Here is a 54552-nt window from a genome sequence, read left to right on the forward strand (position 1 = left end):
CTCTTATCCACGAGGCCGTTATCAACGGCGCCCGGAAAAGTCAGGCTTGTAGGTGTATCGGTATTTCTATTCGGACACTTCAGCGCTGGACTAATGGCAACGTCATCACCACGGACCGAAGATCCGATACTGTAAACAGATCTCCCCGAAATAAGCTGTCAGAAGCGGAAAGATTGCGGATACTGGAGTTGTGCAACTCTCCAGAGTTTGCATCCTTACCTCCAAATGTGATCGTACCAACTCTGGCAGACAGGGGTATTTATATTGCTTCTGAATCAAGCTTTTATCGTGTACTGAAATCAGCCAACCAGTTGAAGAAACGCTCCCGTGAATGTCAGTATAAACGGCCTGATGTACTCAGGGCCGTTGCACCGAATCAAGTCTGGAGTTGGGACATCAGCTATTTGCCGTCCTGGGTCAGAGGTCAGCATTTTTACCTCTATATGATCGTCGATATTTACAGTCGCAAGATTATTGCTGCAGAGGTATTTGCCAGCGAATCTGGAAAACATGCAGCAGAACTACTCCAGCGGGCAGTATGGAATGAAAAATGTTCATCCAACAATCTGGTACTCCATTCTGATAATGGTGGTCCCATGCGCAGTTACACGTTGTTGGCGAAAATGTATGCGCTTGGTGTGCTAAGTTCTTATTCCCGGCCAAGAGTCAGCAATGATAATCCTTACTCAGAATCTTTGTTCCGGACTCTCAAATATTGTCCCTGGTGGCCTGAGAACGGTTTTCGCACTATTAATGATGCCAGAGTATGGGTAAATCGTTTTGTAAACTGGTACAACTTTGAACATAAGCACAGCGGGATCAAATACGTCACGCCAGCCGAGCGTCATCAAGGTAATGATATGAAAATACTGGCGGCCAGAAAAGCAGTATACCAGCTAGCACGCGAACAGCATCCTGAACGTTGGGGAAAGCATCTACGTAACTGGGACTACATATCAGAAGTCTACCTGAATCCAGAAAAAGAGGCTGCATAACGTAATTTTATTACAAAAGGCGACAACTACCTTGAAAAACGCCGTTACTCACCGATCTCCTTCACGGTAATACGCATCCCCTTTACCGGGCCAAGTCGTGACCCCGGCACAATATCTCCACTGCCAATTTTGATTTCTTTATCGCCTGCCGCCGCCCCCCTGATAGACTACGAGAATGAGGGAACCAACTGACGGATATTTGTAATAAGAGGACGGGCCATTGCCTGCTGTCCCCGACAGAAAGAACGCCAGCGAATCGCCGTCGTAAAACGATGGGGCTTACCGTTGCATTCCAGTTGTTTCCACTCCAGCGGTAAGTCAAGCGATGAATACTGTGTTCGCCTTCGTAATACTGGTTAAAACACAGCAGCGTTTTGAATTTGCGTCTGATTCATCGTTATCAAAGGGTGACCCCATCACATCAATGATGCCGTTAAATTTCGTGGTGCCCAACAACAGCGCGGAAGAATCCGCAATACTGACCGCATAACGCCCGGTGTGACCTCTTTCAGCCATTCAGCAAAATCGGCCTGTCCGTCAAACGCCAGGGCGTCGGTGCTGGTAAATGCCTGACCAAATCCATACATGCCGGACAGTGCCAGCCTGCCCGGTGTGCGGTCACGGATATCGCTCTGGGGTTCCATCGTTGCGGCAGCTTTTAATTCCAGCAACGCTCGCATCTTTTCATATGTTCCCAAGCCAAGCAGCGACTTCGCTCGTCCTGTCAGGTCCGTCAGCGTCAGATTCCCGTTTTCGTTGTAATAGAAAAGGGTATTTTTTCTCGGCGTAATCTGACTTACCGCCGTTAACACATCATTTAGCGGCTGGCAACTCTGGTGATAAGATTCGCGAGCAGTTCATTGGGTGGCGTAGGCTGCGCCCCCGCACTGGTCATAGTAATTGGTATTTCCGACATGGATTATTTACTCAATGAAAGCAACTTGCTCAGCCAGGCACATACCAGGAGCTGGGCTTCGAAGAACGCCTGTCATTGCTGGCAGCAGAAGAACTAACCTGCCGTGAAAACAGGAAGGCAGAGCGTCTGATCAAACATGCACAGTTCAGACTTAATGCTGAGTTATCAAAGCTGGATTATCGTAACAATAGAGGGTTGGACAGGGCCCTCATCCGTTCACTCAGTCAGGGAAACTGGTTAACCCTGAAACAAAATATTTTACTGACCGGGGCCACCGGCAGCGGTAAAACGTTCCTGGCATGTGCACTTGGTCATAATGCCTGCCAACAGGGATACAAGGTCTACTATTATCGCCTTAAAGCGCTGATGGAACAGTGCTATCAGGGGCATGCTGATGGAAGATACAGCAAACTTTTGACCAGGCTGAATATAGCGATCTGCTGCTTCTGGATGACTGGGGGCTGGAACCTCTCTCATCAGAACAGCGTAGCGACCTGCTGGAAATAGTGGATCTGATGTACCAACGAGGCTCAATCATCGTAGTGAGCCAGTTGCCGGTGGAAAACTGGTACAAAATGATCGGAGACTCCACACATGCGGATGCCATCCTAGATCGACTGGTTCATGGCAGTATTTACAGTATGTTACTACGTCCTAAAATCACAGAAATTCTCGACGAGGTAAACAGCTGGGCGACGTTTACCCGACATTTGTTGCCTTCTACTTAGTGTCACCAAGCGGTGTACATCTAACACGATAGTTCCTGCATCCGTGATAACTATAATCGGCCCCGAAAGACTATCACATCGAATAGTAAGTGATGCCTTTACTATGTACTAACTACTAATGTACCCAACAAATGCGTGACGTTGTCACACTTTTAGCATACGTGAACGCTCACTTTGCATACAATGGGATTTAATTACGGTTAAATCCCATTGTATGCCACTAACGCACCAACGCCAACTCAAAATAAATCACTTTAATATCAATAACATAATGTTGCGGGGTGAAATTTGCGCCAGTTTGCGGGGCGAGACTGTTGGTCACACAGGAGCAGCATGCTAATCTGATTAATCATTAGTAACTAGTAAAGCCTTTACTACAGGCGTGTCTGTGTGGATTTTTTTAAAACACAGGTGATAAACCTCATGAAAAGTTATCAGCCCAAAAGGTGAAAAAAGGATAAGAATGATGAGTGACAATGATAATTTGATGAACGGGAATGAACAAATAGCGTCGAATTTAAGTGAAAAGGCCAAAGGAGATACAACCCTAAGCCCCGATTTACTGAAAAATTCTCCATATTCTTCAATAGCTAGGGTTAAATATTTCACTGAGATTGAAAAGATCTGTTTTGATAAGGGGATCAGCACTGAAAACGTCGACCATTTTTTCAAAGCCCACTGGCTGCGCGATAAAATGGGGGGATCTTTTGCCCGTGCTCAGGAGATGCTGGCAACCTACAAGGAATACATCGATGAGGTGCCAGAAGAAGCACGTGCCATTGAAATCCCTGAACAGATCAAAGATGCATTCAATGATTTTACTGCATTTATCACCTGGTACTTCCGCTTGAGCTATACAGCTATCCAGAATGATAACGTGAAAAATGCGAAGGCAGAACTCACCCAACTACAACAGCAGTACGCAGAACTACTGGAAGAACTTTCACAGTCCAAAGATCAGGTTACAGTACTGAGTACTGAAAAGGTTAACCTGATCAAACAGTTGGATCATGAGCACGAACTATCAAGCGAATTGAAAGATTCACTTCAAGAAGCTAAAGAAACACTGTCGGAAAGTCAGAGTGAATTACAGCATGCCAATAACGAGATCCAACTTATACGGCAGACTGTGGAGACACTGAACCATCAATTAAGTGAGCGCAAACAGGAGCTGGCCTCCCAGCAGGAGTATCAGAAGCAACTAATTGATGAAAATAAATCCCAACAGGTAGAGTTGACCACTCTCATCAGCCAGAATGAACATTTAAAACAGAACGTGTCTGATCTTAATACCTACGTCAGCCAGCTTGAACAGGACCTGTCCTCAGCACAATCGCTTTCGTCCGAAATGCGCTCTTCTTTAGCCGAAAACGTCACGACCCTGACGGCCTTACGCTCAGAGCTCACAACAGCTAAAAGGGAAAATGATCAATTGCGTGCTGAAACACAACGCTTAACTGAAGAGCTCCTGCTTTCCCGACAGGTTCAGACAGATCAGACTGAAGAACTACAGCAGCTCAGGAACCAGGTGATATCAATAGAAGCGACACTCAACGCGGAAAAGAGCATTGCAGAGTCTTTACGGGAAACAATCGACCGTCTTACCGAAGCAATGACTGGAGCTGTTATTTCAAAGCCCAAATCCTCAGGAGCATCAAAACCGCGAAGCAGAAAGACAATATAAACTTTATTTTGCAGACCAATGGCACAGAATAAGACCTAATAGGACAGTCCGCTCTGTGCCAAGAGCGGACTGTGTTCACATAACTATGAGTATCTTAAAGAGAGAATCAGCCTGATTTATTATATCGTCTTATGAGATTTATTCATATTACAGGAATGATTATTTAAATTTAATCACTCAAGAAAATACATAACTACAATTGATTTTAATAAAAAAGTTAAGTATATTGTGAATCCTATAAGTTATGGAGGTATTTCTTGTGAAACATTATTTGGAGTTGTTGAGGTTAAAGAATAAATCCTTAATTGATGGCCACCAATCTTCTGTTACTGATTTTGATTTTTGTTCAGAGTGTGTATTATTGCAGGACAATGACTTCCTACAACTTACTGAATATATAAAAAGAAATCCCCGTGAAATTGAAGGTGATTTAATTGATCAAGTTAAATTCGAATGCAACAATAAAATCCAAAATATAAGACTTAAACTAGAAAATAGTGTTCTCACCAATGAGGAATATGTAAGCGCATATTTGTTTCATAAGCCTGAAATAGATCGTGCAAACGCTGACCTCCATATTAATAGCATTGAAAATTTCATTGATAATTATAAGGGGGAAGCATTTGATAGCTTCTACTCTATAGGAATGGCATCTATATTTTATAAATTAATCTATGCGAAGGCTCTTTCCTATGAAAACCTACAAGAAAACGCCATTTATTATAGAATTAGCAAGTTATTATTCAACAAGTATAATCGTGAGTATGAAAAAAATAATTTTGATTACAAATCCTTAATGGTATCTGATGAAGTAAAAGAGAAAATAAAAGACTTGTATGGAAAAAACTATTTATGCAGGTACGAGCTTTTTAAAGTTGACATTGATAATCAATATATTACTAAAGATGTTTTTCCTTATATCTCTGATAAAAATCATAATGGCACCTATCTTATTATCGACAGCAGGAATAAAAACCTTATAGATTTATTCAATGACCTAATTGCAAATAGCTACATTCAAGATATTTCATTTAAAATTGATTCAGTTACGAATCAACTTATCTCGCTTGAAGAAAGAATGTTTGGACAGAAGTTTTCGTTCAATTTAGACAGACTACCTGACTTATCTCGCTTCTATGATATTAATGCCCAAAATGATAATGTATGGGTTACGGTGGTGAAAGAAGAAAATAAGTTTTCTATAACCTTTGAGGAAACTCTAGAAGACACATTTTATGATAAAGAACTAAATGTTGTGACTAACTTAGTTCACGTAGAAGTAACAAAAAAAAATGGAATTGATGTGATTAATCATATTGATCATGAGTATATAGTTTATGACGTGGACACTTATTTTAAACGTTTAGATGATCCAACAGTCAAAGGAGAGCATAAAATAAAAACGTTTAAAATAGATAATGCAAAAATCCCTATAAATTATAAATACCAAAACACAAATGTACTTTTTCTTATGGTTTATGAAAGCATGAATAAAAAAGACTTAGTCAGAGAATACTTCGAGGATATCAGGTGATCTGACAAGCTAACGTTTTTTTAAATAACCTTGGTCGTTCTGATATGCAAATTACGTGATGAAATAACGCTTCATCACAAAAGCTATTAGATTATATATGAGCTAGTAAAAGGTGCATCATCTGTTGTTAAAGTATAGCAAAACGCATAATACATACTTTGGTTCTGATGAAAATGTATGAATTTCCGCTTTTCGCTCACAGCGAACCTTCAGCTCAGTTAGCTTGTCCGCTCCGTGCCAGAAGCGGACTTTAAGAACACTAAGGTAGGATTGTCTACCGGGGGGAGGGAGTCAATCCATAGCGCATTACGATTGACTCTGATAACTCGTATTACTTGATTCAAAAAATGAAGGAGGGCTATACCAAATCGTGGTAATGATTTTATAATTACGGGCATACATAAGAGGCGCTGAGTAGCATACTGGGAGTGCTATATCCTCAGCGCAAGAGCTGATTTAACTTATCACCTCAGATTAATATGAGGGATAGAAAATAACAAGGTAATATATTGTGCTAAAAAGATCCTCTGAGTTAATGCAAGCATTTATTGATTATGAAGTTAGTGTATTGGCTGATATGCCCATGCCTCATATGCCAACGCTGGGAGATGGATATGAGGCGATTACAAGAGATGTCTTACGGGAGGACTTTGCCTTACCTCCAGATTTAAATTTACAAGTCGTGTCTGGCTTTGTATCTATTGGTGGTAACATGCTAAATAATCAAGTGGACTGTATGCTTGTCAGTGGGGAGGGGAGAAGATACGGAAGAACAGACAATTACATTTATGATATAGAACAAGTTTTATGCATATTCGAAGTCAAGAAAACTCTTACGAAAGCAGCGTTATCAGATGCTGTAGATCACCTCTCGGTGATTCGTAAATCTTATTCCGAATACTTTGAATACAAACTAGAAAAAGATAAGTATGTTCCTGATATCGAAAGTGCTAGAACTCATTTCGCTCAGATAACTGGAAGGGATGGGCCAACACATTATTATGAGATAAATGAACTACCAGTCGAGGATGCGCTGTTATTTTATTCTCTCGTTCAAGAGTCCTTAGCTCCGATTAGTATTATTCATGGTTATAATGGATATAAAACGGAAGAAGGGTTACGGGCAGCTTTTATTAGTATTCTTGAAGATAAATTCACTAATGGTGATAAATCTTATGGTGTACCATCGATCCCCACACTTATCACATCAAATGAATATTGCCTGATTAAAACAAGTGGATTTCCTTTTGTTGTCTCGAACGTTGATTCAGAATGGGTGTCATTGGTATCAACAAGATTTAATTCTGCTGAGGTTATTTTAGATACGGTCTGGTCAAAAATATCAAACTATTTTCAGCGTGCTATGCCGTGGGATGATGGCGTTTATATGAATAATATTGCACCAATGCTAATCGCTAAAGTGGGGAAAAATTCCGAAACGGCAGGTTGGATATACGAAACAATTGAGCCTAGTGAAAGAGCGTTGTTGAGGGAAGATAATATCACTTGGGAACCAGAAAAGATTTGCGCAGTTCACATTTCCATGATTAATCTAATGGCTGCAAATGGAGAACTCCCTTTGTCTGAGGATAATATATCTTACTTTAAAAATAATTATTCCGTAGACTTATATGAAGAGATGTTATATTTATCAAAAACACGCTTATTTATGATAAGCGGAGATGCTTTAAAACCTATAAACAACATGACAATAGTTCTATCGCTCGAAGATGGTTCTGGCTATGTAGCATCAGAACGTGACAGACTTGACAAATGGTGTGAGAACAATAACGTGTCGGGAAGCATCATGAATATTATTAGATTTTGAGTTGAGGGAGCAGTTAGCTAAATGTTGTGATTCGAGACAGTTTAATATTGCCCAACAATTCATTCATGGATTCATCCTAATCAGATTGTTGGACTAACCATATTGAAAAAAACAAATAACGTATAGCGGACCTAACTGTCAACTGCACTGTCCGCTGTGTGCCAACAGCGGACATTATGGAAGGTCAGAGTTAAAGATTAAAATGGGATGCTGTGTGCAAAAAACGCATTTTTTGCGGTTTTCTCCAAGTTTTGCTCTATACCTTTCGGGATACTCCACCGACAGAATACGAAAATCAACATTATCAACGGCTCGGAAGTATCTATATTATCCGTGGCGATTCATGGGAAATCCCATCCAACGGCTTATGCTTCATGTTGCTTTTTGAGATCGCTTCTAGCATAGCTCCACTCAATAATGTTGTCGGGTCGTTGCTGATCGAAAAGGATTCGGGATTCAATACCATTACCTAAAAAGCTGGTATGTAGTGGCATAGTGAATTTGGCCACCTGAATAGAGGTGATATCATCACCTCATAGTCAAAACAGGTGACATTATGACCGGACGTAACAGACGCAATTTTAGCCCCGAGTTTCGCCTCGAGGCTGCCCAGCTAGTACTCGATCAGCATTACACCGTTGCCGCCGCTGCCACTGCGATGAATGTCGGCAAATCCACGATGGATAAATGGGTTCGACAACTGAAAGTAAGCGTAAAGCCAATGCCGTCTGTAACACCTGCTCCTTGCAGACTAAATTAGAGCTCCTTCTAAATTAGACGGAGTTCTATTGATGGATAAACCTACAGACTGGCGCTCCGGAACCCGCCGGATATTTTCTAATGAATTTAAACTTCATATGGTTGAACTGGCTTCGAAACCAAATGCCAATGTTGCACAACTGGCCCGGGAACATGGCGTTGATAACAACCTGATTTTTAAATGGCTACGCCTCTGGCAAAGAGAAGGACGTATTTCTCGTAGAATGCCTCCAACTATTGTAGGCCCTACAGTATCACAATCTTTTCCGGCCTCTCCGACTCTGGTTCCAGTGGAACTTATCGATACCCCGCGCTGTGCTACAGATGCTCCTGCTCCGGAGGCATTATCAGTTGCTTGTGCAGCTTCCTGCCATGTGGAATTCCATTACGGTAAAATGATGCTGGAAAATCCTTCACCAGAGCTGCTCACGGTGTTGATCCGTGAGCTGACCGGGAGGGGACGATGATTTCACTCCCATCAGGTACCCGTATCTGGCTCGTTGCCGGCGTTACTGATATGCGTAAATCCTTCAACGGTCTGGGGGAGCAGATACAGCATGTGCTGGATGATAACCCCTTCTCCGGTCACCTGTTTATCTTCCGTGGCCGACGGGGAGACACGATTAAAATCCTGTGGGCTGATGCTGATGGTCTGTGCCTGTTCACCAAACGCCTTGAGGAAGGTCAGTTTATCTGGCCTGCGGTGCGTGACGGTAAGATATCCATTACCCGCTCGCAACTGGCAATGCTCCTCGATAAGCTGGACTGGCGTCAGCCAAAAACATCCCGCCTTAACGCACTGACAATGTTGTAAAAAAATCCTGACCGCATTATAAAAACGGCCATGAGTCAGAAATACCTCATTCGCATTGCTGAGCTGGAAAGGCTGCTCTCTGAGCAGGCTGAAGCCCTCCGTCAGAAAGACCAGCAACTGAGTCTGGTTGAAGAGACGGAGGCCTTCCTGCGCTCTGCACTGGCACGTGCCGAAGAAAAGATCGAAGAAGATGAACGGGAAATAGAACATCTGCGGGCTCAGATAGAAAAACTGCGCCGGATGCTGTTCGGTACCCGTTCTGAAAAACTGCGTCGTGAAGTTGAACAGGCTGAGGCCCTGCTGAAACAACGCGAGCAGGAAAGCGATCGTTACAGTGGGCGTGAGGATGACCCGCTGGTTCCCCGCCAGTTGCGACAGTCGCGCCATCGTCGTCCGTTACCGGCACACCTTCCCCGTGAAATATACCGCCTGGAGCCTGAAGAAAGCTGTTGCCCGGAGTGTGGCGGTGAGCTGGATTATCTGGGGGAAGTCAGCGCAGAACAACTGGAACTGGTGAGCAGCGCCCTGAAAGTGATCCGCACAGAACGGGTAAAAAAAGCCTGTACAAAATGTGACTGCATCGTTGAAGCACCGGCACCATCCCGTCCGATAGAGCGTGGTATCGCGGGCCCGGGGTTACTTGCCCGCGTGTTAACGGGAAAATACTGCGAACACCTGCCACTGTATCGTCAGAGTGAAATCTTTGCCCGCCAGGGTGTCGAACTGAGCCGTGCCTTACTCTCCAACTGGGTTGATGCGTGCTGCCAGTTAATGACGCCGCTGAATGATGCCCTGTACAGTTATGTGATGAACACCCGCAAGGTTCACACTGATGACACACCAGTAAAAGTACTGGCACCGGGCAGGAAGAAGGCGAAAACAGGATATATCTGGACGTATGTCCGGGATGACCGAAATGCCGGTTCGCCAGAACCTCCGGCGGTCTGGTTCGCCTACTCACCGGACCATCAGGGTAAACATCCGGAGCAACACCTTCGTCCCTTCCGGGGTATCCTGCAGGCAGATGCGTTCGCAGGTTACGATCGGCTGTTCAGTGCCGAACGTGAAGGCGGCGCGTTGACGGAAGCAGGATGCTGGGCTCATGCGCGGCGCAAAATCCACGATGTATATATCAGTACCAAAAGCGCGACGGCGGAAGAAGCACTGAAACTAATCGGCGAACTGTACGCCATTGAGCACGAAATACGCGGGTTGCCGGTGTCTGAACGCCTGGCGGTCAGGCAAATGCAGAGTAAACCGCTACTGACTTCCCTGTATAAGCTGATGCAGGAGAAAGAACACACGTTATCGAAAAAATGCCGTCTGAGAGATGCGTTCCGGTATATCAGGAAGCACTGGGTTGCGTTGTGCAACTTCTGTGATGACGGTCTGGCGGAGGCGGACAATAACACAGCGGAAAGAGCGCTTCGTGCAGTCTGTCTCGGAAAGAAAAATTACGTGTTCTTCGGTAGCGATCACGGCGGCGAGCGTGGTGCACTGTTGTACGGGCTGATCGGCACCTGCCGTCTGAACGGTATCGATCCGGAAGCGTATCTGCGCCATATCCTGAGCGTACTGCCGGAATGGCCTTCCAACCGAGTTGACGAACTCCTGCCATGGAACGTAGTACTCACTAATAAATAAGCGTCAATACGGTGCTCCGTTGACGCTTACGATCGCGGGTAAGAAAACGGACTGATTGCAACCGGAAAGAAGCAGGGGAATGGACTGGTTGGCGGCGTTACGTTTAGAGATGCGAATCCGTCATTTTCTTCAGTCATTACGGCAGACGCCTGCTATTACAGCCTGCGACGCGGCAATACCTGAAATACCTACTTATTAATTATTTAGGAGCACGACCTGTTCGTTTGATGGGGGATGGGTGGTATAATAGCGTTGGTGCTGGAGGCTTTTGCCCCAGCCAGCAGATTCACAGTTTGGCTGTGGCAAAAAGCAGAAAGCCCCGAGTAATTTTTTCAAATTAACCCGAGGCCACTGTATGCTAGTCACATTCAATGTAGCCTCTTACCCGCTTAAATGCAAGGAGAAGAAGGCCATGAAACTGCCGAACCAACCCGTTGTTTTGTGCGTATTGATAGTTTGTCTTACGCTGTTGATATTCACCTGGCTTACGCGCAATTCGCTTTGCGAGCTGCGTCTGAAAGACGGTACACGGGAAGTCTCGGCTGTGATGGACTACGAATCCGGTAGGTAGCTGAAAGAGGGGGGGCAACCCCCCTCAATTCAGAATGTGAGCCAGCAAGCCAATAGCACCTTTAGAAAAGGGTTTCTCCGGTCGGGGAAACCCTTTTTCCTTTCCATCGTTGGCGGGTCTTTTCATCGGAATGAGGCTCATGGGCAATTGCCAGTTTCTGGGCATCTTCAGCCTCAAGCAGGGCTTTAATGGCTGTCGGTGGCATCCCTGCGTGTCGTTCCATTATGGTCATGTCTCCCTCTGCATCAGTAATGGGCATCAGCCGGCACTGTATGAGATGGTCCTGGGACGCAGTGCCAGGTGTGAGCTGCCCACCGCCGGAAGAAAAGTGGGGGATGCGCTCCTTCTCCCTGCCGTGGCCGCTGGTGCTATATACGTCCAATATAGGAGCGAAATTACCCGCTTATCGACCCGATGTGGCAGGCTAACAGGGTAGAATATTATTCCGGAATCACGAATATTCAGCTCCAGTCGGTGACCTGCTGACGCACCCGCTGCAAGCCATACCGAAGGTGTCGACATGAATAAAGAAGAACGTATGAACGAACGTACACAATCCCCGTGGGAGTCGTTTGCTCACGCTGAATTTATGGAGAAAGTCTTTAACAACCTGCGGGCGTTCTGTGACGCAGAGTACCGGCGGTTAACCACAGGTGAAAAAGAATCCTAACAGCCGCAACCGGAAAGAATATGCATTTTCTCGATCCCAGTTAATACCCGTGCCTCCGTACCCTTTCCTGATGGCTGGGCTGATTTAGCCTGGCCTGATATTAATCCCCTTATTCCGCCAGCCACACCTGGTTATGCTCGCCCCTTATATTGGGTCTTCCTTTATAGCGATAGGTAGATTGCAATTCCAGGTTTTGGAAAAGTAACTTTAGATTTCGCGTGACGCCGCATTCCTTCTCTATTTCATCCTCCCTTCAATGCATGTAATACCTTTTACGCAGGTGGAGCCGAATTATTGTAGGTTTTTGCAGTCGGAAAAGTATTATTTCCGACAAATTTCGTCTTTTGGGGACCCATTTTCATACTAAAGTGAAATTTGGCCTCCTTAGCGAGAAATTAAAACAGACGGAGCACGTACTATAGCTCCGGGAGAAAAGTTACTTTTTTTTCGTCTCAGGTTATTAGGAAAAGAATCGTACTTGGTATTGTTGTGTTGTAGCGAACAAACACCCTAAACGAAAAATTAAAAGGAAGGCCACAATGTCTACTATCGAAAATGATGTAAAAACCGCTAACAACGATATCAGCCTGCGCACCTACTTAGAGCGTTCCGGTAACGGCGCACGCAAAAGCAATGGTCTGGTTATCCACCCGGCAGTGGTTGAAGAGGAAGATGGCTTTAACACGCGTACCGCTGGCATGGGGGAAAGCTACTACTCATTACCTCACGTGGTAGACCACCTGAACAGCCTGAAAGAGTCCTATAAGGCTGATCCTTTAAGCGTACCCGCTATTGTCGTGCAGGTTCTGAATGGTCGACCGGTCCTTCGTCAGGGGGCGTGCCGTATCCGCGCCGTTGCTTTGGCAAACATCGAGCTGGCAGAAGAAGGGCGTGAATTGATTACGTCAATTCGCTGTGAGGAGTTTCGCGGTAGCCGCGCCAGTGCCGAGCAGTTTACGCTGGACGGTAACTCAAATCTGGCTCTGTCTGTTGTGGCTGAGGCGCTCTCCATCAAACGGATGGTCGAAGACGCTGAAGAACCCAAAACTTTCGCAGAACTGGCGAAACGTCGAGGTAAAACTGAACAGCACCTGCGTCAGATGGTTCGCACCCTGGATCTGCCTGAAGCCCTCCAGACCATGCTGGTGACTGGAGAAGTGAGCATGTATGTCGCGTTGGATGAATATCTCTACAGCGGCGATAACGCGGTGGATAATATCACCAGAGCCATCGACGTTTATGGCAAGGCGACGGCCAAAACCCTGAAATTCGTCAAAGCTGGCAACATTGATGCATCGATGCAGCCGAAAGGACCGGTTGTGCCGGAAACGAACGCGAACATTCCGGAGACCACAGTGACGGAACAAACATCCGGCGAAGGTAATAAGGATGGTATCAACCCGCCGGAGCTGGTGGACGGGGATGTGGGGACCAACCCGGAACCGACTCCGGAAAACACCCCAGAGCCGAAGGCGGAAGACCCGATCAAAACTCCAGAGCCCAAAACTGTATCGGTCTCCAGCGTACTCAACAAAAAGACCGTGACGACGATTGCGGACACTGCAATCCCGCTGTTTTCGCGTATTGCGGAAGAAGCGAAGCAACGTGCCGCTAAGAACATCAGCGACGATACGTACACTTTGGTGTTGACTAACGATGAGATGAATGCCATCTGTGAAGCCCACGGCGATTTGACACAATATCTGCGTAAGCATGCCGAAAAGTTGAATAAGGGACGGGCATGATTTCCTGACTTACCCTGCCACTTGGTAGGGTCGGTTACCACCTCAGATCATGGAGAAACAGGGCAATGAAGAACACCGCTATCAACGTCAGCACAAAGGCACCATTGCAGAGAGTTAAGGACCCCGTGACCCGGGTCAGTATTCAATGTACTGCGAGGGATGAGAAGGGCGCAGACGTGGAAGTGAATATTCTCGAACTGGAGCAGTACCACACCACCAACGAAATCAAAGTGACCTTTGGCGGCCCCCCCTCCCAGGCGCTGACGATCCTCAGCCGGTTGATGGACGTGCTGCAACAGCAGGCGGCCGCAGAAATGCAACGGAATTATTGCTCTCGTTTGCAGTGAACGGTAAAAGGCGGCTGATTCGTGCTTGATAAAATCCGGCGAGCCCCATGAATAAATGATGTATCCGAAGTGGCGTAGGATGGCTATGAACATTCAGTAGTTTATGGTGACAAAAGGCAGGCCCCACCTCATCTGCACTTAAGATAAAAAAGCAACATGGTGGTCTGGTAAGAAACTTCCAAAATAAAGCAACAGCGATGAAAGTTAGTTGAGAAGGTTTGCAATCTGTTCGCTTAAATCCACACGTGTCCAATTTTAAATTGGTTGTTGGGTATTCGAAATAATATTCAGTGGGATGTTATTAGCCAGCATGTCTGGTTTTATATAATACCCAAAACACAGGAGGTATTATGGAAACAGGTCTGGCTTACGCATCTAATTGTTCCGACTCTCTTTACTCCTTTATTTATCAGACACTACAACAACGCTCGGTTAAGGAGAATGAAAGTCTCTATCAACAGGCTATTTCTGCCTGCCGTTCTCCGAAGCAAAAAAAGAAAATGGCCGGTTACTATGCCGGTTCGTGGCAGAAGCTGTTTAACGCCTGGTGTCACAACCGCGTACCCAACATCGCCGTACTGCCGGTGTTGGCGCAGCAGTGCTTATCCTCTTTGCAATGCGAAGAGCTGTTCGCCGACTGGAACTAAACACATTATACCCTGCTGGTGGATGCTGACAGGGCCGGAGTAGCTTTGAATGTACAGATATGACAGGAACCGGCAGACGTTCAACCTGATCAATGCGCTTCAACCGGTCTATCGTAACAACGGTGGCGGATTGTTTGAGTTCGACCGAAAGAAGCAACATGAGACCGCTGATCTCATTTTCGAGGCTCTGACTTTTTCCCCGACGCCCGAACTGGATATGGCGAAATTTGTCCGTCTAAAATCTGTACGCCGGGTCGCACAGTTTGACGACGGGGACGTACGCTATGGCGTTCACGTGGAACTCGCCGAAGATGTTAATAATAATTCCTTCCGAATTTTCAAAGATGATAAAACAGGCGGCTTTGATTTTTATTTGTTTTCTGTTTCCAATAATAAAGCAGAGCTTGTCTGGTTTAATCTGGATGCTTGCGGGATTTATTTGCAGGACATTTTTGAACGGTCTACCGGCTTGTGCCTGTCGTACTGAATAGTTTATTAAATATTTCATTTCTGGTTATTTGCCACGAAACTGAATGTGGAATAATAATAAAAACGAAGAGGTGAAATATGAAAAATTTAAATATTCAGATTAATGATATCGCAGCAATTAACACTCTTGGCGGATCAGCGCTGGCGGATATCATCGCCGCCCAATACGAAGTAATTGGCGATACCAGAGACACTACGGAAATCACCATGCCGTGTATTGCTTTCGGGCAGACCCCAGCAAACATCGGCCCTGGCGTTTTCATCAACCGCGTGTACTGCATGGACAGTCAGTCACTGAGTGGCAGCCAGCGTTACGAGCTGTTTAACGGCCTTGCGGACCAGGCGTTTACCTTCTTCTCCCAGGCAGGCTGGTACGGCACATTCCGGGTGGTGTCTTTCCGTGATAACGGACCTGCCGGACTCATTAACATCGGCATTGCCCATGAAAAGGTGTTAAACGAGTTTTGCGCCGATTTCCCCCGGGCTAATGTCAGTGAGACTGGCTTCAACTGCGGGATGACGTTTGACCAAATCCGGATGTTTATTTCAGACCGGGCCTATCAGATGCCGCTTTACAACAACAAGGATCACTTCGTTAAACTCGCCAAACATCTTGCAGTCTGACACCCAATGCCAGGCTTTGGCCTGGCGATTGTGAAGGAAATACCCATGAGCGAATTATTCAGCAACGAATCACCGGTATCACTGGATCAGGCACGCGCTGTCGCCGCCAGTTACCAGAACGTCTTTATCGAAAACCTCCAGCCAGCAGGTCATTTCCAGATTGCCATCCGCGATCATCGCGACCACGACCGCCAGCTTGTCTGGCGAAACTGGAATTATGAATCCGGCGCCAATGATGAGCTCAATAGCTACCTGCAAAGTCATGGACTGAAGGCCTACTGATTAGCACAAGAACCCGGCTACGCCGGGTTTCATTTTTGTGTGCTCAGGACTAAGGGCTGGCATACGGGGAAAGGTGCATGGGGCTGTCCGGGGCCCTTAGCTGGTGGTGTAAGCCTGACCTTCATGCAGATGGTTTTGCCGGTTGCAGTGATGGTGCTGGGAAACTGAAATGAGATCTGGCATCCGGAAAGAAATCGCCGGTACCTCGCGGCCTGCGTGGTGGATATACCTGGCTGACGACTGCGGTGTCGTCTGAAACGAACCTGCGCCATGATAATTTGCGATCGGGAGAAAAGGGGCGGGTTAACAAAAGTTAAGCACAAGGGGTTTTGATATAAATATTGAGTCCATTAACCATGACGCACAGGAGTCCAGTGATGCTACTCAATATTGCCTTAAACCTCTATGTGGCTGTTTGTTTTTTCCGCTATCTCTTTTTTTGCGTGCACATAATAAAAAGGCACTACGCAGTTCCCAGGGAGAGGGGCACCAGTTTACGCAGGTCACTATGAGTGGGGCGAAAACAGGCGAAAGAGGTTTCTTCTTCATCCTCACCAACTCAGACACTGCCTTTGGGGCGACAGTGGGGATGCTGGATGTGGGGCCGATGGTGATTGATGCAAGCCGCAGGTGCCCTTTAATTGGGGGCTCAGATATAAATTGACGGTTTTATTCGTAACGGTGTTGCGGTCGTGGGCTCTGGCTGGGGGAATGTGGGGCAAGAGTAGCGGAATTTAAACCAGTTGTGCAGAAAAGTACCTTTTTAGAATCCGTCAGACGCATCCGGAAAGAAAATATCACTCAGGGCAGCAAAGGTACGCTGGAGGGAATTTGCAGATCCAGTCGGGAAAGTCTATTTTTCATGCACCGAACCTCTTTGGGCTGGGACGGAACCTGGTATGATGGACACATACAAAGGAGGGCATTATGAATACTTTTCTTTACGCACTGGTAGGCTGGATTGTCGTGCTGTATCTGGTTAATAAAGTGCGCGAAAAACGCAGTAAACCGAAAACGGTTAAAATCCTGGTGAAACGCAATGGCGTTTATCAAGAAGTGGACGCCGTAATGATGCCTAAATACCAGGGCAGCGATGTGAGCACAGATAAGACCGTCAATGAATCAGCCTCACAATGGTTACTTAAAGTGGATGATGTTAATGAACCGGAGTACTACGGTGGCACTTCCCCCATGAAGGCAACGAGAGATTTAGTGGAACAGCAAATGGAGCACAAAATCTAGTTACTTTAGCCAGTTTTCACGACAGAGAACTGTTAGTTGATCCCTATTATTTCAGACTCAATAAAGTCGGGCGTGAGGAGTTTAATAATGACAACGGCCAACGTAACCACCACTACTTACCGCTCCGATGATATTGTGCCTTTTCGTCGGCCACAGGGCGATCTGGATAATCGCTATATGCCACAGGTTTATGCTCTGGTACGGAACTGGGCCAGCAAACCAGCGGAGTATGGTTCTGGGGTTCTGGCAACCTACAGACAGGCGGTAGTTAATCTCGCGTATCAGGTAAAAGGGACTCGTGTGGTTTTAATTCTGGTACCCATTGAATGTGAGCCGGTTGGTGTAATCATGACTGACACAGTCTTATGGCCGTCGCTATCCATTGGGGAGGTCATGCGAATTATGCAGGAAGCATGGCAAAATATTCCGTTATTGAATCCATAAAAAGCCCTGCATATTTTGCAGGGCTATTTTTACTTTATCGATCCGAAAATTTTTCCCGGTAAACTTCGAATTAAACGCAAAAGATTATAGGTAATACGCTGCTCCAGGCGCATGGTCTTTTTGTATCTGGTGGTAACGTTGTGGATATGGTTCAGATCAGTATAAAGGCCCGGAGGCTTTCTCTTTAACGTCAACTCCCTACGGATAAAACTTACTGTCTCAGGCTCGAATACATTTAACTGGCGCCGCTCAGTGACTTTCCGAACAAACTCCCCCATACCCATGCAAAGCCAGTCTGGCTTCTCACCTTCAAAAATGCAGGGCCCGTTGATGATGACAACATTGATACACTCCAGTTCGCTGGCGCGTAATGTTGACTGGATGGCCTTTATGTGGCCGTAGTTTTGCCTGAACGGGTTTTGTAACCTTAGTGTCCCTGACGATTTCCATTTTCGCCAGTGGCTATCCTTCAGATTCCCATACAGCTTTCCAGCATAGTTCTTCTGCTCGATGACGTAGAGCCCATGAGAGGCGATAAGGACGTGATCAATCTGCGTGGTGCCGGTGGTACTACCCGACAGCGTTAAATCGCTCAGAAGGCCTTCTGCATCATCAGGGAGGTATGTTTCGATTTGCCTGGCTGTCCTGCGTTCAGCAATGGCTGACGATATGAATCCCAACAAGCAGTAAAGCACAATGAGTATCAGGATAATTATGCCTGTTGCTATCACCCGCCACGCCATCAGAATTGCTTCCATCTTATCTCACACTCGGATAGCTGGTGGTCTGAACAGAATCAAGTAACCGGGAGGTTGTGCCCGCCAGCGTTTCGATGTTGGTCGACAGGTTCATTAACATACCGAGCGCGGAGCGAAGAGATCGTTGTGGCTCGTTGTACGTTTTGAATGTAGTGGTCGAATACATTTGGGAAATACGAGAACGGACTTCGACAGGTGTCAGATCACCGTCAATGAGACCGTACCGGATCGCCTGCTGCGTTGTCCATACCCGGCCGGAATACAGAGCGACAGCATCAGCCTCCGGGCGACTTAATAATTTCTTACCCCGGCCTTGCTCAACGTCAGAAATGAATTTTTCGTGCATGGCATCCAGAATTTGCTTCTGCATAAAATCCCGTGTGGTATCGGAAAGCGGATGATAAGGGTCGAGTGCATCTTTAAATTCCCCAGCGGTGATCGGTTCATTTTTAACACCGACCGTATCCATGACTCGGGACAGGTTCCAGTGATCCATTCGTACGCCGATCGAGCCGGTCAGAGCGCTACTATCTGCATAAATGGCGTCGGCAGGGGACACTGCGTAGTAGCATGCCGACGCACAAATGCCTTTGACGCTGACGATAATAGGCTTGTAACTGCTTTTAAGATCAGAAATGAAACGGCCACTCCCGGCGGAGAGGACCTCCAGAGTATTGCGTTTAGATAGTTCGGCATTGGTATCGTCCTGCGAGCGTGAAGCGCTGTTATCATCCGTGTTACGGGCCTTGCTTGCGGATTCTGCATGTGAAATACGTTCAATCTTCTGCTGGTGGCTTCGAAGTGCATTAATCTGACGATAAATAATAATCGCGTCTGAAGGTCCGCCACCACCTGACTCCGCTTCGATAATGACAGCTTTGGCATGCGGGTTGTTGTACGCTTTCGCCAGTGCTGCGGCTATCACAGAACCGTCGCCGGTCTCTGACCCGGTACCCATTTCCCCCGATATGCGCACGACGGCAATATGATCCATTCGTCCTTCTGATTCCTGATACTTATCGTAAATATTAAAGGCCGAAACCCCAGCGGCTGCTAATGCCAGCAGGGAAATAACCACTTTTGACGTGGTATGGATTCGGAACATCTTATAAAAACGGTCAGCATTCTCATCAAGCGATTCTTTGATATTGGCAGGTGACTTCTTATTATTACGTTTAAACATCTGACCGCCTTATTACATAAGTTTTTGAAAGTTAGACCACAAACGGTTGAGTGCAATTCCCAATATCAACAGTGAGACAGGGGGGAACAGTTGAGCGATATTGTTAAAAAGAGACATATTAGGCATTGATAGGTACACAAAGGTTAATGCACCGATTATCCAGAAGGCCCTGAACCAGATCCTGTAAAACTGAACGGTTACATTACCGAAAACGTAACGTTTTAATTTCCATTGATACATGCCGTCAGCGAGCATGGCAATTAAGTAAGGTGAAAACACAATCAGCCAGCCGAGTATCAGATACCAGCGGAAAATGGACTGATAAATCAGCAGGGGGAGATTCTTTGCCACCGTGTAGTTTATCGATGACATCTTCTCTGCAACGTAATTCAGCCCACGCGTAGGTATTGTTGTTTCCGGGATCAGTATCGTATTCAGATACTCGATCAGCTTATAGTCATTAATCAGAGTGGATAAAGTAGCCTCACTATTGGCAATAACCGATAACCATCGGTCATTAGAAATGAGGCTACGACTGGCGTTCACCTCCTGAGTGATTTGTAGCTTTAGCTCGTCAGTATTCTGGAAACCCAGACTATAAATAAGATAAAGTATCATCCCTAAAAAAAGCAGTCCTCTGATGAATACTGCCCGTGCAGAATTAGCCGCTGCCATTTGCGTCCCTCCACTCCCGAAATAAGTCTAATCGGTCGCCATGGTCTCGATAGTGGTTTCTCCAGAGTGTCGGTACACCCAGCAACCAATGGTATTGCTGCGGGATTATGTGGTTGATCAAGCTGAACTCAGCAAGTTCCTTATGCTCCGGACTTTTCCACTGGATTTGACCTGGTTCAGGAACATAGACACAGGTTTTTTCTTTTGCAGCTTGACGGCTAAACTCGACAAAATTAACCCCCCACGGCGTCCAGTGTCGGTATTTTCCGGTAATCCCCGCATTAAATACCGGGAGCGTTAGCATAGTGTCTGCGTAGGTTGAAATAACCTTTTTGCACACACAGGGGCTATCAATTTGCTCTCGGTTGAGGTGTGTTAATAGGGCCCGGTCCATAATGTGGTTGAACATATTGGCATACAGTCCGGACGGGTCGGGCAGACGGTCAATCGCCGAGATAAGTTTAAATTTGATACGAGAGAGAAACGCCGAGTCTTCTATGGTAAGAATGTCACTTAGTGTGGTCTCAGGATGAATGAGCGGCTTGTTGCGTTGTACCTGTTTAAACGTAACGTGGCCAGGCAGCGTAATAAACGCCGATGCAGCACTCGAAAAATTGACAAAATAGGGCAGTAAATAACTACCTAGCATTTTGGCATTTTTTTCAACGAGGCGGCGGCGTTCTTCCGAACTGTCGAATGTGATGCGAAAACCAATAAATCTTCGCTGTCCGTCTTCGCACTCAAGAATAGACTGGACCCATTCATCGCAAGGCCCCTGCGCTACGGACCAGTAACTCGTTTCATGGTCACCATATTTATTGCTGGTGGACAGTTCCCCTTGGAGCAGAAAAAGCTCGGAAAGGATTATAGCCATCGCTGATAAAGACTTAGCATCGTTGTCATGGCAAAATTGCCCTACATATTTCAGTGCACCTTTTTCAATCCCGGCCAGACGGTTACGGACATCCTGCGAATCGGCAAACTTCAGCCCTAATGACAGCATACGCCGTTTAATAAGTGAACGGCTTTTACTGACTTTCAGTGATGCACTGAAAATTTGTTTTTGTGTCAGAGTAATTTGCTCGTCCATCAATGCAATTTCCTTAGATGTTTATTTAAATAATCTAAACCCACATTCTGACGCAAAGTTACTTTTCCGACGGGTTTAAGGAACATCTCCAATAACGTCGTATTAGGTCTCATCGATTGTTCGCTTACGACAATCGGGATCTGCCCTACAACTTTACGGCCATCCTGAAGCCTGGCCACAATATGAAATTTGGGAACCTGACCCAAAAGCTCTTTTGGAATACTTTCTTCCAACGTTGTTTGCTTTCTTTCTGATATCGACCCAGAGAAGTTATTATGCGGCAAAGTGGTTTCTGATCCTGTCGTATACGTGACCATATTTGTACTAATTGGGCTCTTACCAAAGTTATCTACAACCAGCGTTTGTGTTGGAGTGTCGTTTACCCTCAAGCTAATGTAGTTGTTACAAAGACCCGTAATACGGTTTGCCGTCTCAACGTTTGCTGCTGCAATAAAGTCGGAAATGGTTTGCGTGCAGATAAACAATGCAATTTGAGCGGCACGCCCCTGAGCGAGTAAGTTTATCATTGAATTGTTGATGGCAGAGTGTGCTTCGTCGACGAAAATACTGATCCTTGAATGTGAAGACATATCACCATCGTCAGAGTTATAGCGACTACCCGCGCAGGAAGTCAGATCTGACATTATCAACTGCGAAATGGCCCGGGCGGATTCCGGGTTGGAAAGGCCATCGAGAGAAATATAGAGAACACCTCCGGTACTGAATATTCCATCTGAAGTGACTATTTCACGTGAAGTAAGTGAATTAGGTGATGGTGAAAGCAATTCATTCAGAGGTTGTTCGGTCAGTCGGCTGAACAGCGGCATAATACCAGCCGTCATTTTTGACATGTGTTCAGGATCAGATAAAGAATAATCCACTAACCGGCTGGCGGTATCAATCCATTCAATGGGCTCCGCACCTTCATAATTCATGAAGTGGGCAGAAAACCATTCAACAAGGCGCTTAAAGCGAACCTGAAGGGTGTCATTCGACACATATTTCACCTTTTCTACCCAGACATCAGGCCCGTAGTGCCGGGCATAACAGCATTCCAGAACTTTTACGGTGAGATTGAGGATTGCTATGTGGCTTTTCATGTTTTTGTGAATGAGATATATCGACGGTTTTTTATCCGTGTAAGACAGACCTGTGATCACAGTCGATACGAGAGCCTCGGCATATTGCACGAATGGGTTAACTTCCCCGGAAACTGAAACCAGACTAAGAAGTCGTGATGTGAGGTCCGAAACATTGGTGAAAGTATTGCAGACGTCAATACACACTGAAGAAGAAGGCTGGGCTGGGTGAAACTTATAAAATGGCAATCTCAGTTCCGCCGCTTCATCCATCAGTGACTGCCGCCATTCAGCGTCGTTCTTTGGATCAATAACCACAATCACGTGGCCCAAATGCAGCATACTGAGACTCAATAAGCGCTGAAGGACCGTTTTACCGGTACCGACGTTTCCGGTAATGAAGGTATGACCGAACCAGTTATCTTCGGTAACAAAAATGGGCTCCCGTCGGTCAACAGCAAAGATGGCGTTATTACCGCCCATGGATCTTGCCATCGCATCAAAATGCTTCGCTATGGGGTTTAGGGCAAATGGCAGGGCTATTTCTCTTTTGTCGCTTGAGAGATTGGCAATTTGATATGCACGATCAGCATGCTCGGGACCCCATTCAAAGCCGTCACAGAAATAGGTTTTCCTGTCCGGTACCGGACGGTTGGATTTTTTATATTCCTGTACCAGTTGGCGGTACTTTCGTTCGTTCGAGAAAAAGTTACTTTTGTTGATCGTCCTGAGCGATTTGAGGCTAATAAACATAATCTGGCGCTGAAATACGCGCCAGTGCGCCATCAAATAGGGGTGTGCCGTTTTACAACGGTACAAACAAACCAAAAGCAGGAAGATAGAGGTATACAAAATGATGGGGGCAATATTCAAACCATCCGATCGAAACCCCATAAAGAGCATTATTATGGCGCTAATTAAAAGTACTGAGGCACTTCTGTACTCTAGTATCGGCCTGTAAAGGTTTTCCTGGGCGTGCAGGTTGGTCCTTTTTGATTTTGTCATTATAGATTCCCGACCTCTTTTAGCGTGTTGATGATTAATTCAATATCGACCTTTGCCCGATCGGATGCTGCGACCAGAGTTGGCATGTTGAATGCAATGCATTTTGTATTGACTACGGCACCGGAGGTGACTTGGTATTGAGGAAGCTGGTTAAAAAGCTCAGGCGCTTTTAACTGCGTCCTGTACTTTTCAACACATGACTGAGTCAGAAAAAAGGTGTTCTGGGTCAAAACCATGAACCGGTTTTTCCGCTTTCTTTTGAACGACCCAGATAACTTGGTCAGAATGTGGTGAAGCATTGTGGCAATTTCGACGTATTCGAGTTCTGTTACTTCACCGTCATTTAGCAGTGTAAAATATTCCACCGTTTCCTTCTCTTCAGCAGTTGGTTGGTCAACGGAGGTCGGAGGCTGGATTGTGGCAGGGCTGGACGCATTAAAGCCTTCCTTCATTGGGGCCGTTACTGGCGGTGTTTTATGTTTCTTCTCGCCATGAGTGTTTACGGCGAACAGCCGAGCCAGGGCCGGAGATAGATGGTTCGCTTTCGCCCCGGCGGGTTCCGTTTTTATGGGGACCCGTGATGACTCAGGATTTGTTAAAATTGCTTTTTCCCCGGTTGTATTGGGAGCTGGTGGCTCACTGGCTTCCTCTGAAGCATTCAATTCACCGGGCGCAACGACCAGGGCCGTTTCATCATGGAATCCGGCACCACCGCTGTTTTTCGGCTCAGGCTGAGGGGCGGCAGCCACAGAGTTGTCAGCAAACATAAAGTCAGAATATTCGGTACCATTGCAATCAAGGGGCTCTTCCTGAAGGTAGTCATATTGCTCATACTCAGAAGCAGTGACGGTCTCAGGTTCGGAGTTGGCGTTAATCTGTTCAGCAACCGAACTGGCCTGTTCAGCCAGGGGGGCATTCAGTCGCGACGGAGGAAGCTCAAGCGTTGTTTGCAGAGGCGAAACTGCTTCGTTTAAGGATGGACCATCTGGGATATCCAACGGCTGGTACATTGAAGTATCAAAAAGCGACTTAAGCGTTGAAATGTTACGTGGTTTTGGTGTGTTAAACTGCATACCGGCGCAGTTATCCCCCAGTTGTATCAGGCGTAGATTGTTTACGTCACGGACTATCCACAAACCATCCAGCGATCCGTCACGGTACGTCAGCTGGAAAAATGGTTCATCACAAAATGCCGCCTCATCAATACCAGGGATTAACGCAATCGCAGCATCGAGATCCAGATAAGGTACGGAATCAATATTAATGACTGCGTTATGGGGCAGCGGGGCGCTCAGCAGCATTTCATGCAGTTGCTCAACCAGACGTATCTGACTCCGGTCGTCAGATTCATCTGGCCGTTCTTGTTCATCGGGGCCGACTGTTCCGGCATTATCTATTGGCGTAGCAACCTGCGCTTCAATAATATCGGTTGCTATATCTGCACCAGGGGCCTTCACACTTTCTGTTATGTCTTCAGTATTTTCACTGTTTTTACCGTTGTCACTGTCAGCGTCAGGGCCGTTCACGAGTTTGAGTCGATATTGCGGAGTATCTTCAATGGCGTCACTGACGGTGTCCGTTACTCTGGTAACAGACTCTCGACCCGGGACTGGCCTTCTGTATTCCGTCACAGTTTTCTGTTCATCAATATAAATGAAATCTTTATTTGCATTAACGCTGAACAGGCCTGGAACAGAGTCCGGTATTTTATATGAGTCGAAAATTAATCCGATCCAACGGAGCTTCAGGAGATTATAAAATTCAAGCTTACCGATACCGTTTCGGAAAATGCTGGCAATTTCATTTTCCGAGTATGTTCCGGGAATAAAGTAATGAACCACACGCTCATCGTCGTAAGGTTCAACATAACCCCGTTGAACCAGAGACTCTACAAGTACAGTTTTACCTGCATCCCCCTGCGGAAAGTTGAATTTGTGCGCAGCAAAGTCACTTAGCACAAAGTCGAGAAAGGCGTTTTCATTGAGGTAAACTTCACCGTTTACAATAATGAGGTGCATAGGTTTGGATTTATAGTTATTAATATTAATGCTGGTGAAGTTATGCTTAATGGTTCCTATTGCTCTGGCCGCAGCATCATTCGAACGCAGACCCATTATCGGGTCTCTCAATACATTAAGGTCAGTTCCTGTCGAATAGTAATCTGAGGTTCTTACACATTTGGAAAGAAAATCATTGCCGTCGTTATAGACATTCAGTGCCGTAACCATTTTTGCATAGACGCGTTCCTTTTTGACCCGGTCAAGGAATGACATACAGACAGGATCTAATATTCTTTCAAGGAAAACACTGGACCATATATTATGTTGGTTATGAATACGTTTCCGCCAATGTATTTCGTATTCGACAACATTGTTTTCACGCGCCCAGTCAAGAAGGCTTTGCGAGCTTGGCGCCCATGTTAAAGTTTTACTCAGATTGAGACTTACTATATCTATGTCATATACCTTCCCGGCATCATGCACAAGACCACAGATAAAAGCGGCATAGAGATAGACTTTTCGGCGAATGACTTCTTCATCCTGATACCCAATCGGGCGCAATTCAGAATGATTGGCATTTTTTAAAGAAATCATTGCCACTTCCAGGCTGTGAGATAACAACCCGCCAATACCATTATGGTGGTGGTTTTCTGAAGCAGGAAGTAAATGAATCCAACGGATGTATTCAATCAGTGGCTTTAAAACCAGATTGGTAAAGGTAAAGGCATCCTCCCGGATGTCACCATCACTTATTGCGAGCATCATAGAAATAGAGTGCAGTTTATCTCTATAAAGAGAAAGAATAGACTGCTCATTAAAGGTTTGTATCCCCGCAGGTCGGGTTGGGTATTCAATGAATTTCAGGACTTCAAGATTCGGGTGATCTGGCACAGTGTATTTTTGATCCCCTACAATCTGAGCAAATGGCGAAAGACTCGAAGGGTCCTGCTTTATTAACTCAACTACATCATTCTCCCGTCTGGAGAAGATGCCTAAAACTCGTTGCATACTTAAGAAGATCGCCCTGAAATTCATCAAATAATCCTTAGCGGCGTTTACCAGACAGTTCCGCAGCAATATAAGCCTGCACGCTTTTGTACTGTTTTACCTTTTCGATAAACTCATCGGGACTGTAAGCACCTTTTACACGACGGGATACGTTAAGTGTTTTCTTAACCCGTTCGATATACATGTTGAGACTTCGAATAATATTGTGCGCCATTACGTTGTAATCGCTAACCGGTAATTGACCCAGAGAGTTGAATTTGTACATCTGGGTCAGAAGGTTGTTCATTTCAAAGATGTGCTTATAAAAACGCATTGTATTTTGATTGTTGAAGTTTAACTGGACCGATTCAAATCGGAACGGAGAAAACTCAGTTGATGAGAAGAATGGATCACTTTCATCAACGTGAATAGTGGCGATATGGTGTTCCAGATTCTCCTTCATTAAATTATTTTCGTCGTGCAATTCATTAAACCAGTCCTGAATTGCCTGCACCAATTCGGGGTGCCTTACCGCATTAACCGTCCTGAATAATGATGAAATAGCAATACTTACATCATCAAAGCCTCTAATTACGGAACGATTCCGAGCCGTAAGGAAACGGTTAAAATCGGGAGTACCTGGCTTAATGGTTACTGTGGCCATGCCGTAAAGTTCATTTTTACTTTGCACGACTTTGCGGGTATTGTCAGATGCCTGAGAGGTGCGGGCATTTACATCAGGAGTTTTCTGCTCGGTTTCATTTATTGATACGTCGGTCATTGTGCCACCTCTTATTTTGAGTATTTACGGATTTTACGTCCCAGTTCGATATATGCAGCATGATAGAATTCAAGTAATTCTCTGTAGGGTTCCAGTAATCCCTCCGTTTTTTCGATCATTTCATATTCCCAAGACGCGTGATTAACAAAGCAGCTTTTTGAATATTTTCCGTTTTTCGTCGCAGAAACCCGTTTCGACATATAGCTGGGTGCCCTGGTTTTAAACGGACTGAACTTATGCCAGGTGATAGTGACTTTTTTCGCATTACCAATTAATTCTAGTTTCGGTGCATACGAACCCAGATACTCACGTTTTAGCGTATTGCTAGGCCGGGGTAAATTAATCTCCAGATGATTCCGTTCTTTCCACTCGATCCAGTAATTTGTACACAAGTCTTCAGCCTCCTCCCGCAGAGCCTCGATTTGTGAACGCATTAAGCTGCGCGATAATTCAAGTGACTTTATTAGTTTCGAATTAGACATGTGACCTCCTGATGTGAAATCACTATACCGAAGTGGTTTTCATTTTTTTTTCACAAACAGGACTTTTTTCAGTGATTTTTTCTGAGAATTATGAGGGGCGTGTCGTTGGTGCGATGCATACCGATAGTGAATAACACAAAATGAGCTCGGGAACGGCATAGCGGGGTGTACTTATGTTCGGCAGAAAAGTAGCTTTTTCTGCAATGGGTATTCCTGATCCGGTGATTTGAAAAGTGCTGTTTTACTTACTAAGTTATACATATATCTAGTGCCACTTTTTAATCAAAAGTGACCCTAGGTTTTTTGCGCATAGTGCCACTTTTTAAAAAAGTGACCCTATGTCCTGTCTACATAGGGTCACTTTTCACAAAGAAGTGACCCTATGTCGAGGCTTCATAGGGCCACTTTTCAACAAAAAGTGACCCTATGTAATAGCCATTGTTAATCAATCGGAAAAATATTCATGCTAGCTCGCTCTTTTCGCTAAGGTTATTGCTGCTTTCTGCCGATAACAGTGCAAGTTTTGCGATTTTTTTAAGCGCTTCACAGTTCGTTAGCAAGCTCAGTTTTTTTTGATAAAATTCTGGTTAGTTTGTTTAAAAAGTGTTACAAGTAAGGCGAATGGTTGAATGGTTAGTTTTAAGACTCAAATCGGCAGTATTAAAATTCCAAAAGTAGCTTTTCATACTTCAAAAAACCAAACTTTAATTTCATGTAGAAGAGTTGTACTATTGTATTGACTCAAGGACAATCCGACATGTCAGAATCAGATAACATAACGCGTAACTTGCTCGGTAAACTATTACGTACCGAGGTTTCGATTATTCGTAGTTACCGTGCATTCCTAATGTTATTGCCTATCCATGGATCTTCTTCGTATCAATCAGGGTCTCCACTCTTGCAACGCCGTCTATTTGGAGACGGATTTGGGACAATGACTGATAATGCATTTGAAGTTGAAACTCGTCCTGGAAGTTTCCTCGTTCCACGTTCTTTAGGCAAAGAGATTTCCTGGGATACTTTTTTTATGGCTGTTGTCGATGGTGACACTAACGTTATTCGAGAATATGACAGTGACGATGCTGACTTCGGTATTTACAATGCTGGGGAAAAAGTTACTTTACTGTGTGGCCGGGAAGACTTTTATAATCCGACAAAAATTCAGCAGTTACGCTCTAAGTGTGTAGATATACAAAATGATTACTTTATTCAAATCTTCTTTATGTCAATGCTTGCACCTGAGTTTGTCAGCATATTTTTTGGATTAAAGCCTGCCACCGCAGATGCAATAAAAGATGTTGGCGTTTCATCACTTAAAGCAATTAACGATGTTGTTCTCTTTCCGCGAACAATTGCCTTTACGCCAGGACTGGGGGATGATAGCGCTACGTTAAAATCTAAAGTATTCGCCTGGGCATACGAATTATCTGCCGACATTCGTTTGGGTAAAGTTAGTGATGACTTAATGGAACTACTGCGTTACGACACTATGTTTACGTGTCACCGTCAGGATGTGTTTAACTCATTAGCAAATAAAGTGCTCTTGAAGGATTATTGAATATGGCTAAAGTCGATCAAACTAAAGCTAGCAGGTTATTGAGCGCTACAAAAACGATGTCACTTGGTGCAAATAAAAATTCAATCAGAATACTTTATGGCAATCATGTTGCAGAAAATATTGATTTCAGGTCCGAACCTCAACAACACGTTAAAAAAGGCATTCGTGGGTGGAGTCGTCGCGCGGATAACCGCAGAGCGTTTTCTGCTGTTATTGATGTCGCTGTAAACTATTTCGGTTTTGATCCTATTCATCCGGAATCCAGCTTTCGCAATATTGACTTTAACCGCATCATGAGCGTGCTGCATAACCTTGGTTATTTCGTATGCGCCCCTGAGGTAAATAAAATAATTGAAATTCTTACGTCAATGAAAGAAATTGAGGAGCTAGAAACTTGTGCGAAATGTAAGCGCCCTTACATTGTTCCATATACCAACGATACTCATTGCCCTCGGTGTAGATTGTCGTCAACGGCATCTGCAATAGTACGGTATTCCCAGGAGGAGTTAGATTAGTTATTACTTTATGTGAGTGGTTTTAAGCAGAGATCAAAAATCTAAAGACGGTTTCGTCTTTATCTATAAAATTTTTGACTTGCGTACCTTTCCACATGTACTACATGTTGCTGTTTATTTTCAGATAGCTTCCGTTCTCACGCATATCAAGCATATTGTGTTAAATATAACTACCAAGCGTAGTTGTTCTTTGTTTACTCTATCCTTCTTGCCTTCATTTTATGTAAGCATTACTAACATAATTTCTCAATCTTTAATTCAATACTGACTATGATAAGACGATGTTTTGTGGTGAGACTGCTCAACCATTACTTCTCGCTAGTAATCAATTATATAAAATCCCCTACGTGGTAATAAGCAAGTTGGGGGGGGCATTCTTAATCTGTGATTTATTGTCTGAATGATATTGCGGATTCACAGTTCTGTACTCTTAAATATTTTTATCCACTTCTCTCTTAGAGATAAAGTTTTACCGGGACACGGTATTAACTGCCGTTTAGTGGGGGTTTGTAGTCACATTTCTTGTTTTTTAACTCATGAAATCTACACCGTTATCGAACTCTTGGTGTTTTTTTTTATGCCATCATACCCCTATTCCATGAGGAGATCGGTGAATGACTCGATTAACGTTAATACCTTCAAAGATGTTAGTGCTGATGTCTTTGTTTATAACTGGGGTCCATGCAAATGAAGACCAGTCCCTTATCAAAGACACCCCCTTCGTGTCAGGACAGGCTTTTAAGAAAGGCTTTTTCTGGTATGACGACCCGGCCCGGAAAACTGAAGAAGAAATTATGGAGACCACGCCTCCACTTTCATCTTCACCTCAGTCAGTACAAGAAGAAAAGATTGAGCTTAATTCAAAGTGGCTAAAGGACAATATGCCCCGGCTTTTGACTCAGGCAATGGATAATCCGACCCCTGAAAATTTATCACGGTTTTATACAGCGCAACGTTTAATGTTGGACATCGGTACGCGTTTTTCGGATAAGTCGAAGGATTATTTTCTTAAAAACTCAATGATGTCTGAAAAACGCAGACAGCCGGTTGAGAAGGTAGCCCTTGATGCACACCGTACAGTGGTGGAAAAAAACCAGCAAACGGTAATGAAAGATATTTTCACTAAATCAGGTCTCTTTTTCTTTTTCCAGAGTACCTGTCAGTTCTGCCACGAAGAAAGTCAAATTCTCCAGTTTATGCAGAATTACTATTCTGTCGAAATTCTTCCTGTCAGCATGGATGGCAGACCTTTACAAAATGGGTTGTTCCAGGATTTCTCTGTACCTAATGCGCAGATTATTGATCAATTTAAAATTCGCGAAGTGCCAACTATTTTCCTTGTGTCGAAAGACGGGTCATCAGCGCAACGAATTAGCGAAGGTATGATTACTGCTGAGGAGCTCAAAAATACCATTATTTTGGCTGCAAAGGGCATGAACCTGATTGATGATGCCTCATTCCAGTCCACGTTAGATGTTAAGCGTCAATATACCATCGGCGAAGATGGCGTAATTACTGTAAATAAATCAGAAATGGACTCCGACCCGTTCTTATTGCAACGAATAATGGATCAGAAGTTGGAAGGGTACGATATGCCTACGGCGGACCCGGTGAACTACCTGAATGCGGGTGGCAGTTTAGGAGGCCCATATGTACGCTAACTTCAAAGCTTGTGCAAAAAAGTTACTTTTGTCGTTAGCCGTTTGCACTGCGATAATTTCACAAAATGCCGGTGCCGATAACGCCATGCGTAATATTTTCAATGGCATGATGACGACAACCAGCCCAGCCAGTTTTGAAACGGCCACTCGTACCGGTGTGGTTGGTGGCTCCTTTTCCTACCGCACCACAAACGTGAACACCAATTTAGTGTCCATGTCTTTCCCTAAAGCTTCCGTCGGTTGTAACGGCATCGATGTTTTCCTCGGTTCCTTCAGTATGATTAACGGAGATCAGTTGGTGCAGGTTGCCCGTGGTATCGCGCAGGGGGCCGCAATCTATGCATTTAATGTCGCGGTATCGGCAATCTGTGCTGACTGTGCTGCGACGATTAACGACATCCAGAATAAATTGCAGGCGTTGAATAAATTTGCCAAAGATTCCTGCAACGCTACTTATTCGTTTCTTTCCGAAACTAATGGACCTCCCAGCCAGTTTGCGAATGCAGTCAGTTCCGGTCCTGCTTCAGTGCTTGGATCTCTTAATGGATTGTTGTCTGATTTTGGTTCGTCAATGACCAAGGCGCCAGAAACCGTGAGTGCCCAGGTAAAAGCAAAAGATCCTGAAGGGTTCGCTGAAAAATTCAGTGGAAACCTTTTTTATATGTCATTTATGGACATCGATAAAGGTTCTATGAATATCGGTGGTGTGACAGAGTTATCTGGCTACAAACTCGCAGAGCAGCTGATGTCACTGGTTGGTACGGTAATTATCAACTGGGATGCTAAAGGTGAAAAAGCTGGGATGGAAGTTCGCCCGTCGACGATGACGGTATCGGATTTCATCATGGGTCCACCGGCTGGTGGTTCCATAAAAATGCTCAAGTGTTCGCCTGCACCCGATCCAGCTTCAGCGAGAAAGTCGCAATGTCTGGTTATGTCTGAGGTGACGGATGGTGGTTTCAAAGGTCTGAAGGATACGATCTCAGACCTCCTTATGCAGGTTCAGACAAAGGCAATCAGCGATGTCAGGATCTCTGATGATGAATTACGCATTATTTCTTATATCGGCATTCCAACAATTCTTGATTCTCTTCAGACGTTTGATGTCCCTGAAGGCTATGCCTATATCCAGGATATCAGTGCAATAGCGGCCACCAGCCTCGTCATTAACATGCTTCGGCAAGTTGAAGCAAAGATCAGCGCTATGAATATCCCCAGCGAATCTCTTTCCGGACGGCGGCAGGATCTGACTCGGTTATCTGAAAATCTGAGCAAGCAGGTAAAGGCTGCTTATGAGCTCACCCGTAGCCAGGTAGGCAACAGCTCTGATGTCATTACCGCATGGGATGATCGCCGATTAAAGAGAAAAGCGTTCATGGAAAGTCTTCGTGGCACAGGTAACTGAGGTCTGATATGGATTACAACATCTATACAGTAGGTGATATTGAGTTTGTGTGGTCCGCCCTGAACGGGATTGCCCTGATTTTCTCGCAATATACCGGCGTAAAAGCATTTCTCACGACGGCAGCGGTGCTGGCTGGCGCAAGCCTGTTTTATAAAACGTGGCTCTGGCTGTTGAACCCGACAAAAGCAGAAGTGCCGATATTGTCATGGATTCTTGGGCTGATTCTTTTTTCGATGGCAATAGTTCGTGTGGATGTGACGATTGAATCGGTTAAGTCTGGGGAAGTGAGAAATGTCGATGGCATTCCTGTTTTTATCGCGGCGATGGGAACTGTAACCACGAACCTTAGCCAAGGTTTACTCAAAGACTACAAAACGGCATTTGATCCGCTGGCGCCGATCGACTTTTCCGCAACGACGCTTGATGATGATATTACTCTTGGCCCGATGATTCGCTTCGTTAAATTCTTACGATGGGGCGGTGACAGTCAGGGGTATTGCTCTGCGTTTCCTGAACCAGTCAGTGGGTTAGGTGCGATGAACGTGTGCGCGACAGTGCAATCACTGGCCTATAACTGCCTCAAGGGAACACAAAACTCAAGTTCGAAAATCGCCGGGAAAGAAACTATTTTTAACGATATTTTCTCTGCAAATATCGCGGATAGCATGGATCGCATTAATCAGGCGATGAAAGGTTCGCTGAAGAATGCCTCTGCCAACATCGTGGGAGTGAATAGTTCAAAATCAGGTACTTGTGAAGAGGTCTGGTCGACCGTTAAGCAGGTAACGAGCACCCAAGAGGCTCGGCAGACAATTGCATTGATTGGACAAACAAACGGTATTCTCTCCCCTGAAGAGGCGGGCGGTGCCGCTTCCGGATCGAGCTTCACGGATGTAATGGCGTCGGCGAACGGCATGTACGGCAAGGCCATTGGTGCTTATGACGCAACGCTTAGTTTGTTTATCATGAATGAGCTCCGTAATGGTGCCAGTAAATACAAAACCCCACTCGGTCTGGCCTCGGATATGCAGCTGTTTGAGGCATCATTAAAGCGTACCAATACCATGGCATCTCAGGGGCAGCTCTGGCTGCAATTATCCGGTGCGGCAATTGCGTTTCTTGAGATGTTTGCGTACATGGTTGCTCCGTTTGCATTACTCATGCTGTTGGCACTCGGCGGAAATGGTGTTGCCGCAGCGGCAAAATATCTTCAGCTGATTCTCTTCGTTAATATGTGGCCGATTACTGCTGTGATGGTTAATGCCTACGTGAAGAAGGTGGCGACAGCGGATCTTGATACGTGGAACACACTGAATAGCCAGAGTAACGCGGTGACTTGGATGGGGTTACCAGGACTTGCCGAAACATACAGTTCTTATTTATCAGTGGCATCCGCGCTCTATGCTCTTATCCCAGTCCTGACGCTGTTCCTGATGACGCAATCCATTCATCCAATGATGAACGCGATGAAAGGAGTCACGCCACCCGCACCTGTTGACTCCAGCCACCTCACGCCGAAAGTGTGGGATGCCCCAAACAGCGGAAAATCATCGTTTGGGGATGTGAATCGAACCGCGCTGACAAGCACCGGCCAGGGGTTCAGCGGTGGCGGTAACATGGACTCCAGTAACTTCCGACTCGGTTCGTGGAATGCAGGTTCAAGTATCGCGGCAAGTCAGGGGCAAGGGGCGGTAATGACCTCATCAGTAATGAGCGCAGCAAGTAATTCATTCCAGCAGGGCTTTAGCCAGATGAGTGAAATTGGCCAGTCGGGACAATCAGGCCAGCAATTTACCTCCAATCTGCAAAACTTAAAATCAGTTACAGATCAGGCCGCTTCAAACATCGTGAATAGCCTGGGCTCGAAGAACGGAATGAATTCACAGCAATTAACTAATGTGGTGTCAAATCTTCTCTTCAATGGAAGTTTGGGACTTGGTGGCGAGGGCAAACTTGGAAAAGGGGAAGGCGGGGGCCTCGCTCAGAAAATGATGGATGCACTAGGAGTGAAAATATCGGGCCAACTTAGTTCAGCGGTATCAAAAATGAATTCTGGGAGTGAAAGCATGGTAACTGATTTGAGTAAAGCTATTACGACTCAGTTGTCTGAAAACTCAGCACTGACTGAACAAATGAGCAAAGCGGCCTCTCTGGTAAACAGTGATCAGTTTGCACAGACCAATACCTTCAAAGACGCTGCATCAAAAATGAACCAAGCCACACAGACAATGGCCGAAAACCTGTCCACGTCACTTTCAACGAACGCCAGCGCCAATACTGGCATAACACTTGACTCAAGACAGGCTGTTAACCTGGACAGATTTTCCGATTCTATACGTAATAAAAACTTCAGCGATGATGATGTGCGCAAGTTTGCACGGAAAAATGGTCTTGATGAGAATGCGTTTATGGAGAAGTTCAATTCCTACAATGACACATTTAAGGCCAGTACTCAGTTGGGGTCACAACTCCAGCGAACAGATGCGCTGGTGGCAACGACTCGTGACTTTAGTGAACAAAAAATTGCGATCGATACTTCCCGAGGGGAAACGGCTGAGAGCAATAAGCAGGATCTGCGTGAGACTTCCAGCCTGCTTAAAGGGCTGGTTGCTGATTTCGGTGGAAACGCTCAACAGATTCTGCCGATTACCAATCAGCTTGACCGAATCACTGGTGATGCATCGGGAATTAATACGATTGCACAGGCGCAGGAGCGCACCCCAGAACATGTAAATACGTCCGGCGTAATGAGTGCCGATCGGGTTGCTGCCGTGGGGCATGATCTGGATGCTCAGGCGAAAACTGGGTTGGAACTGAACCAGCAGAATGCTAATCAGCATGTTGGCGGACAAACAGAGTCGGGGGTTACGCCGTACAATGTGGACAAGGTCAGTAAAGCAGACATTCAGGATATTCATAAAGGCAATGTAGCTAACTCCTATAGCGAAGAGAACCAGCATGTGCTCTCGACCTTGGATAAGAATACCCCTATTTTGACAAATGAATCTGTGGGAAGAGTTCAGGGTGGTTCACAGGACGTTAACAACGCCACAAAAACCTTTGACCAGATTCAGACTGCTACCGGCGGCAAGCATGCGACTTCGGGCATGGGATCAGCCAGCGAAAAACTGAATTATCTGTACGGAGGTAGTCAGATTCGGGGGATATCAAACAACCTCCCGGACTATTTTAACAGGGTTGCATTTGACGCTAGTAAAACTCAGGATGACAAACGTGCTGATCTAGCCGCACAAGCCGTGTTTACCTATGGCGCAAGTACAATGGCAACCGGCGCTGAGAAAGAACAACTGAAAGCGGATACTCAAAGCATTCTCACCGAATTGGGTCATTACAACGTTCGCTGGGGGATGGACGATGTCAAGAGTATTCATGAAGGTTTCGACATGCACAACAAGGCTTCAGGCTCTCTTGATTCAGCAGTAAGGGCGAACCTTGGAGAAGGTGGTTCTGGCGGCGGGAGCTATGGTCAACGAACGCAAACCACGATGGATAGCCTTGTTGGTAATAAAATTGAGTCCAATACAGAACGTAGTGTTATTGGCAGCACGCTTATATCGGGGCAGGAGAGTATTGCCAAAGGGCTTGATGTTATCGGAGCTAAACCCGTAAACGATATGCTCTCAGGTATTGGTATTCTGAATACCCCGGCGTCTATGGCAAACGATGCATCGAATCCGGAAAATATGCCGAGCTCGTTATTGGGTAAGATTGGTAACCACCTGCAAATGTCCGATGGTGTTAGCGCGGTGACCAGCCGTTATAAGGATATGGGAAGTGATGGTATCAAGACGTATGAGGGGGCATCACAAAACTCAGAGCGTGCGATTCGTCAGCAACTGACCGATGATCCACACTTCGGCCCGGATAAAGCAGATGCGTTTGTTAACTTTATGAAGTCAGACCTGAACAATACAAACGAACCGTATCAGTCTAGAATAGAGAGGGCTGAAAACTGGCTGAATGAAAATAAGAAGTAGAAGTGAATAGTAACTGATAAAAAAACCGTGTTATTTTTGAACACGGTTTTTTTATTCCTGCACCAGAGGAAATTAAATATCTACGTTGGTGCTGTTCAGAGCAAAGTCAGCACGCAAACCTGAATATAGGGAAAACGTACGTGAATGCCTGAATGAAAATTGATGGAAAAGCTACTTTTGTGTTCAACTGATGCATTGGTATCTGGCCGAGGGCGTATCAGGGGGGGCTTTTGTCGGAAGAGGGTTTTAATAAATGCGAGTCATAATGAGGTTATATCGTGCTATCAGATCCACTATGTCCTTTTCATTAACCCCCGTGTAATAATCTGTAGGGAACAGATGCGGGTATCCTGATGGAAACAAGGTTAGATCGTCATCAAGGCAAATAAAGGCATTTACCTGGTATCTGGTGGCGAAATATTCGCATTCAGCTGCACGGACTCCTATATTCCCTGAGGGGAGAGACAGGGATGGTGTTGCGCCAATTACCCTGTCCCTGTAGGGCGAGCGGAAAAGTGACTTTAGGTAGCTGATACTGGCGCACTCTCTCCATGAGCTTGATATAACGATGAACATTGATGGACAAGCATCAAGTAACCTCTCAATCAAATACATCTGCTCGAAAGATTCGTTCTGACATTTATGGATTACACCGTCAAAATCCAGAAAAAGAACAATATGGATTGATGGCAGAGGCATCCATAAGCCAGCTGTTGATTCATCTTGAAACAAGATTCCTTCCACGCTTTGTTTAGCGAGCTTCTTAGGGGAACAACGTAAATTGTACAGGAATTCGTATATTGATTGGAGCATACTTAATCTCTTCACTGGGCTGTTTCACTAGTTCAGAAATGCATTGTTTACGACCACGTTAAAAACTAATAAAAATGAGAGCAGAACGTATTTTACTCAGGAAGATATTTTGCAATATGACCGTTGTACTGTGTCTTCGGTTGTGTCCACTGATATAATTCGTTCATACCATTCCGACGCTGAATCCGGCGATTGTATTTAACCATGAAGTTGAAGATATACTTTGCCCGAACCTTAGGTGTTTTGCTATTGTAGTCACCAATCCCTTCAAATACGTTACCCTTTCGAGCAACAATTTTACGATAAAGCCACCAGGTGCCTACCCAAAAGCTTGCACATGCGTCATAAGCCAGCACCCGCCAGGTAACCGAAGGAAAATGAGTGCTTATTTCAGGCAGATTTGACGAGTTGATCTGCATTGGGCCAATATCATAAGTGCCATTTTTATTTCGGCTAAACGTTCCCACTTTTCCTCCTTCATTATCAAAAAGCGTAAAGACCAGCTCTGCATCAATCCCGAAAAAGCGTGAGGCATCGGTAATGCACTGCGTGTAGATTTCAACAGGAACGGGAATTGGTTTCACATCATCTGCTGGTGGTATGAACACGAGATAATCTCCACTGGAATTACATGCAGGATATTCTCCCACATCGCAGGCTAAATATTTTTTGCTATAGGGGGGGGATTTTGTCCCTTAAGCGAATTTGGCAGATTTTTTCGCATGATAGTATTAACACTCCATTAAAGGAGCTGAAATGAATAAGACTATAAAGGCATCATTCTTTTTACTGGCATTCAGTACGGCCTTTAGCATGAATGCCCAGACAGTAAATACTGACGTGCTTCCAGATGCAGCGCTGAAGAAATTAAACGAAGTTGGCCTGTCCATCGAGCATATTGAGCCATCACCGGTAAAAGATATTTATACTGTCATTTCAAGAGAGGGCGTGAGTTACGTCAGCAAAGACGGCGATTACATTTTCACCGGGAGCTTGTTTCATGTGAACGGCAAAGATGTGGAGAATACAACGGAGCAGGCGGTACTGAAAGGTGTCAGGGAGTTCGCTGCTAAAACAAAATCCATCGAATATAAGTCGCCAAATGAAAAATATCGACTAGCGGTGTTTACAGATATTACCTGCGGTTTTTGTCAGAAACTGCATCAAGATCTGCAATCCTATCTCGATGCCGGGATCTCAATCAAATTCCTCGCCTTTCCGCGTGCAGGTCTGAACTCCGTTGGTGCGGGGAATATGGCAAAAATCTGGTGTGCGGCCAAACCTAATGATGCCCTGGATGCCGCAATGAGCCCGACATCGACTATTCCGGAAGGACGGCCTGACGAGTCCTGCCTCGATATCATCAAATCTCATTTCCAAGTGGCTTCAACTATCCCGCTTCAGGGTACGCCAACCATGGTAACGCTGTCGGGTAAACCTCAGCTGTTCACCGGCTGGATGAGCCCGGAAAATCTGGTGACCCGCATGGGCACCGCACAAAAGTGACTTTTCACGACTGCAAGAGGTGTTTATGAAATCTGCATTACTGACAACGTTAATGCTCGTGGCGGTTGGCTCTCACCCCGTCTTTGCTGCCCAATGCCAGTTCGGGTCCTGCAACGCTGACACTGCGGCCAGCATTGAGCTGCTGGTATCTGAGATTCAAACGAATAAAGACGAGGTTTTAAAAAAAATTAATGATGCATCATCCCCCAGCGACGCCATGGCTAAACAGGTAGAATCGTATCTGAATAATGGCAGGCTAAAGGTGAACACCGACAGCACACGGAAAGGTCCGGGCAACGAAATCGTGAAGCCGACTGATGAGCTGGCACCGGTAAGGCAGCTGAAAGCCATTCGCCCCGAGCTGGTACAAAACCCCATAACCCTGCCCGTCGTCGCGTTTTATGAACGTCTGGCCTGAGAGTGTCTTATATCCGGGATGTGGGGGGGGATAAAATGTCGCTCTGGCTCAGCATTGTCACCCGAGCAACGGGATTACCGGATAAGCGGTATTTAAATGATCCGGTGATCTTCCGTTATTACCAACAAAAGATCCACACGGCTCCTTTCGCTCTGATTGGATGGACTCTCTGTTTTCTGACAACCATCGGTGTGTCGCTGGGACTGGAGCTCTCCAACCAGTTGTTACTTATCGTTCTGATGATTCTTTTTTTACTGATGGTGGTGCTCCAGAGTCGGTACCAGTTCATGCATCCGGAGAGATGCATCAGCACCAGATTTTACCAGGCGGTGCTGGACGATGAGTCCGTGTCAGATATTCAGAAAGCGCAGTTTGAGTATCTGTTCGTATCCAAATTGAGCGCACTAACAATCGGCGATCTTTACCGGCTCTATGATTTCAACAGAGGAGGTCGGTAAAGGTGTGGCATGGAGGTGAGAAAAGTCACTTTGCAGTTGGGAGTAGCGGTGCTGGTCATCAGTTCCAGGGAACCGATGCGACGTAGTTTCCGGAGCGTAGCGGGGCGTCCAGTTTCCCGGTCAAAGCGTCGATCATTGCGGAATAAGCAATGCTGTCCGATGGAATTGGCGCATTGCTCTGAATACTGACTTTTAGCACCTGCTGTGCCTCTTTTCCCGCTGGGTAGACTTCCACATCAAGGCGGCGCCAGTAATGCTTTTGTGATACCGTCTCAGATCCCACGATCCCACTGACGGGCTTATAGTCATAGTCCGTCTGAGTCTGCCCGTGTTTAACTTTCCTCGTTATTTTCTTCTCGACGACATATCCGGTTACGCCCGTCACTGGCTGTTCACTGTATTGCAGATTTTCCTGGGTCTTGCTGTAACTGAATCTGAGAATATAGTCGGGAACATGGCTGGAAATATTAAACCCTATACCCGTTAACCCATTCGAAAACCGGGCTGCAAACATCCGCGACTGTATACTGTCATCCGGCGCTACAATTTCAAATTTCTTGTCGCCTACCGGCCTGGACATTAAATCGTAAGCATCAACGTCATTTCCGAAATGATAGCCGCACCCACATAAGAACGTTGTGGCGGTAAGTAATAAAAAATGCCGTAACATTCTAATTTCTCCAAAAAGGTTCTTTAACGAATAATTCCGATGTGTTGTGACAGTATAATCGAACGTAGATTGATAACTAACAAGTTAAAATGCGTAAAGGTGGCTATGACTAAATTAAATTATTTAAAACCCGTGGTGTCTGTTTTAATTTCTGCGGTGATTGCAGCGGCTGGCTCTGTATATATCACGTCGAAATATTTTAAAACTGAGCTCCCCGGTAACGATGAAATAGGAAGAGTCGCGGCTACCTATCTGGTAAAAAATCCCCAGTATCTGCTTGAAGCGGGTAAGGCGCTTGAGAACCAGAACACTAACGCCTCCCTTGAGCGGATCATCCCTTACGCCCCGGCTCTCTTCGAGACCAAAGAGACACCTAACATTGGACCTGATAATGCTGCCGTCGCCGTCGTCGAGTTTTTCGACTACCAGTGCCATTTCTGTATGAAGGTAGCGCCGGTCGTTGAATCCGTGTTGAGCCAGAGCAGCGATGTTAAATTCTTCTTTAAAGAATTTCCAATCTTCGCTGGTTCGAAACCCGTTTCTGCGATGGGGGCGGCAACTGGCCTGCATGTTTATCAGACATTCGGCGCTGAAGCGTATCGTAAGTACCACAACAACCTGATGACCAGTGCGTATGTATTCTTCAATAACCAGCGTGAGTTTACACTCAGTGATTTAGACATGGTTGTGAACAAATCCGGGTTCAACAGCTCATTCGGCGACCGTGAGAAAGGACGCTATGAGAATGTCATCTCCGGAAACATGCAGTTGGGTGAAGCTCTCGGGATCAACGGAACGCCAGGGTTCATTATCATGAACATGCAAAAACCCGACGCTGCAACGACATCATTCATCCCGGGCGCTGTTGACGAGGCCACCCTGAAATATGCAATCCAGAAGGCTCGTGGTGGCTAAAGTTACTTTTGTTTCCGGAAATTATCGGTTAACAGCGACATGGATGTCAGGTTTTTATGAAAAGTAGCACGTTCCAGCGACTAGTATATCGTGGAGACAGCCTGGACTGATTCATCATGGAATCCTGCTGATCCCTTCGATAACCAGAAACAGTTCTTTGTTAAACCTGTCCATCACTTTCATCAGTGTTTCGCTGATGCGCCTGGTGGGCTGCTCATCAAACAGCGATGGCAGGTCTGATGCATCGGTTATTGAAGAGGGTATCTACGATCCATTTCAACCCGATTGCATTTCGTAATATCCGCACATCACTTTCATAAAACTCGCAGGCGTGATGATCCCGTAAGCGGATAGCTGGTCACTGATTTTTGCACAATGCGTGTAAACGAATATGCATAGTTTTGGTTATCGAAACACAGGACCGCTGGTGGATGACCACACATCAGAGATGCTTCTGCTAAGAAGGGCCTACCACGAAAAACTCGGAAAATGTGTTGCAATGATAGTTGTTTATGTTAAAAAGACGGCCTGCACTTAAGTTAAATTCGTTGTCTGGTACTGTAATGCCCAAAAAAAACCTGTATTCGGAAGAAGTATTGTTTGCCAAAAAGCAGCTAAATCAGCTCTCTACAATCAAAAATAAAGTTTCACAGCTGACGAGGCAATGGGAGGGGGCAATTGGTACCAACCCACCTGACTATTCTGACTTGGTTGATGATGTAGAAAAAATAGAGCGTCAAATTTATGAGCAAATAGGTGCTTGGAAAAAAACTCCAGCAATATAGGATTGAGTGGAATTTCATTCTGATAAGCTAATAATATTAAATACGGGGTTATGTATAATTTCTTTGTATGGTTATAAAGGTATACAGAACATAGCCTTCTAACAATTTAAAGTTGCTCGTAAATTAGTTTTAACTACCAATAATCACGTGCATCAGTATAGGTTTAGAGCATGAAGAATAGCCGGATTGCTCTATAACCTATGCCATTATTAAAGTAGATAAAGATATCAGTAAGTATACCATGCAAAAATTTGGTTGGAATTTAGAGGATTTTAATCATTCAACACCTGTATCTTTTACTGTCTTCGTTTGCTACGGGAGTAAATGACATGAGTACGATCAAAGTTGTTGATGTTGATCTCACCAAATCTCACTGCGGGAGGATATGCAGGTATTAAATGAACGAATTATCAGTCTGGATAACGAAATTGCAGCAGTGTCATCACAACAAATCGCGCAACGTCATTTATTAACAATATCGGGTATAGGTCGTCGATTTGAAGCGTTTATCAGCAAAGTGTGATGTCACACAGTTATATAGTTGGAGAGAATCATAGGTGTGGTGTGGACCGGGTTCACGTCAGTATAGTTAGGGCATAAAACAGCGTCAGTCTTCTGTGACCAAAATGGCAACGAGAGTTTGAGAACTCTCATTATTGATTGAAGTGGCACACTGAATTTGGCCACCTGAACAGAGGTGATATGCTCACCTCAGAACAACATGAAGAGAATGTACTCTGTACCTAATGCAAGAAACGAGAGGGAGATCAGAAATCCTAACGTATTGATTTATCAGTTAGTGGGAGTGTCTTATGAACTTATTTACCACAGTAGTTGATTTAACATAAGATAGATTACACGCCCTTATAAATCAATGAGTTACATTTTGATGTGGTTCATTATACGCACTAGGTCATGGCTTGCGATGAGTACAACTTGGCTCCGGTTGATGTGGCCAGCATGTTCATTCAACGCCTCTTTTGTATTAATCCTGCATTGTGTAGGAATTGAGGAACAGACGTCGAGGGTTCTGACGAACAAAGTCTCTGACGGCCAAGGTGCATGCTTTTAGGATTATATCAAAGTGCGGGTGCGTCTCAGATACCAAATCTCCGGTGTTATCCAGGAGTAATATGACCCCAAGCGATTTTACTAGCTGGTACTCACCAAGTGAGCGCTTTACCGAAGTCTGTAGCAGGTAGATTGTTTCCCCGGACACATTACCGTCTATACCAATAACGGATGCCGTACAGTTAACCTGGGGCACTGGTTTCTGAGCCGACGAGTAACAATCGTACCAGTAATCGGCTTTCACAGTTTCTTTCTTCGGTTGCAGGTTTTTTACGGGCCATTTCACCCAGACGGAAGACATATTCTCTGAAACCAGTGAATGCCATAATGCCGCAAGGGGGTCCTCAAATTCACCCCGGTGACCATATCGCATCAAATTCAGCTTGAAAAATGATTGGGTCTATTACAGCAATAAAATCGAACTCGTCTTTATTTATTCTTTGTGCTCGCTCAGCCATAAAGAAAAGACCAAGCCTGAATCCCTTATCACTTCGCCAAGTGGCACCTGCTGGCTGATAGTGCTTATTTATAAATGGTTGAAGTTGCTTGTCTTTATGCAGAAAGATAAATGACGGGGCCAGTATTTTATTCGCGTTCTTGATCGGGTTAACATAGAGGCGCTCACCTGAGCTGAGTAGTTCAATAATCGCCTTTGAAATGACAACATCTACAGATGGGATGCAGGCATTACCGCCCTCCTCCATTTGATGTACTAAACCACCATCCGGGCCTGTAATAACGTCTCGCATACACGTTGGGCAGCGCTGCGTCTGCCCGGGTGACATTGGCCACAAAAGACGTCCATCATCATTAAGCGCAATTTTCAGTAAAGGATGTTGGGTTGTCATTGCGGTTACCTCCTGTCTTTCGTCTTTTGAGGTTTCTGGTTTTGCTGGCGCCATTCCCATGGGGCAACGGGATTAGGATCAACCCAGAGGCCTTTAACGGCTTTCTGAGCTGAAGCTTCAAATTTCAGATAGGTTGGAACGATGGCATTACCATCAAACCGGTATACCCATGCATAGCCGCTGTCTACCATCGAAGCGTTTATGTCATATCCATCAAGCCAAATGGTCCCCAACATCCTGCCGTAAATATCGGGTCCGTGGTCTACAACCGTAATATTCTGTGAAGAAATCGCGGAGCTCAGCGCTTGTTTCGCCTTTTGTCCGAAGGCCTGCTTACTTTCGGGGGCATCAATGCCGTACAAACGGATTTTGAAGCTTGTATTCTGTTCATCGAGCGCGGTAATAGTGTCCCCATCGATAATTTTTACCACTTTCGCTTCAAATGACGGTTGGCCAGCCAGAGATATAGCCGGGAAAAGGACGACTAATGTCGGCAAAAGTAACTTTTTCAACAGACTCATACGTTCTCCCTGAATTAGTCGGTTAGTAGTAATTAATATGTCGCGTGATTTATCGGTCTTAGTGTATCAATTAGAAATCCGTCTATTATTCGGTAAGGCAGAAATTTGTATGAATAAAATAATTACTTCAGAAAATGAGAATTAGGGGCTTTAGCAAATAAAATAATTTTTTTCTCGTGGTAGTCTGAAGCTCTAATTTATCCACATTTTCCGGAGTCAGGGTGAAAAACGAGAGAGCTGAACCTGCAATAGTGGTGTTGCCTAATGATGAGTCACAGGCCACTATCCATAAATTACTCGTTCAAGTTGCCAGCGTATATGACGTGAAAGATCTGGTTGAGAGACTTAATGAGGCAACCGGCAGTGATTGGTCAAGGGCATCCCTTATTCGCCAGATCAAAGGCACTGTTAATGAATGCCGACTTAACCAGGAAGAATATTGCTATCTACGATCGTTGCTCCCCTCACGCCCCGCCGACTACGACCAGAAATATTTCAGATTTATAGATCTGTTTGCCGGTATAGGTGGCCTTCGCAGTGGTTTTGACGCGATCGGCGGGAAATGTGTGTTCACCAGCGAATGGAATCAGTTCTCGCGACGGACATACAGTGCAAACTGGTACTGCGATGAGTCGGAACACCAATTCAACTACGATATCCGGGACATTACACTTAGCAATCTACCCGATATATCGGAAGACCAGGCCTATGCTTCTATCAATGCTTCCATCCCTGACCATGATGTATTGCTCGCCGGTTTCCCATGCCAGCCGTTCAGTATTGCCGGTGTCAGCAAAAAGAACTCATTGGGCAGAAAACACGGCTTTGAATGTGACACCCAGGGGACACTTTTTTTTGATGTTGCCCGGATCATTCGAGCCAAACAGCCAGCAATTTTCGTTCTGGAGAACGTAAAAAATCTGAAGAGCCACGATAAGGGCAATACATTCCGGGTCATCATGAATGCGCTTGATGAACTCGGATACGATGTCGCCGACTGCGATGCTCACGGTCCAAAGGACCCTAAAATAATTGATGGTCAGAACTTCCGGCCACAGCACCGGGAACGTATCGTGCTGGTTGGTTTCCGGCGTGATCTGAAGCTCCGACACGGGTTTTCGTTAAGTGATATATCAGCTCTTTATCCTGCTCGACGACCGAGCCTTGGGGAATTGCTGGACGCTGAAGTTGATAGCCGATATACCCTTTCACCTAAACTCTGGGAATACCTCTATAACTACGCTAAAAAGCATCAGGCAAAAGGAAATGGATTTGGCTATGGGATGGTCAATCCGCTCGATAAATCAGCTACGTGCAGGACGCTTAGCGCACGGTATTATCGTGACGGGTCTGAAATTTTGTTAGACCGGGGATGGGATATGAGCATAGGAGAAAAAGACTTTAATGATCCTGTAAACATGGCCAGTCGCCCACGCCGTTTAACCCCGAGAGAATGTGCCCGTCTCATGGGGTTCGAACAACCGGGAAAAGTTACTTTTCGCATTCCTGTCTCTGATACTCAGGCCTACCGGCAATTTGGCAATTCGGTAATAGTCGACGTGTTTGCGGCCGTCGCCACTTTACTGCGTAGTCGAATTGAACTTGCTGTTGCTGCTCGTCTCAGGAGCGAATTTGAAGTGACATCTTAATATTTTTTTGTGCGATTTATCGCGCTAACGGAATGGTTTAATTCACAAATATTTATGATTATCACGCAGACTATCCCTGAGCAGGAATACTAGGGTCTGCTTCAGTCAACGCTATCGACAGGAGGTAACGATGACTTATTTTGATTCAGCCGAAGAGCTCATTATTTCAAAACAGAGAGCTCTGGAAGAACTAAAAAAACATGGCATAGCAGCCAGCGAAATCAAAGTGTTTTTTTTCGAGATGGGTGTGAGAAAAGAGTACAACGCGCAGGATGTATTGAGATGGCTGGGTTATTAGTCTTTTAAATTTCAGGAGGTCCCATGGGCCAGAAGTTTGCAGTAATTTTTGCTAACGATGACGAACCAAACGCGAAACGGTACTCGGCAGAATTTCAAACTCAAGACGAGTATGTTAAGGGATGGCAGTCGGCCCTGAAGAAGGCACACCACACGTCTGGGCAGAAATACGTGATCACCTGCGGATGCCGGGGTAAAGGTGCAAAGCGGCTCTACGTCAGAGCGCTACCAAACAGCGATACCTTCATCCTGATTAAGGCTGCAAATACCGGCACCGAGCATGAACCATCGTGTGTGTTTTTCGACCTTGATGCCAGGCATACGGGGTTAAAGGGTTATGCCAGCAATGTTGTGCGTATCAACAATGAAGGAACCATGTCAATCCGCCTCGGAATAGGCATGACGGAGAAAGATCCGCCTGAAAAGTCCGAGGTCCCTCCCCCGCCGCAAATCCTGCGACCTGAGGGTGGACAAGCTTCAATGACCCTTTCCGGACTTCTGAGTCTGTTGTGGACTGAAGCTGGTCTCAATGTCTGGTATCCGAATATGGCCGGGAAACGGAATGATTCACTGGTTCGTTACCGTCTGATGGAAGCGGCGAAGCTGATTAAATCGGGTAGAGCCTGTCTTGGTGACCATATATTTATCGGAGTGGCAGACCCTAAGAGCAAAGTAGCGAGTGAGCAGGTTGAGGTTTTGTCGTCTGCGGAACTGAGTGACAAGCGATTGTTATTGTTATCAATACTGCCGCGTTATGACCCGGAAAAGCATGAAAAAGTACTGAAGTTTCTACCAATGCGTAACTTTGGCGGCTTACCTCTTACCTTCTTTAACTCCGAAGGGCACTGGGATAGCGTGGAACGGAGATTCCCACAGGAGTATGCTGCATGGAAGTCTGGGGGGAAAGTTGTTGTTTTTGCCCTTACCTCTCCCGTTTCGGTGACAAACAGAGGGCTCTCTGGGCGAGCTCATCAGATAGTGCTTATGCAGGTGAGCGATAATTGGATACCTCTCGACTCCTCATATGAAGCGATTGTATCCAGTAAGCTGGATGCTGAAGGCCGACACTATGTTAAGCCTATGCGATATGATGCCAGTGTCAGCGATGTTTTCCCTGATTTTTATTTATTGGATACACGAAGTGATAAGCCGTTTCCGATGGAGGTTTTCGGGATGGCAACACCAGCCTATCTTGCGCGAAAGGAACTCAAGAAGGCATATTACAACCGTGAATATGGGCCATATGAACCGCCCCGGGTTTCCTGGAGAGTGTTTTATCTGTGAACTCAGGCTGCCAGATCATCGTTTCCGATGGAAGCATAATAAGCTTTTTCTGCTTCTGCCGGAGGAGTATGGCCCAGCCTTCCCAGCAATCGTCGATTGTTATACCAGTCCACCCACGTTAGTGTGGCCAGTTCCACTTCTGCACGGTTTTTCCAGCTCTTACGGTGTATTACCTCCGCTTTGTAAAGACCATTGATGCTCTCAGCCATCGCGTTGTCATACGAGTCGCCTGTACTCCCTGTTGATGCCAGTAATCCGGCTTCTTTTAGTCGCTCCGTATAGGCCAGTGACACATACTGAGAGCCTTTATCGCTGTGATGGATGGTGCCAGACGGACGACGGGCCCACAACGCCTGCTCCAGCGCATCCAGCACGAATGTCGTTTCCATAGACGATGAGACCCGCCACCCCACGATGTATCCGGCAAACACATCAATGATAAACGCCACATAGACGAAGCCCTGCCATGTGCTGAGTAGAGTAAGAGGCAGGGCGTAGTCGGACTATTTCCCTGCCTCTCCTCCCCGAACCGGACGTGCACCTTTCAGCGCATCCGGCTCTCCATTTAAATGCTGGCGAACGCCATTGCCACTTCTGTAAAGCGCGATGTATACGTGTTTCTGGTCTCCGTCCTCAGATAGGGATTACCTTCGGGTAGCCGCCAGCGGAACAGCTTCTTGCCTTGCCCCACCAACCGGTACAGTATTTCGCCGCTGAGCTTGCCGTGATTGGTTTTACCAAATAAAACCCACGTTTTGCTCTGACCCGGTTTCGGTGATTTACACCACCACCTCATCAGGGAAGCGATACCTGTACGGTATTTGCGGGCCAGCCAGTGAGCCAGCTTCCAGAACACGACACGGTCGATATAACTGAAGACTTTGGCCTTAAAATCAACGAACTGATAGAACATGGCCCAGCCTTTCAGTTTTCGGTTGAGTTGTTCAGCCATATCGACTTTGCTTTCACTGTAGTTGCCTGATAACAGTGCTGTCAGCGATGCGGCGAAGTTTCTGGCTTTCTCCTGCGGGATCGTTGAGACCACTCGCATCTCGCCATAACGACTGCGTTTGCGAATGATCCTGTGCCCCAGAAAGATAAAGCCGTCATTAACATGGGTGATTTTAGTCTTATCCATGTTCAGCCTGAGTTTCAGACTGCCTTCGAGCACACCCCGACACTCCTCCCTGATGGCTTCCGCCTGTGCTTTGGTGCCTTTGACGATGAGGACAAAATCATCGGCATAGCGGCAGTACGCCACCGCGGGTTTCCACTGCCAGTTTTCTCTGACCGCCGTACTTCGGCCCCGTTGGATACTGTTATTCCAGTACCACCGATCTTTTCTGGCTTTCCCGCTCAGGTAGCGCTCATGCAGGTATTGATCGAACTCATTCAGCATGATGTTCGATAATAGCGGCGATATAACACCGCCCTGTGGCACACCTTCACTGGCCGCCCGAAAGAGACCGACATCGATATGTCCCGCCTTGATGGTTTTCCACAGCAGAGTCATGAAACGTGCGTCACTGATCCTGCGGCGTACAGCCTTCATCAGCAGTCGATGATGTACGGTGTCGAAGTAACTGGACAGGTCGCCTTCAATCACCCAGCGTCCCCGGGTTTCACCACAGTCTGTGAGCTGTAATTTCACCGTGCGGATAGCGTGGTGGACACTGCGCTCAGGCCGGAAGCCATATGAGAGCGTATGAAAATCACTCTCCCATATCGGCTCCATCGCCATCAGCATGGCCCGCTGAACAATACGATCCCGCAACGCGGGGATACCCAGTGGTCGCAGTTTGCCGTTGCTTTTAGGGATGTAAACCCGTCTGGCGGGCAAGGGCTGGTAGTGGCCTGAGAGTAATTCATCCCTGAGGATTTGCAGCTCAACAGCTAGTCTGGCCTGTAGCATTGTTTTGTTCACGCCATCAACGCCGGGGGTATGGGCCCCCTTTGATGAAAGCGTGATCCGCGCCGCTTCAGCCAGCCATTCTGGTTGTGTTATCAGACGCAGCAGCCGTTGAATCCGTAGGGACGGATCGGTGACTGCCCATGTGGCAAGCTTGCGTTGCATTTCGCTGATTATCAAAGGTCTTCACCTCGTTAGGTCAGTTAATTCACGTCGCAAACACATTCAAACTGCTTCCCTTCGCCATGTAATGGGCTTTCCCCATCGCGGACTACTACGGAAGCTCCGCCAGCCAGCGCGTCATCGGAGCCATGCCCCCTTAACATCCGTCGCTGACCTTCCCCGGTTTACCTGCCTGGACTCAGGCATACTGAGGAGGCTGCCCGTCGCACTCTTTATCCTTGCTTGCCGCAAGTTGGCAGAAGTCAGCAACGCAAGCGTGATAGACGCTGCTGCCCCGGTGTTTCGCATACATGTCAAAACACCTTCGACCGGCAGTGCTTACGTATCACTGCCAGTTCCTCCTGCACGGCCTGTCAGATCACGTAGGCCGTGGTGACGTTTTCAACCCACAGAGGCGGATTAACGGGTTCATGTTCTTCAGCCTTTCAGTACTTAACCTTGAGGATCATCTCGGCTTAGTGATCTCGCCTCAATCCCCGTTGTCAGCGGGTTACATCACCCTGCGGGCATGCCGCAGGTCACTGCCGCTCAGGTTCTCCACCGTCACACCCGGTGGGATTGTTGGGTTTCTCATCGTGAGTTACCGGTTCAATATTCCAGACAGACTCGCGGTTCATTTAAGCATCCATGCCCGCCCTGAACTCCGGGCACACCGTAAGTAAAATCAGCCACCCACAGCTGGTCAGGTCGTTCTGCCACGAACTGACGGTTTACGCGGTCGCCTGCGGCAACGGCTTTCCGGCTGATGGTCGTACGGACCTTTTTACCCCGGAAAACACCGGCAAGTCCCATAACCGCCATGAGACGTGCCACTGTACATCTGGCCACCCTGATTCCTTCCCGTAACAACTGACGCCAGACTTTACGCACACCGTACACCTGATGATTTTCATCGTATACGCGCTGTATCTCTCTCTTCAGCCAGTCGTCGTGCTGCGCACGGGCACTGCGTTTATCCGGATGATGTCGCTGTTGCTGACAATGGTAATACGTTGACGGGGCAATATGCAGTTCGCTGCATACCGGTCCGACCCCGTACTGCTCACGCAGCTTATCCAGCAGTGGCATCATTTTTTCCAGAGGCGGTCGAACTCCGCCTTCGCAAAATAAGCGGAAGCCTGGCGAAGGATATCGTTACTGCGGCGCAGTTCACGATTTTCACGTTCCAGCTCTTTCAGACGCTGACGTTCCGCGCTGGTGAGCCCACCATCACCGCCCCCGGTATCCCGCTCATGCTGGCGAACCCAGACACGCAGAGTCTCCGGCGTACAGCCAATCTTTGGGGCAATGGAACAAATTGCCGCCCACTGTGAGTCATATTCATCCTGACTTTCCAGAACCATACGAATCGCCCGCTGACGGACTTCGGGGGAAAAACGAGTATTTTTAGTCATCCTGTTTACCTCTTTCTCAGGGAGTTTAGTCTCCAGGATTTCCGGGGCGGTTCAATATGGATGGTGGCACTGGGACGCTACGGAGAAGACAGATTACCGGGAGCTTCCACCGTTCCCGGAAGCGAAAAGATACAATCCATCCAAAACCTAACCTTTGATGGGGTTAAAATGGCGTACATACTTTCGATGAGTGAGCAGGTAAAACAGAAAGCGTTATTGGCGGTGGTGCTCGATGACTACGATTTTGGTGCTATTTCTCAACAGCAAGCATTTGGCGGAATCGCTAGCTTGATTGATGCCATGGAGATTAGTGACACGGGAAGAATCAAACAAATTATCTCGGAAGGACGTAAACTTCTCCGAATGGGATGAAATTTTGCACTGCCAGAAATTTAAGGACATCATAATTTCCTGGTTGCAGCGGTTATGAGGGCTTGCTCAGACCCAACAGGCAGTTTATGCAGCCATAACTCATTCAAATTTTACAGTCCGTTTTGAGCGAAGGGCGGACGTTCATAATTGAGTCGCAATGGATGTTGCTAAAAAAACAGTGTGTCAATCATCTGGGAACAGATAAAAAGCCCTAAAAATGCCAGCTAGTGTAACTGAAGAGCAAGTTGCTCAGCGTCCACACTCTTAAGCCCCCTATGCCCCTTAAGCTCTTAAAGACAGCTTATTGTTATAGGAAGTGACCGCTATAGATAACAATTACTTGAAAGGGTGAGCTAATGGGGTTAAAGCTCTGAGTATTCATGCAGTTATAGATTGAGCAAAATTTTGAGTGCCAGCCAATTGAATTGCTAAATGGCTGGGTAGTCAGCGCGTAAAGCAGCAATTGTCCCTTCCTGCTCACCAGTGATTCGGGTCGTTGGCCTACAGTTTTAACTGGGAAGCCGGGAGCTCAGCCGAACAACGTAACGATGTGAATTGGGTACTGCGATTGGACTCTGGTACTGCCTGCTGGATGTCCCCTTTCAACAGGACGGAGTAAACTCGTTGATCGCTCACATACAGAGCAGGCGTTTTGATAGATGGTTAATTTGGAGAGGGTAAGAATGATTCCAGCATGCAGATCTGATGACAACGATTTTGAGTCGATTAAAGGTAAGTTTATTGGATGTGGTCATGCACGGTGTGTTTTTGAGGTCACAGGGTGTGATGATTTAGTACTTAAAGAGGCTAAGCCGGATAAGTATAGCCATAACGAAAATGAAGCAAGATTTTACTTCATGAGCGTCATTGATAATTTATTTAATGTACTCGGCTGCATTGCTGAGGTCAAAAGTATCAGTCGCACAGGCAAGTTTTTAATCATGGAAAAATTGAACACGGATCTGGACACCGCATTAAAATCTGATGCTAAAGTACCTGTTGAGGTCGATGATAAGCATTCTAAAAACTACGGTATGACCAGCGACAGAAAAGTTATTAAGTGTATTGATTATGGCAGTGTGAATTTTGCAAATGGGGTCTCGGGCAAGGTAAAAGACGTTCCCTTCCAATCGAAAGAAAGCGTTGATGAAATGGCAAAGTTCAAATTAACTGACAATGATCTTGGTTTCTAAATTCAATGCTAATCACAACATTGCCATAATATAAACTCTCTCTTAATTATTGTTAGTTTATAAAGGATACAGTGGTACGATAGGTCATAAACGGAACCTGTCATCTGCTTCCCTTTGACTAATCCGAACTGACACTAGTAATTTCTGCTTCTGGCACTGAGCAACCTTTATCACCCGGCATCCACATGCCGCATGCCATCGTCAGGCTGAAAGACTGGCTGTCGAAGAACGCAGTTTCTTCCAGTTGTAATCTGGGATCCGAAAACGCCCAGAACCCGAGCTCTTGCGGTCTGTTACTGGAAGGTTTTACATTCCTCCATTGAAATTGGATATGAAAGGTGAATTTGAAACGGCCCAGCGATATGCCTCTGTCCGAGGCCTCCCGCCGGGCGGCCTGGCAACTGTCAGTATAGATCGTAACGGGAAATCAGTATCAAGGGAGACCATTGTTAAATTCGAGTTCCGGCAGCCCGGACAGATCAAAAACACAAATACAACATGGAGATTAAAAGATGGGAAAATTTACAAGCTTGAATGATTATGCTGGCCCGTATTTCATACTGCGTCATGACAGTCTCCGTCCCGGAGATATTATTCTGGAGCGGGGGTATGAAATGCACTCAGATATAATCTGCCAGCAGACCGGCAGCCACTACTCTCATGCAATGATATATGTTGGCGGGACGATTATTGAAGCCACAAGGGACGGAGGCGTATTCAGTCGTATTCCAAACCGATCGGCGGTAAGGGCCATATCTGATTTCAAAGTCCTTAGGCTGGCCAAAGATCCGGGACAAGAAATAACAACAATTGTGTGCAATCAGGCCCGTTACCTTGTGGGCAGCCAGTATTCAGTTGCTGAAGCCATTTTAGTGAAAGGCCCTGAATTTACGAGGCAATTCCGTGAAAACAGCAGAAAACAGTTTTGTTCACGCTTAGTGGCGCAATGCTTTAAAAATGCAGGCATAAATCTTGTCAGTGATGCGAATTTCTGCTCGCCGGCTGATCTTGAACGGTGCGGGCTTCTGGTGACAGTCCCTGATATGGTCGTAAGCGTAAACTGACCGCCGTATGTAGCCATCAGACGAGAATTGGTAACTTAGACGCCCATCTGATATAGACGGAC

General features: G+C 46.0%; 50 protein-coding genes, 6 pseudogenes and 1 other annotated feature. Of the genes and pseudogenes, 37 read left to right on the forward strand and 19 right to left on the reverse strand.

Translation table 11 applies throughout. From position 1 onward, the window contains the following. The coding region (locus FQZ95_RS09545; RefSeq protein WP_097311509.1) for an IS3 family transposase at window positions 1-995 on the forward strand (995 nt) is incomplete at its 5' end. Between the two features lie 44 nt (window positions 996-1039). Here the strand turns inward: FQZ95_RS09545 and FQZ95_RS09550 are convergent. Beyond that, window positions 1040-1822: pseudogene (locus tag FQZ95_RS09550) on the reverse strand (shikimate transporter); the annotation flags it as partial. A 164-nt stretch (window positions 1823-1986) separates the two neighbouring features. Here FQZ95_RS09550 and FQZ95_RS09555 point away from each other — a divergent pair. The 9 genes and pseudogenes from FQZ95_RS09555 to FQZ95_RS09595 all read left to right on the forward strand — a co-directional run. After that, window positions 1987-2486: pseudogene (locus FQZ95_RS09555) on the forward strand (ATP-binding protein); the annotation flags it as partial. 616 nt (window positions 2487-3102) lie between these two features. Further along, complete coding sequence (locus FQZ95_RS09560) at window positions 3103-4323, forward strand: hypothetical protein (RefSeq protein ID WP_097311523.1); 1221 nt, start codon at window positions 3103-3105, stop codon at window positions 4321-4323. Between the two features lie 259 nt (window positions 4324-4582). Next, window positions 4583-5857 carry a hypothetical protein gene (locus FQZ95_RS09565; RefSeq protein ID WP_097311522.1) on the forward strand — a complete coding sequence of 425 codons (1275 nt, stop codon included), beginning with the start codon at window positions 4583-4585 and terminating at the stop codon, window positions 5855-5857. Window positions 5858-6368: 511 nt separating this feature from the next. Further along, window positions 6369-7685 (forward strand): DUF6602 domain-containing protein, encoded by a 1317-nt coding sequence (locus FQZ95_RS09570; protein ID WP_097311521.1) that lies wholly within the window; start codon window positions 6369-6371, stop codon window positions 7683-7685. Between the two features lie 556 nt (window positions 7686-8241). After that, window positions 8242-8391: pseudogene (locus FQZ95_RS09575) on the forward strand (transposase); the annotation flags it as partial. Window positions 8392-8476: 85 nt separating this feature from the next. Next, window positions 8477-8911 carry a transposase gene (locus FQZ95_RS09580; protein ID WP_001309734.1) on the forward strand — a complete coding sequence of 145 codons (435 nt, stop codon included), beginning with the start codon at window positions 8477-8479 and terminating at the stop codon, window positions 8909-8911. Beyond that, the gene (gene tnpB / locus FQZ95_RS09585) at window positions 8908-9258 is read left to right on the forward strand and encodes an IS66 family insertion sequence element accessory protein TnpB (RefSeq protein WP_000624688.1); all 351 of its coding nucleotides are present in this window, start codon (window positions 8908-8910) and stop codon (window positions 9256-9258) included. Before FQZ95_RS09580 ends, tnpB begins: the two co-directional genes overlap by 4 nt. A 30-nt stretch (window positions 9259-9288) precedes the next feature. Beyond that, window positions 9289-10902, forward strand: a complete 1614-nt coding sequence (locus tag FQZ95_RS09590) for an IS66-like element ISEc43 family transposase (protein WP_000080172.1) — start codon at window positions 9289-9291, stop codon at window positions 10900-10902. 412 nt (window positions 10903-11314) lie between these two features. After that, a complete protein-coding gene (locus FQZ95_RS09595; RefSeq protein ID WP_097311533.1) occupies window positions 11315-11473 on the forward strand; it encodes a type I toxin-antitoxin system Hok family toxin in 159 nt (52 codons plus the stop codon). Between the two features lie 61 nt (window positions 11474-11534). On the opposite strand, the gene FQZ95_RS09600 is transcribed toward FQZ95_RS09595, so the two are convergent. Next, entirely contained in the window at window positions 11535-11696 is a 162-nt protein-coding gene (locus FQZ95_RS09600) for a hypothetical protein (protein WP_157916982.1), read from the reverse strand. 49 nt (window positions 11697-11745) lie between these two features. Between FQZ95_RS09600 and FQZ95_RS09605 the strand changes: the two genes are divergently transcribed. The 10 genes from FQZ95_RS09605 to FQZ95_RS09645 all read left to right on the forward strand — a co-directional run bounded on the left by FQZ95_RS09605 (window position 11746) and on the right by FQZ95_RS09645 (window position 17963). Continuing rightward, the gene (locus tag FQZ95_RS09605) at window positions 11746-11901 is read left to right on the forward strand and encodes a hypothetical protein (RefSeq protein ID WP_157916983.1); all 156 of its coding nucleotides are present in this window, start codon (window positions 11746-11748) and stop codon (window positions 11899-11901) included. Window positions 11902-11993: 92 nt separating this feature from the next. After that, entirely contained in the window at window positions 11994-12143 is a 150-nt protein-coding gene (locus FQZ95_RS26105; RefSeq protein ID WP_157916984.1) for a hypothetical protein, read from the forward strand. Between the two features lie 539 nt (window positions 12144-12682). Then, a complete protein-coding gene (locus FQZ95_RS09610; protein ID WP_097311527.1) occupies window positions 12683-13888 on the forward strand; it encodes a DNA-binding protein in 1206 nt (401 codons plus the stop codon). 65 nt (window positions 13889-13953) lie between these two features. Continuing rightward, window positions 13954-14235 carry a hypothetical protein gene (locus tag FQZ95_RS09615; protein ID WP_097311528.1) on the forward strand — a complete coding sequence of 94 codons (282 nt, stop codon included), beginning with the start codon at window positions 13954-13956 and terminating at the stop codon, window positions 14233-14235. A gap of 350 nt (window positions 14236-14585) precedes the next feature. Next, entirely contained in the window at window positions 14586-14882 is a 297-nt protein-coding gene (locus tag FQZ95_RS09620; RefSeq protein WP_160530138.1) for a hypothetical protein, read from the forward strand. Between the two features lie 49 nt (window positions 14883-14931). Beyond that, window positions 14932-15369, forward strand: coding sequence for a hypothetical protein (locus tag FQZ95_RS09625; protein ID WP_097311530.1), 438 nt, complete (start codon window positions 14932-14934; stop codon window positions 15367-15369). Window positions 15370-15449: 80 nt separating this feature from the next. After that, complete coding sequence (locus FQZ95_RS09630) at window positions 15450-15995, forward strand: hypothetical protein (protein WP_097311531.1); 546 nt, start codon at window positions 15450-15452, stop codon at window positions 15993-15995. A gap of 45 nt (window positions 15996-16040) precedes the next feature. Continuing rightward, complete coding sequence (locus tag FQZ95_RS09635; protein WP_097311532.1) at window positions 16041-16277, forward strand: DUF905 family protein; 237 nt, start codon at window positions 16041-16043, stop codon at window positions 16275-16277. 927 nt (window positions 16278-17204) lie between these two features. After that, a complete protein-coding gene (locus FQZ95_RS09640) occupies window positions 17205-17519 on the forward strand; it encodes a hypothetical protein (RefSeq protein ID WP_097311456.1) in 315 nt (104 codons plus the stop codon). An 87-nt stretch (window positions 17520-17606) separates the two neighbouring features. Next, window positions 17607-17963 (forward strand): hypothetical protein, encoded by a 357-nt coding sequence (locus FQZ95_RS09645; RefSeq protein WP_097311457.1) that lies wholly within the window; start codon window positions 17607-17609, stop codon window positions 17961-17963. A 29-nt stretch (window positions 17964-17992) separates the two neighbouring features. Here the strand turns inward: FQZ95_RS09645 and FQZ95_RS09650 are convergent, their stop codons facing one another. Genes FQZ95_RS09650 through mobI form a run of 8 tightly spaced genes read right to left on the reverse strand, consistent with a single transcriptional unit; the run spans window position 17993 to window position 28003 of the window. Next, on the reverse strand, window positions 17993-18721 hold the full coding sequence (locus FQZ95_RS09650; protein ID WP_160471677.1) for a nuclease-related domain-containing protein: 729 nt from the start codon (window positions 18719-18721) through the stop codon (window positions 17993-17995). A 1-nt stretch (window position 18722) separates the two neighbouring features. After that, window positions 18723-19904: a S49 family peptidase gene (locus FQZ95_RS09655; protein WP_097311459.1), complete on the reverse strand. Its 1182-nt coding sequence runs from the start codon at window positions 19902-19904 to the stop codon at window positions 18723-18725. Window positions 19905-19916: 12 nt separating this feature from the next. Then, entirely contained in the window at window positions 19917-20579 is a 663-nt protein-coding gene (locus tag FQZ95_RS09660; RefSeq protein WP_097311460.1) for a DUF4400 domain-containing protein, read from the reverse strand. After that, window positions 20566-21669 carry a hypothetical protein gene (locus tag FQZ95_RS09665; protein ID WP_160530139.1) on the reverse strand — a complete coding sequence of 368 codons (1104 nt, stop codon included), beginning with the start codon at window positions 21667-21669 and terminating at the stop codon, window positions 20566-20568. Before FQZ95_RS09665 ends, FQZ95_RS09660 begins: the two co-directional genes overlap by 14 nt. Beyond that, window positions 21669-23753: a conjugative transfer system coupling protein TraD gene (gene traD, locus FQZ95_RS09670; RefSeq protein WP_097311462.1), complete on the reverse strand. Its 2085-nt coding sequence runs from the start codon at window positions 23751-23753 to the stop codon at window positions 21669-21671. The genes FQZ95_RS09665 and traD overlap by 1 nt, the downstream gene beginning before the upstream one ends. Then, window positions 23753-26788, reverse strand: coding sequence for a MobH family relaxase (mobH, locus tag FQZ95_RS09675; RefSeq protein WP_097311463.1), 3036 nt, complete (start codon window positions 26786-26788; stop codon window positions 23753-23755). The genes traD and mobH overlap by 1 nt, the downstream gene beginning before the upstream one ends. 10 nt (window positions 26789-26798) lie before the next feature. Then, on the reverse strand, window positions 26799-27521 hold the full coding sequence (locus FQZ95_RS09680) for a hypothetical protein (RefSeq protein WP_000133023.1): 723 nt from the start codon (window positions 27519-27521) through the stop codon (window positions 26799-26801). A gap of 11 nt (window positions 27522-27532) precedes the next feature. Then, a complete protein-coding gene (gene mobI / locus FQZ95_RS09685; protein WP_097311464.1) occupies window positions 27533-28003 on the reverse strand; it encodes a conjugative transfer protein MobI(A/C) in 471 nt (156 codons plus the stop codon). A gap of 757 nt (window positions 28004-28760) precedes the next feature. Here mobI and FQZ95_RS09690 point away from each other — a divergent pair. The 5 genes from FQZ95_RS09690 to FQZ95_RS09710 all read left to right on the forward strand — a co-directional run bounded on the left by FQZ95_RS09690 (window position 28761) and on the right by FQZ95_RS09710 (window position 37140). Beyond that, window positions 28761-29561 carry a trhR gene (locus FQZ95_RS09690; RefSeq protein ID WP_097311465.1) on the forward strand — a complete coding sequence of 267 codons (801 nt, stop codon included), beginning with the start codon at window positions 28761-28763 and terminating at the stop codon, window positions 29559-29561. A gap of 2 nt (window positions 29562-29563) precedes the next feature. Then, window positions 29564-30076, forward strand: a complete 513-nt coding sequence (locus FQZ95_RS09695) for a hypothetical protein (RefSeq protein ID WP_072643675.1) — start codon at window positions 29564-29566, stop codon at window positions 30074-30076. A gap of 614 nt (window positions 30077-30690) precedes the next feature. After that, a complete protein-coding gene (locus tag FQZ95_RS09700; RefSeq protein ID WP_097311466.1) occupies window positions 30691-31737 on the forward strand; it encodes a thioredoxin family protein in 1047 nt (348 codons plus the stop codon). Next, window positions 31727-33142, forward strand: coding sequence for an IncHI-type conjugal transfer protein TrhH (gene trhH, locus FQZ95_RS09705; RefSeq protein ID WP_097311467.1), 1416 nt, complete (start codon window positions 31727-31729; stop codon window positions 33140-33142). The genes FQZ95_RS09700 and trhH overlap by 11 nt, the downstream gene beginning before the upstream one ends. A gap of 8 nt (window positions 33143-33150) precedes the next feature. Beyond that, window positions 33151-37140: a conjugal transfer protein TraG N-terminal domain-containing protein gene (locus FQZ95_RS09710; protein ID WP_097311468.1), complete on the forward strand. Its 3990-nt coding sequence runs from the start codon at window positions 33151-33153 to the stop codon at window positions 37138-37140. Window positions 37141-37386: 246 nt separating this feature from the next. Here FQZ95_RS09710 and FQZ95_RS09715 read toward each other — a convergent pair whose 3' ends face one another. Further along, complete coding sequence (locus FQZ95_RS09715) at window positions 37387-37953, reverse strand: HAD domain-containing protein (protein ID WP_106422232.1); 567 nt, start codon at window positions 37951-37953, stop codon at window positions 37387-37389. Between the two features lie 92 nt (window positions 37954-38045). Then, window positions 38046-38561 (reverse strand): lytic transglycosylase domain-containing protein, encoded by a 516-nt coding sequence (locus tag FQZ95_RS09720; RefSeq protein WP_097311469.1) that lies wholly within the window; start codon window positions 38559-38561, stop codon window positions 38046-38048. 148 nt (window positions 38562-38709) lie between these two features. On the opposite strand from FQZ95_RS09720, the gene FQZ95_RS09725 reads away from it, so the two are divergent. Genes FQZ95_RS09725 through FQZ95_RS09735 form a run of 3 tightly spaced genes read left to right on the forward strand, consistent with a single transcriptional unit; the run spans window position 38710 to window position 40335 of the window. Beyond that, complete coding sequence (locus FQZ95_RS09725) at window positions 38710-39459, forward strand: thioredoxin fold domain-containing protein (protein WP_097311470.1); 750 nt, start codon at window positions 38710-38712, stop codon at window positions 39457-39459. 25 nt (window positions 39460-39484) lie between these two features. Further along, window positions 39485-39877, forward strand: coding sequence for a hypothetical protein (locus FQZ95_RS09730; RefSeq protein WP_097311471.1), 393 nt, complete (start codon window positions 39485-39487; stop codon window positions 39875-39877). Between the two features lie 35 nt (window positions 39878-39912). Then, on the forward strand, window positions 39913-40335 hold the full coding sequence (locus FQZ95_RS09735) for a hypothetical protein (RefSeq protein WP_097311472.1): 423 nt from the start codon (window positions 39913-39915) through the stop codon (window positions 40333-40335). Window positions 40336-40393: 58 nt separating this feature from the next. Here FQZ95_RS09735 and FQZ95_RS09740 read toward each other — a convergent pair whose 3' ends face one another. Beyond that, a complete protein-coding gene (locus FQZ95_RS09740) occupies window positions 40394-41005 on the reverse strand; it encodes a hypothetical protein (protein WP_097311473.1) in 612 nt (203 codons plus the stop codon). 105 nt (window positions 41006-41110) lie between these two features. On the opposite strand from FQZ95_RS09740, the gene FQZ95_RS09745 reads away from it, so the two are divergent. Beyond that, complete coding sequence (locus FQZ95_RS09745) at window positions 41111-41920, forward strand: DsbA family protein (RefSeq protein WP_097311474.1); 810 nt, start codon at window positions 41111-41113, stop codon at window positions 41918-41920. A 46-nt stretch (window positions 41921-41966) separates the two neighbouring features. On the opposite strand, the gene FQZ95_RS26370 is transcribed toward FQZ95_RS09745, so the two are convergent. Next, window positions 41967-42038: a DUF4113 domain-containing protein gene (locus tag FQZ95_RS26370; RefSeq protein WP_071528507.1), complete on the reverse strand. Its 72-nt coding sequence runs from the start codon at window positions 42036-42038 to the stop codon at window positions 41967-41969. A 445-nt stretch (window positions 42039-42483) separates the two neighbouring features. Between FQZ95_RS26370 and FQZ95_RS09755 the strand changes: the two genes are divergently transcribed. Further along, complete coding sequence (locus tag FQZ95_RS09755; protein ID WP_097311475.1) at window positions 42484-42705, forward strand: hypothetical protein; 222 nt, start codon at window positions 42484-42486, stop codon at window positions 42703-42705. A gap of 385 nt (window positions 42706-43090) precedes the next feature. Further along, window positions 43091-43228, forward strand: coding sequence for a hypothetical protein (locus FQZ95_RS09760; protein ID WP_157916976.1), 138 nt, complete (start codon window positions 43091-43093; stop codon window positions 43226-43228). Window positions 43229-43690: 462 nt separating this feature from the next. Here FQZ95_RS09760 and FQZ95_RS09765 read toward each other — a convergent pair. Then, a pseudogene (locus FQZ95_RS09765) lies at window positions 43691-44624 on the reverse strand (hypothetical protein). A gap of 5 nt (window positions 44625-44629) precedes the next feature. Next, window positions 44630-45145, reverse strand: a complete 516-nt coding sequence (locus FQZ95_RS09770) for a thermonuclease family protein (protein ID WP_097311476.1) — start codon at window positions 45143-45145, stop codon at window positions 44630-44632. A 221-nt stretch (window positions 45146-45366) separates the two neighbouring features. Here FQZ95_RS09770 and FQZ95_RS09775 point away from each other — a divergent pair, with 221 nt between their 5' ends. The 3 genes from FQZ95_RS09775 to FQZ95_RS09780 all read left to right on the forward strand — a co-directional run bounded on the left by FQZ95_RS09775 (window position 45367) and on the right by FQZ95_RS09780 (window position 48375). After that, window positions 45367-46794: a DNA cytosine methyltransferase gene (locus FQZ95_RS09775; RefSeq protein ID WP_097509748.1), complete on the forward strand. Its 1428-nt coding sequence runs from the start codon at window positions 45367-45369 to the stop codon at window positions 46792-46794. A gap of 130 nt (window positions 46795-46924) precedes the next feature. Continuing rightward, a complete protein-coding gene (locus FQZ95_RS26110; RefSeq protein WP_097509747.1) occupies window positions 46925-47092 on the forward strand; it encodes a hypothetical protein in 168 nt (55 codons plus the stop codon). Window positions 47093-47115: 23 nt separating this feature from the next. Further along, the gene (locus tag FQZ95_RS09780; RefSeq protein WP_097311477.1) at window positions 47116-48375 is read left to right on the forward strand and encodes a DUF1173 family protein; all 1260 of its coding nucleotides are present in this window, start codon (window positions 47116-47118) and stop codon (window positions 48373-48375) included. A 2-nt stretch (window positions 48376-48377) separates the two neighbouring features. Here the strand turns inward: FQZ95_RS09780 and FQZ95_RS09785 are convergent. The 3 genes and pseudogenes from FQZ95_RS09785 to FQZ95_RS09795 all read right to left on the reverse strand — a co-directional run. Next, window positions 48378-48857: pseudogene (locus tag FQZ95_RS09785) on the reverse strand (IS3 family transposase); the annotation flags it as partial. Window positions 48858-48940: 83 nt separating this feature from the next. Further along, the gene (gene ltrA, locus FQZ95_RS09790; RefSeq protein WP_001189123.1) at window positions 48941-50449 is read right to left on the reverse strand and encodes a group II intron reverse transcriptase/maturase; all 1509 of its coding nucleotides are present in this window, start codon (window positions 50447-50449) and stop codon (window positions 48941-48943) included. A 672-nt stretch (window positions 50450-51121) separates the two neighbouring features. Beyond that, window positions 51122-51861, reverse strand: a pseudogene (locus FQZ95_RS09795) (IS3 family transposase); the annotation flags it as partial. Beyond that, window positions 51464-51580, reverse strand: a sequence feature (AL1L pseudoknot). Its footprint overlaps the pseudogene before it by 117 nt. Before the next feature lie 60 nt (window positions 51862-51921). On the opposite strand from FQZ95_RS09795, the gene FQZ95_RS09800 reads away from it, so the two are divergent. The 3 genes from FQZ95_RS09800 (at window position 51922) to FQZ95_RS09810 (ending at window position 54490) form a co-directional block, all read left to right on the forward strand. Beyond that, window positions 51922-52233 (forward strand): hypothetical protein, encoded by a 312-nt coding sequence (locus FQZ95_RS09800; protein WP_237427974.1) that lies wholly within the window; start codon window positions 51922-51924, stop codon window positions 52231-52233. A gap of 659 nt (window positions 52234-52892) precedes the next feature. After that, window positions 52893-53426 (forward strand): hypothetical protein, encoded by a 534-nt coding sequence (locus FQZ95_RS09805; RefSeq protein WP_097311546.1) that lies wholly within the window; start codon window positions 52893-52895, stop codon window positions 53424-53426. 512 nt (window positions 53427-53938) lie between these two features. Further along, on the forward strand, window positions 53939-54490 hold the full coding sequence (locus FQZ95_RS09810) for a YiiX/YebB-like N1pC/P60 family cysteine hydrolase (RefSeq protein WP_237427976.1): 552 nt from the start codon (window positions 53939-53941) through the stop codon (window positions 54488-54490). Window positions 54491-54552 lie beyond the last annotated feature (62 nt).

This window comes from Escherichia sp. HH41S (assembly GCF_009820115.1).
GTDB lineage: Bacteria > Pseudomonadota > Gammaproteobacteria > Enterobacterales > Enterobacteriaceae > Escherichia > Escherichia coli_F.

Excerpts from the sequence above, each read along its gene's own strand:
- FQZ95_RS09695 (WP_072643675.1), top strand. The coding sequence starts at position 29,564 with ATGGCTAAAGTCGATCAAACTAAAGCTAGCAGGTTATTGAGCGCTACA.
- FQZ95_RS09735 (WP_097311472.1), top strand. The coding sequence starts at position 39,913 with ATGTCGCTCTGGCTCAGCATTGTCACCCGAGCAACGGGATTACCGGAT.
- traD (WP_097311462.1), bottom strand. The coding sequence starts at position 23,753 with ATGACAAAATCAAAAAGGACCAACCTGCACGCCCAGGAAAACCTTTAC.
- FQZ95_RS09660 (WP_097311460.1), bottom strand. The coding sequence starts at position 20,579 with ATGGCAGCGGCTAATTCTGCACGGGCAGTATTCATCAGAGGACTGCTT.
- FQZ95_RS09745 (WP_097311474.1), top strand. The coding sequence starts at position 41,111 with ATGACTAAATTAAATTATTTAAAACCCGTGGTGTCTGTTTTAATTTCT.
- FQZ95_RS09590 (WP_000080172.1), top strand. The coding sequence starts at position 9,289 with ATGAGTCAGAAATACCTCATTCGCATTGCTGAGCTGGAAAGGCTGCTC.
- FQZ95_RS26105 (WP_157916984.1), top strand. The coding sequence starts at position 11,994 with ATGAATAAAGAAGAACGTATGAACGAACGTACACAATCCCCGTGGGAG.
- FQZ95_RS09740 (WP_097311473.1), bottom strand. The coding sequence starts at position 41,005 with ATGTTACGGCATTTTTTATTACTTACCGCCACAACGTTCTTATGTGGG.
- FQZ95_RS09615 (WP_097311528.1), top strand. The coding sequence starts at position 13,954 with ATGAAGAACACCGCTATCAACGTCAGCACAAAGGCACCATTGCAGAGA.
- FQZ95_RS09580 (WP_001309734.1), top strand. The coding sequence starts at position 8,477 with ATGGATAAACCTACAGACTGGCGCTCCGGAACCCGCCGGATATTTTCT.
- FQZ95_RS09725 (WP_097311470.1), top strand. The coding sequence starts at position 38,710 with ATGAATAAGACTATAAAGGCATCATTCTTTTTACTGGCATTCAGTACG.
- FQZ95_RS09560 (WP_097311523.1), top strand. The coding sequence starts at position 3,103 with ATGATGAGTGACAATGATAATTTGATGAACGGGAATGAACAAATAGCG.
- tnpB (WP_000624688.1), top strand. The coding sequence starts at position 8,908 with ATGATTTCACTCCCATCAGGTACCCGTATCTGGCTCGTTGCCGGCGTT.
- FQZ95_RS09610 (WP_097311527.1), top strand. The coding sequence starts at position 12,683 with ATGTCTACTATCGAAAATGATGTAAAAACCGCTAACAACGATATCAGC.
- FQZ95_RS09645 (WP_097311457.1), top strand. The coding sequence starts at position 17,607 with ATGACAACGGCCAACGTAACCACCACTACTTACCGCTCCGATGATATT.
- FQZ95_RS09760 (WP_157916976.1), top strand. The coding sequence starts at position 43,091 with ATGCAGGTATTAAATGAACGAATTATCAGTCTGGATAACGAAATTGCA.
- FQZ95_RS09600 (WP_157916982.1), bottom strand. The coding sequence starts at position 11,696 with ATGGAACGACACGCAGGGATGCCACCGACAGCCATTAAAGCCCTGCTT.
- FQZ95_RS09805 (WP_097311546.1), top strand. The coding sequence starts at position 52,893 with ATGGTTAATTTGGAGAGGGTAAGAATGATTCCAGCATGCAGATCTGAT.
- mobH (WP_097311463.1), bottom strand. The coding sequence starts at position 26,788 with ATGAATTTCAGGGCGATCTTCTTAAGTATGCAACGAGTTTTAGGCATC.
- FQZ95_RS09630 (WP_097311531.1), top strand. The coding sequence starts at position 15,450 with ATGAAAAATTTAAATATTCAGATTAATGATATCGCAGCAATTAACACT.
- FQZ95_RS09700 (WP_097311466.1), top strand. The coding sequence starts at position 30,691 with ATGACTCGATTAACGTTAATACCTTCAAAGATGTTAGTGCTGATGTCT.
- FQZ95_RS09595 (WP_097311533.1), top strand. The coding sequence starts at position 11,315 with ATGAAACTGCCGAACCAACCCGTTGTTTTGTGCGTATTGATAGTTTGT.
- FQZ95_RS09800 (WP_237427974.1), top strand. The coding sequence starts at position 51,922 with ATGGTGGCACTGGGACGCTACGGAGAAGACAGATTACCGGGAGCTTCC.
- FQZ95_RS09710 (WP_097311468.1), top strand. The coding sequence starts at position 33,151 with ATGGATTACAACATCTATACAGTAGGTGATATTGAGTTTGTGTGGTCC.
- FQZ95_RS09770 (WP_097311476.1), bottom strand. The coding sequence starts at position 45,145 with ATGAGTCTGTTGAAAAAGTTACTTTTGCCGACATTAGTCGTCCTTTTC.
- trhH (WP_097311467.1), top strand. The coding sequence starts at position 31,727 with ATGTACGCTAACTTCAAAGCTTGTGCAAAAAAGTTACTTTTGTCGTTA.
- FQZ95_RS09715 (WP_106422232.1), bottom strand. The coding sequence starts at position 37,953 with ATGCTCCAATCAATATACGAATTCCTGTACAATTTACGTTGTTCCCCT.
- FQZ95_RS09650 (WP_160471677.1), bottom strand. The coding sequence starts at position 18,721 with ATGGAAGCAATTCTGATGGCGTGGCGGGTGATAGCAACAGGCATAATT.
- FQZ95_RS09625 (WP_097311530.1), top strand. The coding sequence starts at position 14,932 with ATGTACAGATATGACAGGAACCGGCAGACGTTCAACCTGATCAATGCG.
- mobI (WP_097311464.1), bottom strand. The coding sequence starts at position 28,003 with ATGTCTAATTCGAAACTAATAAAGTCACTTGAATTATCGCGCAGCTTA.
- FQZ95_RS09655 (WP_097311459.1), bottom strand. The coding sequence starts at position 19,904 with ATGTTTAAACGTAATAATAAGAAGTCACCTGCCAATATCAAAGAATCG.
- FQZ95_RS09620 (WP_160530138.1), top strand. The coding sequence starts at position 14,586 with ATGGAAACAGGTCTGGCTTACGCATCTAATTGTTCCGACTCTCTTTAC.
- FQZ95_RS09730 (WP_097311471.1), top strand. The coding sequence starts at position 39,485 with ATGAAATCTGCATTACTGACAACGTTAATGCTCGTGGCGGTTGGCTCT.
- FQZ95_RS09690 (WP_097311465.1), top strand. The coding sequence starts at position 28,761 with ATGTCAGAATCAGATAACATAACGCGTAACTTGCTCGGTAAACTATTA.
- FQZ95_RS09635 (WP_097311532.1), top strand. The coding sequence starts at position 16,041 with ATGAGCGAATTATTCAGCAACGAATCACCGGTATCACTGGATCAGGCA.
- FQZ95_RS09640 (WP_097311456.1), top strand. The coding sequence starts at position 17,205 with ATGAATACTTTTCTTTACGCACTGGTAGGCTGGATTGTCGTGCTGTAT.
- FQZ95_RS09605 (WP_157916983.1), top strand. The coding sequence starts at position 11,746 with ATGAGATGGTCCTGGGACGCAGTGCCAGGTGTGAGCTGCCCACCGCCG.
- FQZ95_RS09810 (WP_237427976.1), top strand. The coding sequence starts at position 53,939 with ATGGGAAAATTTACAAGCTTGAATGATTATGCTGGCCCGTATTTCATA.
- FQZ95_RS09680 (WP_000133023.1), bottom strand. The coding sequence starts at position 27,521 with ATGACCGACGTATCAATAAATGAAACCGAGCAGAAAACTCCTGATGTA.
- FQZ95_RS09755 (WP_097311475.1), top strand. The coding sequence starts at position 42,484 with ATGCCCAAAAAAAACCTGTATTCGGAAGAAGTATTGTTTGCCAAAAAG.
- ltrA (WP_001189123.1), bottom strand. The coding sequence starts at position 50,449 with ATGCAACGCAAGCTTGCCACATGGGCAGTCACCGATCCGTCCCTACGG.
- FQZ95_RS09665 (WP_160530139.1), bottom strand. The coding sequence starts at position 21,669 with ATGGACGAGCAAATTACTCTGACACAAAAACAAATTTTCAGTGCATCA.
- FQZ95_RS26110 (WP_097509747.1), top strand. The coding sequence starts at position 46,925 with ATGACTTATTTTGATTCAGCCGAAGAGCTCATTATTTCAAAACAGAGA.
- FQZ95_RS09780 (WP_097311477.1), top strand. The coding sequence starts at position 47,116 with ATGGGCCAGAAGTTTGCAGTAATTTTTGCTAACGATGACGAACCAAAC.